Source organism: Halomonas sp. 25-S5 (assembly GCF_029889845.1).
Classification (GTDB): Bacteria; Pseudomonadota; Gammaproteobacteria; order Pseudomonadales; family Halomonadaceae; genus Halomonas.
The window spans coordinates 57,672-113,327 of record NZ_JARANV010000008.1 but is presented as its reverse complement, the minus strand read 5'-3'; the positions used below and the strand labels follow the sequence as shown (position 1 = coordinate 113,327).

53 protein-coding genes and 8 tRNA genes (2 of these 61 running past the window's edge) are annotated in these 55,656 nt (G+C 66.4%); 28 read left to right on the top strand and 33 right to left on the bottom strand.

Translation table 11 applies throughout. The features are described 5' to 3' along the window. A protein-coding gene (murU, locus tag OP498_RS08180; protein ID WP_280553193.1) for an N-acetylmuramate alpha-1-phosphate uridylyltransferase MurU crosses the window boundary here: on the top strand, positions 1–564 show its 3' portion. The gene continues 99 nt to the left of window position 1, outside the view; 564 of the gene's 663 nt are visible here — the last part of the coding sequence; its start codon lies beyond the left edge, outside the window; it ends in the stop codon at positions 562–564. A gap of 230 nt (positions 565–794) precedes the next feature. Continuing rightward, a complete protein-coding gene (locus OP498_RS08175) occupies positions 795–1,214 on the top strand; it encodes an OsmC family protein (RefSeq protein ID WP_280553191.1) in 420 nt (139 codons plus the stop codon). A gap of 165 nt (positions 1,215–1,379) precedes the next feature. On the opposite strand, the gene coq7 is transcribed toward OP498_RS08175, so the two are convergent. The 6 genes from coq7 to phaR form a co-directional block, all read right to left on the bottom strand. Continuing rightward, positions 1,380–2,024, bottom strand: coding sequence for a 2-polyprenyl-3-methyl-6-methoxy-1,4-benzoquinone monooxygenase (gene coq7, locus OP498_RS08170; protein WP_280553189.1), 645 nt, complete (start codon positions 2,022–2,024; stop codon positions 1,380–1,382). Between the two features lie 71 nt (positions 2,025–2,095). Continuing rightward, positions 2,096–2,437 carry a histidine triad nucleotide-binding protein gene (locus OP498_RS08165; RefSeq protein ID WP_280546059.1) on the bottom strand — a complete coding sequence of 114 codons (342 nt, stop codon included), beginning with the start codon at positions 2,435–2,437 and terminating at the stop codon, positions 2,096–2,098. Positions 2,438–2,467: 30 nt separating this feature from the next. Continuing rightward, positions 2,468–3,340 carry a phosphoribulokinase gene (locus OP498_RS08160; protein WP_280546060.1) on the bottom strand — a complete coding sequence of 291 codons (873 nt, stop codon included), beginning with the start codon at positions 3,338–3,340 and terminating at the stop codon, positions 2,468–2,470. Further along, positions 3,340–3,774, bottom strand: a complete 435-nt coding sequence (locus tag OP498_RS08155; RefSeq protein ID WP_280546061.1) for a thioesterase family protein — start codon at positions 3,772–3,774, stop codon at positions 3,340–3,342. Before OP498_RS08155 ends, OP498_RS08160 begins: the two co-directional genes overlap by 1 nt. Before the next feature lie 38 nt (positions 3,775–3,812). Beyond that, positions 3,813–5,108: a phosphoribosylamine--glycine ligase gene (gene purD / locus OP498_RS08150; RefSeq protein ID WP_280553188.1), complete on the bottom strand. Its 1,296-nt coding sequence runs from the start codon at positions 5,106–5,108 to the stop codon at positions 3,813–3,815. Between the two features lie 69 nt (positions 5,109–5,177). Next, entirely contained in the window at positions 5,178–5,642 is a 465-nt protein-coding gene (phaR, locus tag OP498_RS08145) for a polyhydroxyalkanoate synthesis repressor PhaR (RefSeq protein WP_280546063.1), read from the bottom strand. A 113-nt stretch (positions 5,643–5,755) separates the two neighbouring features. Between phaR and OP498_RS08140 the strand changes: the two genes are divergently transcribed. Then, entirely contained in the window at positions 5,756–6,469 is a 714-nt protein-coding gene (locus OP498_RS08140) for a 16S rRNA (uracil(1498)-N(3))-methyltransferase (protein ID WP_280553187.1), read from the top strand. A gap of 6 nt (positions 6,470–6,475) precedes the next feature. Here OP498_RS08140 and OP498_RS08135 read toward each other — a convergent pair whose 3' ends face one another. Both OP498_RS08135 and OP498_RS08130 read right to left on the bottom strand, forming a co-directional pair. Next, entirely contained in the window at positions 6,476–7,024 is a 549-nt protein-coding gene (locus OP498_RS08135; protein ID WP_280546065.1) for an ATP-dependent zinc protease, read from the bottom strand. A gap of 21 nt (positions 7,025–7,045) precedes the next feature. Continuing rightward, positions 7,046–8,314: a lytic murein transglycosylase gene (locus tag OP498_RS08130; protein WP_280553186.1), complete on the bottom strand. Its 1,269-nt coding sequence runs from the start codon at positions 8,312–8,314 to the stop codon at positions 7,046–7,048. Between the two features lie 387 nt (positions 8,315–8,701). Between OP498_RS08130 and OP498_RS08125 the strand changes: the two genes are divergently transcribed. Genes OP498_RS08125 through OP498_RS08100 form a run of 6 tightly spaced genes read left to right on the top strand, consistent with a single transcriptional unit; the run spans position 8,702 to position 14,547 of the window. After that, positions 8,702–11,533: a monovalent cation/H+ antiporter subunit A gene (locus tag OP498_RS08125; RefSeq protein WP_280546067.1), complete on the top strand. Its 2,832-nt coding sequence runs from the start codon at positions 8,702–8,704 to the stop codon at positions 11,531–11,533. Continuing rightward, the gene (locus OP498_RS08120) at positions 11,533–11,871 is read left to right on the top strand and encodes a Na+/H+ antiporter subunit C (protein WP_280546069.1); all 339 of its coding nucleotides are present in this window, start codon (positions 11,533–11,535) and stop codon (positions 11,869–11,871) included. The genes OP498_RS08125 and OP498_RS08120 overlap by 1 nt, the downstream gene beginning before the upstream one ends. Further along, the gene (locus tag OP498_RS08115; RefSeq protein ID WP_280546070.1) at positions 11,868–13,379 is read left to right on the top strand and encodes a monovalent cation/H+ antiporter subunit D; all 1,512 of its coding nucleotides are present in this window, start codon (positions 11,868–11,870) and stop codon (positions 13,377–13,379) included. Before OP498_RS08120 ends, OP498_RS08115 begins: the two co-directional genes overlap by 4 nt. Further along, positions 13,376–13,873 carry a Na+/H+ antiporter subunit E gene (locus OP498_RS08110; RefSeq protein ID WP_280546071.1) on the top strand — a complete coding sequence of 166 codons (498 nt, stop codon included), beginning with the start codon at positions 13,376–13,378 and terminating at the stop codon, positions 13,871–13,873. Before OP498_RS08115 ends, OP498_RS08110 begins: the two co-directional genes overlap by 4 nt. After that, on the top strand, positions 13,867–14,136 hold the full coding sequence (locus OP498_RS08105) for a K+/H+ antiporter subunit F (RefSeq protein ID WP_280546072.1): 270 nt from the start codon (positions 13,867–13,869) through the stop codon (positions 14,134–14,136). The genes OP498_RS08110 and OP498_RS08105 overlap by 7 nt, the downstream gene beginning before the upstream one ends. 21 nt (positions 14,137–14,157) lie before the next feature. Beyond that, entirely contained in the window at positions 14,158–14,547 is a 390-nt protein-coding gene (locus OP498_RS08100; RefSeq protein WP_280546073.1) for a Na+/H+ antiporter subunit G, read from the top strand. A 6-nt stretch (positions 14,548–14,553) separates the two neighbouring features. Here the strand turns inward: OP498_RS08100 and hemH are convergent, their stop codons facing one another. The 10 genes from hemH to rnr form a co-directional block, all read right to left on the bottom strand. Beyond that, entirely contained in the window at positions 14,554–15,642 is a 1,089-nt protein-coding gene (gene hemH / locus OP498_RS08095) for a ferrochelatase (RefSeq protein WP_280546074.1), read from the bottom strand. A 180-nt stretch (positions 15,643–15,822) separates the two neighbouring features. Beyond that, complete coding sequence (locus OP498_RS08090; RefSeq protein WP_133482903.1) at positions 15,823–16,125, bottom strand: DUF6482 family protein; 303 nt, start codon at positions 16,123–16,125, stop codon at positions 15,823–15,825. A gap of 134 nt (positions 16,126–16,259) precedes the next feature. After that, positions 16,260–16,553: a hypothetical protein gene (locus tag OP498_RS08085; protein WP_280546075.1), complete on the bottom strand. Its 294-nt coding sequence runs from the start codon at positions 16,551–16,553 to the stop codon at positions 16,260–16,262. Positions 16,554–16,623: 70 nt separating this feature from the next. Further along, on the bottom strand, positions 16,624–18,012 hold the full coding sequence (gene dnaB, locus OP498_RS08080) for a replicative DNA helicase (protein WP_280546076.1): 1,389 nt from the start codon (positions 18,010–18,012) through the stop codon (positions 16,624–16,626). A gap of 185 nt (positions 18,013–18,197) precedes the next feature. Then, positions 18,198–18,644, bottom strand: a complete 447-nt coding sequence (gene rplI, locus OP498_RS08075) for a 50S ribosomal protein L9 (protein ID WP_280546077.1) — start codon at positions 18,642–18,644, stop codon at positions 18,198–18,200. A gap of 16 nt (positions 18,645–18,660) precedes the next feature. Then, positions 18,661–19,512: a hypothetical protein gene (locus OP498_RS08070; protein WP_280553211.1), complete on the bottom strand. Its 852-nt coding sequence runs from the start codon at positions 19,510–19,512 to the stop codon at positions 18,661–18,663. Between the two features lie 13 nt (positions 19,513–19,525). Beyond that, a complete protein-coding gene (gene rpsR / locus OP498_RS08065; RefSeq protein ID WP_280546079.1) occupies positions 19,526–19,753 on the bottom strand; it encodes a 30S ribosomal protein S18 in 228 nt (75 codons plus the stop codon). A gap of 33 nt (positions 19,754–19,786) precedes the next feature. Then, positions 19,787–20,158, bottom strand: coding sequence for a 30S ribosomal protein S6 (gene rpsF / locus OP498_RS08060; RefSeq protein ID WP_280546080.1), 372 nt, complete (start codon positions 20,156–20,158; stop codon positions 19,787–19,789). A gap of 290 nt (positions 20,159–20,448) precedes the next feature. After that, complete coding sequence (rlmB, locus tag OP498_RS08055) at positions 20,449–21,309, bottom strand: 23S rRNA (guanosine(2251)-2'-O)-methyltransferase RlmB (protein ID WP_280546081.1); 861 nt, start codon at positions 21,307–21,309, stop codon at positions 20,449–20,451. Beyond that, positions 21,309–23,687, bottom strand: coding sequence for a ribonuclease R (gene rnr, locus OP498_RS08050; RefSeq protein WP_280546082.1), 2,379 nt, complete (start codon positions 23,685–23,687; stop codon positions 21,309–21,311). The genes rlmB and rnr overlap by 1 nt, the downstream gene beginning before the upstream one ends. A 236-nt stretch (positions 23,688–23,923) precedes the next feature. Here rnr and OP498_RS08045 point away from each other — a divergent pair. The 3 genes from OP498_RS08045 to OP498_RS08035 all read left to right on the top strand — a co-directional run bounded on the left by OP498_RS08045 (position 23,924) and on the right by OP498_RS08035 (position 24,303). Then, a tRNA-Leu gene (locus OP498_RS08045) sits at positions 23,924–24,010 on the top strand. 78 nt (positions 24,011–24,088) lie between these two features. Then, positions 24,089–24,175: transfer RNA gene (locus tag OP498_RS08040), tRNA-Leu, on the top strand. A gap of 41 nt (positions 24,176–24,216) precedes the next feature. Then, positions 24,217–24,303 (top strand) — tRNA-Leu (locus OP498_RS08035). 87 nt (positions 24,304–24,390) lie between these two features. Here the strand turns inward: OP498_RS08035 and OP498_RS08030 are convergent. After that, positions 24,391–25,257, bottom strand: coding sequence for a DNA/RNA non-specific endonuclease (locus OP498_RS08030; RefSeq protein ID WP_280546083.1), 867 nt, complete (start codon positions 25,255–25,257; stop codon positions 24,391–24,393). A gap of 52 nt (positions 25,258–25,309) precedes the next feature. After that, on the bottom strand, positions 25,310–25,585 hold the full coding sequence (locus OP498_RS08025; RefSeq protein WP_280546084.1) for an Lrp/AsnC ligand binding domain-containing protein: 276 nt from the start codon (positions 25,583–25,585) through the stop codon (positions 25,310–25,312). A 341-nt stretch (positions 25,586–25,926) separates the two neighbouring features. On the opposite strand from OP498_RS08025, the gene OP498_RS08020 reads away from it, so the two are divergent. Then, positions 25,927–26,241, top strand: a complete 315-nt coding sequence (locus OP498_RS08020) for a high-potential iron-sulfur protein (RefSeq protein WP_280553185.1) — start codon at positions 25,927–25,929, stop codon at positions 26,239–26,241. 63 nt (positions 26,242–26,304) lie between these two features. Here OP498_RS08020 and OP498_RS08015 read toward each other — a convergent pair whose 3' ends face one another. From OP498_RS08015 to OP498_RS07970, 10 genes are all read right to left on the bottom strand, one after another. Then, the gene (locus OP498_RS08015; protein ID WP_280546087.1) at positions 26,305–27,855 is read right to left on the bottom strand and encodes a SpoVR family protein; all 1,551 of its coding nucleotides are present in this window, start codon (positions 27,853–27,855) and stop codon (positions 26,305–26,307) included. A gap of 30 nt (positions 27,856–27,885) precedes the next feature. Then, positions 27,886–29,172, bottom strand: coding sequence for a YeaH/YhbH family protein (locus OP498_RS08010; protein WP_280546088.1), 1,287 nt, complete (start codon positions 29,170–29,172; stop codon positions 27,886–27,888). Between the two features lie 15 nt (positions 29,173–29,187). Further along, a complete protein-coding gene (locus OP498_RS08005) occupies positions 29,188–31,110 on the bottom strand; it encodes a PrkA family serine protein kinase (RefSeq protein ID WP_280546089.1) in 1,923 nt (640 codons plus the stop codon). A 274-nt stretch (positions 31,111–31,384) separates the two neighbouring features. Continuing rightward, positions 31,385–33,403 (bottom strand): NADPH-dependent 2,4-dienoyl-CoA reductase, encoded by a 2,019-nt coding sequence (locus OP498_RS08000; protein WP_280553183.1) that lies wholly within the window; start codon positions 33,401–33,403, stop codon positions 31,385–31,387. A 172-nt stretch (positions 33,404–33,575) separates the two neighbouring features. Then, positions 33,576–33,652 (bottom strand) — tRNA-Asp (locus tag OP498_RS07995). A gap of 3 nt (positions 33,653–33,655) precedes the next feature. After that, a tRNA-Val gene (locus tag OP498_RS07990) sits at positions 33,656–33,732 on the bottom strand. Positions 33,733–33,771: 39 nt separating this feature from the next. Further along, positions 33,772–33,848 (bottom strand) — tRNA-Asp (locus tag OP498_RS07985). Between the two features lie 28 nt (positions 33,849–33,876). Further along, a tRNA-Asp gene (locus OP498_RS07980) sits at positions 33,877–33,953 on the bottom strand. 42 nt (positions 33,954–33,995) lie between these two features. Then, positions 33,996–34,071, bottom strand: a tRNA-Val gene (locus OP498_RS07975). A gap of 135 nt (positions 34,072–34,206) precedes the next feature. Continuing rightward, a complete protein-coding gene (locus OP498_RS07970) occupies positions 34,207–34,929 on the bottom strand; it encodes an alpha/beta family hydrolase (protein WP_280553182.1) in 723 nt (240 codons plus the stop codon). Positions 34,930–35,092: 163 nt separating this feature from the next. On the opposite strand from OP498_RS07970, the gene ccoN reads away from it, so the two are divergent. The 11 genes from ccoN (at position 35,093) to fnr (ending at position 46,124) form a co-directional block, all read left to right on the top strand. Continuing rightward, entirely contained in the window at positions 35,093–36,517 is a 1,425-nt protein-coding gene (gene ccoN / locus OP498_RS07965; protein ID WP_280546093.1) for a cytochrome-c oxidase, cbb3-type subunit I, read from the top strand. A gap of 23 nt (positions 36,518–36,540) precedes the next feature. Next, positions 36,541–37,149: a cytochrome-c oxidase, cbb3-type subunit II gene (gene ccoO, locus OP498_RS07960; protein WP_280546094.1), complete on the top strand. Its 609-nt coding sequence runs from the start codon at positions 36,541–36,543 to the stop codon at positions 37,147–37,149. A 2-nt stretch (positions 37,150–37,151) separates the two neighbouring features. Beyond that, positions 37,152–37,364 carry a cbb3-type cytochrome c oxidase subunit 3 gene (locus OP498_RS07955; RefSeq protein ID WP_280553180.1) on the top strand — a complete coding sequence of 71 codons (213 nt, stop codon included), beginning with the start codon at positions 37,152–37,154 and terminating at the stop codon, positions 37,362–37,364. After that, entirely contained in the window at positions 37,361–38,290 is a 930-nt protein-coding gene (ccoP, locus tag OP498_RS07950; protein ID WP_280553179.1) for a cytochrome-c oxidase, cbb3-type subunit III, read from the top strand. Before OP498_RS07955 ends, ccoP begins: the two co-directional genes overlap by 4 nt. A 135-nt stretch (positions 38,291–38,425) precedes the next feature. Beyond that, positions 38,426–39,859: a cytochrome c oxidase accessory protein CcoG gene (gene ccoG, locus OP498_RS07945; RefSeq protein WP_280553178.1), complete on the top strand. Its 1,434-nt coding sequence runs from the start codon at positions 38,426–38,428 to the stop codon at positions 39,857–39,859. After that, complete coding sequence (locus tag OP498_RS07940) at positions 39,859–40,371, top strand: FixH family protein (protein WP_280553177.1); 513 nt, start codon at positions 39,859–39,861, stop codon at positions 40,369–40,371. The genes ccoG and OP498_RS07940 overlap by 1 nt, the downstream gene beginning before the upstream one ends. A 19-nt stretch (positions 40,372–40,390) precedes the next feature. Next, entirely contained in the window at positions 40,391–42,874 is a 2,484-nt protein-coding gene (locus tag OP498_RS07935) for a heavy metal translocating P-type ATPase (RefSeq protein ID WP_280553176.1), read from the top strand. Further along, entirely contained in the window at positions 42,871–43,086 is a 216-nt protein-coding gene (ccoS, locus tag OP498_RS07930; protein ID WP_280553175.1) for a cbb3-type cytochrome oxidase assembly protein CcoS, read from the top strand. Before OP498_RS07935 ends, ccoS begins: the two co-directional genes overlap by 4 nt. Next, positions 43,086–43,784, top strand: a complete 699-nt coding sequence (locus OP498_RS07925; RefSeq protein ID WP_280546103.1) for a sulfite exporter TauE/SafE family protein — start codon at positions 43,086–43,088, stop codon at positions 43,782–43,784. Before ccoS ends, OP498_RS07925 begins: the two co-directional genes overlap by 1 nt. A 97-nt stretch (positions 43,785–43,881) precedes the next feature. Continuing rightward, on the top strand, positions 43,882–45,264 hold the full coding sequence (hemN, locus tag OP498_RS07920; protein ID WP_280553174.1) for an oxygen-independent coproporphyrinogen III oxidase: 1,383 nt from the start codon (positions 43,882–43,884) through the stop codon (positions 45,262–45,264). 116 nt (positions 45,265–45,380) lie between these two features. Continuing rightward, entirely contained in the window at positions 45,381–46,124 is a 744-nt protein-coding gene (gene fnr, locus OP498_RS07915) for a fumarate/nitrate reduction transcriptional regulator Fnr (RefSeq protein WP_280546105.1), read from the top strand. Between the two features lie 105 nt (positions 46,125–46,229). On the opposite strand, the gene ttcA is transcribed toward fnr, so the two are convergent. The 3 genes from ttcA to OP498_RS07900 all read right to left on the bottom strand — a co-directional run bounded on the left by ttcA (position 46,230) and on the right by OP498_RS07900 (position 49,741). Continuing rightward, positions 46,230–47,150, bottom strand: coding sequence for a tRNA 2-thiocytidine(32) synthetase TtcA (gene ttcA, locus OP498_RS07910; protein WP_280546106.1), 921 nt, complete (start codon positions 47,148–47,150; stop codon positions 46,230–46,232). A 91-nt stretch (positions 47,151–47,241) separates the two neighbouring features. Next, the gene (locus OP498_RS07905) at positions 47,242–47,868 is read right to left on the bottom strand and encodes a 3'-5' exonuclease (protein WP_280553173.1); all 627 of its coding nucleotides are present in this window, start codon (positions 47,866–47,868) and stop codon (positions 47,242–47,244) included. Between the two features lie 49 nt (positions 47,869–47,917). Next, positions 47,918–49,741, bottom strand: coding sequence for a DUF294 nucleotidyltransferase-like domain-containing protein (locus OP498_RS07900; RefSeq protein WP_280553172.1), 1,824 nt, complete (start codon positions 49,739–49,741; stop codon positions 47,918–47,920). Between the two features lie 532 nt (positions 49,742–50,273). Here OP498_RS07900 and OP498_RS07895 point away from each other — a divergent pair. The 4 genes from OP498_RS07895 to OP498_RS07880 form a co-directional block, all read left to right on the top strand. After that, positions 50,274–50,534, top strand: a complete 261-nt coding sequence (locus tag OP498_RS07895; protein WP_106230608.1) for a DUF4212 domain-containing protein — start codon at positions 50,274–50,276, stop codon at positions 50,532–50,534. A gap of 6 nt (positions 50,535–50,540) precedes the next feature. Next, positions 50,541–52,337, top strand: a complete 1,797-nt coding sequence (locus OP498_RS07890) for a sodium:solute symporter family protein (protein WP_280546111.1) — start codon at positions 50,541–50,543, stop codon at positions 52,335–52,337. A 98-nt stretch (positions 52,338–52,435) separates the two neighbouring features. Next, entirely contained in the window at positions 52,436–52,951 is a 516-nt protein-coding gene (locus tag OP498_RS07885) for a hypothetical protein (RefSeq protein WP_280553171.1), read from the top strand. 52 nt (positions 52,952–53,003) lie between these two features. Then, on the top strand, positions 53,004–55,656 hold the 5' portion of the coding sequence (locus OP498_RS07880) for a NahK/ErcS family hybrid sensor histidine kinase/response regulator (RefSeq protein WP_280553170.1). 1,295 nt of this gene lie beyond the right edge of the window; only the first 2,653 of its 3,948 coding nucleotides appear in the window; it begins with the start codon at positions 53,004–53,006; the stop codon falls past the right edge of the window.

Sequence of the window (55,656 nt, the reverse complement as noted above, 5' to 3'; positions counted from 1 at the left end):
ATCGTCCACCACCTGGAGCGCCTGCGGGCAGGCGGCATCACCGAGGTGGTCATCAATGTCAGCTACCGCGCAGAGCAGATCGTCGCGGCGCTGGGTGACGGCGGTGCCTTCGGGGTGCACATCGCCTGGAGCCGGGAAACGAGACCACTGGAGACCGGTGGCGGCATCCGCCAGGCGCTGCCGCTGCTCGGCGAGGCGCCCTTCCTGCTGGTCAACGGCGACGTCTGGTGCGACCTCGACCCGGCCAGCCTGCCCGCCCTGAACGACGACCTGGCCCGGCTGGTGCTGGTGGACAACCCCGACCACCACCCACAGGGCGACTTCCGCCTGGACGCCGATGGCCGGGTGCACCCCGAAGGCGAGCCACGGCTCACCTTCGCCGGCATCAGCCTGCTCGACCCGGCGCTGGTGGCCCACGAGCCCCCCGGCGCCTTCGCCCTGGCGCCGCTGCTGAGGCGCGCCATGGACGAGGGGCGCGTCGGCGGCCACCACCACCGTGGCGCCTGGGTCGATGTGGGCACGCCCGAGCGTCTGGCCGACCTGGACCGGCACCTGCGGGGATGAACTGTAGGCTGTTCGCAGGTGGCAGGATCGCTCGAGGCTATTCCGGCGACAGGTCCCGGAGCGCCGGACCGCCGAGGGGGCGCTGTGAATACGTCCGTGTACGCTACCTCGGCCATCCCTGGTCCTCGGACCCCCTCTACGTCCTGTCCCCGGCGCCTCTCGCTATGGACAGCCACGATACCCCTGTATGCTGGCGCCCTTTGGCCGACAATTGAAAAGGAGCCCTTATCATGAAAGCCAGCGTGAAATGGACCGATGGTCGTCAATTCGTTGCCGAGAGCGGCAGCGGCCACAGCGTGGTGATCGACGGCCCGCCCGACCACGGCGGCCGCAACACCGGCCCGCGGCCCATGGAGATGTTGCTGATGGGCATGGGCGCCTGCACCTCCTTCGATGTCCTCAATATCCTCGACAAGGCCCGCGCCAACGTCACCGACTGCGTCGCCAGCCTCGAAGCCGAGCGCACCGACGAGGTCCCCAGCGTCTTCACGAAGATCCACGTGCACTTCACCGTCAGTGGCAAGGGACTGAAGGAGAAGCAGGTGGCGCGAGCCGTGGAGCTCTCGGCCGAGAAGTACTGCAGCGCCTCCATCATGCTGGTCAAGGGCGGCGTCGAGATCAGCCACTCCTTCACCATCGTCGAGGAGTAGGCACTTTACTGGGGTATCCTGCACCAGCGGCTATTCTGGCGACAGGTCTCCGAGGGGGCGCTGTGAACCCCTCCCTGGGCGCTACCGACGCCATCCATGGCGTAGGACCCCCTCTACGACCTGTCCCCAGCGCCGCTTCCTTCAGGAGCAAATGACCAAGCTGGTTCAGATGCGATAGACGCTCTTGGTCATCACCTTGGACATCAGCTTCATGCCCAGCTTGACCGGGGCGGGGAAGCGGGCGCCACCGGCTTCCAGCGCCAGCTGGGCGTGGTGGGCCTCGTCGATGGCCATCTGGCGCAACACCGCGCGCGAGCGCCGGTCACCCGGCGGCAGCTTGACCAGGTGCTCCTCCAGGTGGTGGCCAACCTGTTCCTCGGTGGCGGCCACGAAGCCCAGGCTGATCCGGTCGCCCACCGCGCCGGCCGTGGCGCCGAGACCGAAGGAGGTCGCGTAGAACAGCGGGTTGAGCAGGCTGGGTCGGTCATGCAGTTCCTGCAGCCGGGCGTCGCACCAGGCCAGGTGGTCGATCTCCTCCTGGGCGGCCTGCTCCATCTGGCCGCGCACCTCCGGCAGCTTGGCGGTGAACCCCTGGCCCTGGTAGAGGGCCTGGGCACACACCTCGCCGGTGTGGTTGATGCGCATCAGCCCGGCGGCGTGCCGCCGCTCCTCGTCGCTCAGCGGCTCGTCGCGGAGCTCCGCGGTCGCAGGCGATGGGCGCGAAGGCGCGGCCGCGTGGGGCACCAGGGTCCTCAACACGGTATCGAACTGGTGGATCAGGTTGTCGGTGCGGGAAAGGGATGGGGTCATGGCGGGTCTCTCGAGAATGCACCTGATGCGTCGTACGCCTGTCGCGCGCGGCGCGAGCCGCAGAGCGCCAGCTAGCCAGCCGGCCAAGTGAAGCGACGACCGCCCATCAGGTGCATGTGGATATGATAGACGGTCTGGCCACCCTGGTCATTGCAGTTCATCACCACCCGGTAGCCCGCCTCGGCGAAGCCCTTCTCCGCCGCCAGCCTGGCGGCGGTGTACTGCAGCCGGCCGACCAGCGCCAGGTCGCCCTCCTCGATGTCGTTGAGGGTGGCGATATGCAGCTTGGGCACGATCAGCAGGTGGCTGGGGGCCTGGGGATTGATGTCGTTGAAGGCCAGCACCGCATCGTCCTCGTAGACGATGTCGGCGGGAATCTCGCGATCGATGATCTTGCAGAACAGGCAATCCATGGGGGTCGTTCCTCTCGGTCGGGTCTCGGGTCAGCGGAAGCGCCGCTGGGCGAGCAGGTGACGGACCAGCGGCCCCAGGATCAGCTCCATGGCCAGCGACAGCCGCGACCCCGGCACCACCAGGGTGTGCGGCCGGCTCATGAAGGCATCCTGGATCATCGCCAGTAGGTAGGGGAAGTCCACCGTGGCCGGGTCGCGGAAGCGGATCACCACGAAGGACTCGGCGTCGGTGGGGATGTCCTGCACCTCGAAGGGGTTGGAGGTATCCACCGTGGGCACCCGCTGGAAGTTGATATGGGTGCGCGAGAACTGTGGCTGGATGTAGCGCACGTAGTCGTCCATGCGCCCCAGAATGGTATCGATCACCGCCTCCTGGGCGTAACCGCGGTGACGCATGTCGCGATCGATCTTCTGGATCCACTCGAGGTTCATGGTCGGCGCCACCCCCACCAGCAGGTCCACGTGACGGGCGATGTCGAGCTCGGCGGTGACCAGTCCCCCGTGCAGCCCCTCGTAGAACAGCAGGTCCGTGCCGCAGGGCAGCGGCTGCCATTCGGTGAAGGTGCCCACTTGGTAGCCAGCCTCGATCATCTGCTTGTCTTCGGCATGGATATAGTGGCGGTAGGTGCCATTGCCGTGTTCGCCATACTCCTGAAACAGCGCCTCGAGTCGGTCGAGCAGGTTGGCCTCCACAGCAAAATGGGAGAGCTCGTCCTTGCGCTCGGGCTCATCGAGGATGAGCTGCGCCAGCTCCTGACGGGTGTAGCGGTGGAAGGCATCGCCGTCGACGAAGGCGGCATGCACGGCCTCCCGGGCGAACATCCGCTCGAAGGTGCGCTTCACCGTGGTGGTGCCGGCACCGGAGGAGCCGGTCAGGGCGATGATCGGATACTCCCGGGACATCAGTTCGCTCCTGCCAGGGCTTCCCGCACGTCGGCCGGGATGGCCACCGGTCGGCCGCTTTGCGGATCGACCAGCATCAGGTTGATGCGCGCTGTGGCCACCGTCACGCCGTCGGCCTCGCGCAGGATGCGATGGTAGACACCGATCGCCTTGCGTCCCGGCGCGGGGATGGCCGTCTCCACCACCAGGGCATCGGGCCAGCGCGTCTCGGCCTGGTACTGCACGGCGAGATCCGCCGCCACGCAGGGATAGCCGCCCAGGTCCCACTCGCGAAGGTCCCGCGACGCGAGGGCCGCCACACGGGCCTCGTGCAGCAGCGACACCAGCGCATCGTGGCCCAGGTGACGACCGTAGTTCATATCGGTGATGCGCACCGTCAGCGGGTGACGGTGCACCACGTCCTCCGCGGGAAAGCTCAGTCTGACACGCTCCATCCTCGCTCCTGATCTCGTTGTTGCGGGACCGCACGCCGTCAGGCGTCACCGCGCTCCCGGGCGATGGCTCGGTAGGCGATGTCGCGACGGTAGAGCACGTCGGGCCAGGCGATCTCGGCCACGCCCCGGTAGGCCAGGTCGCGGGCCGCCCCGACGCCGTCGCCCAGGGCGGTGACGCAGAGCACCCGCCCCCCGGCGGTGATCACTTGACCCTGCGCATCCTCGGCGGTGCCGGCATGAAAGACCTTGCAACCAGTGGCCTCGGCGGCCTCCAGCCCCTCGATGGCATCCCCCTTGCGGTAGCGGCCCGGGTAGCCCCCGGCAGCCAGCACCACGCCCACCGCGGCCAGCGGGTCCCAGTCACAGGCAAGGCCGGCCAGCTCGCCGCGGGCCCCGGCCAGGCACAGCTCGGCGAGGTCTGACGCCAAGCGCAGCAGGATCGGCTGGGTCTCGGGGTCGCCGAAGCGGCAGTTGTACTCGATGACCTTGGGATTGCCGTCGGCGTCGATCATCAGGCCGGCGTAGAGAAAGCCGGTGTAGGGGTGCCCTTCCTCGGCCATGCCGCGCACCGTGGGCCGGATGACCCGCGCCATGATGCGCTCGAAGACCTCGTCGGTGACCACCGGCGCCGGGGAGTAGGCGCCCATGCCGCCGGTGTTGGGGCCGCTGTCGCCGTCGCCGACCCGCTTGTGATCCTGGCTGGTGGCCATGGGCAGGATCGTCTCACCGTCGACCATGACGATGAAGCTCGCCTCCTCGCCCTCGAGGAATTCCTCGATCACCACCCGGGCCCCGGCATCGCCGAAGGCATTGGCCTCGAGCATGTCGCGGATCGCCGTCTCGGCCTCATCGAGGGTCATGGCCACGATGACACCCTTGCCGGCGGCCAGGCCGTCGGCCTTGATGACGATGGGCGCGCCCTTTTCGGCCAGGTACTCGAGGGCCGGCGCGACCGTGGTGAAGGTGCGGTAGTCGGCGGTGGGGATGGCATGGCGGGCCAGGAAATCCTTGGAGAAGGCCTTGGACCCCTCAAGCCGGGCCGCACCGGCCGTCGGCCCGAAGATCGCCCGGCCGGCCTCGCGGAAGCGGTCGACCACGCCCTCGACAAGCGGCGCCTCGGGCCCGACGATGGTCAGCGCCACGTCCTGCGCCTGGGCGAAGGCCACCAGGCCCGCCAGGTCGGAGACGCCGATGGCGACATTCTCGAGGCCCGGCTCGCGGGCCGTGCCGGCATTGCCGGGGGCCACGTAGACGGTCGCCACCCGCGGGGACTGGGCGACCTTCCAGGCCAGGGCGTGTTCGCGGCCACCGCCGCCGATGATCAGGACCTTCATCCGCTGTGCTACCTCACAACCTGCAAGAAACATCGCAGCATTATGTCAGAAACTCGCCCAGGACGCCGCTCAGGGCTTGCCGCTGCCCTTGTCTTCCTCGTCCGGGGGGCCGGCCTGGTTGATGGTCTTCTGCCAGAACTTCATGTTCTCTTCCGCCAGCTCGCGCATCAGCTCGATGGGCGAGTGCCGCATGGCGTTCTGCCACTGGTCCTGCATGCGCTGCTGCTGCTCGAGCATCAGCTTGGTGCCCTGCTCCAGGTAACGGGACAGGGGCAAGGGCTGGGCCATGTCATAGACGCGGATGAACTGGGCGAGCAGGTCGTTGGAGAACACCTGCGCATCGCCGTCGGCCTGCTCCTGCTCGATGATGATCGACAGCAGGATGGTGCGGGTCAGGTCCTCGCCGCTCTTGGCGTCCTCCACGCGGAAGGGCACCTCGTCGAGGATCAGGCCGCGCAGGTCCTCGAGGGTCACATAGCGGCTCTGTTCGGTATCATAGAGCCTGCGGTTGGCATACTTGCGAATCACGCGCACGGCGCTGCTCCTTGTTATACGAAGGGGCGGCTGCCCCTGTACGGCTATTGTGCACCGCGACACCCACCATGCAAGGCATAGCCACCATTCAGTCTCCAACGCGGCAAGGCCCCATGAACCTGATCCTGCTCTCTCCCGACGACATCGAGAACGACCGCCTGGCCCGGGTCCGCGACCCGCGGCGCCTGGCCCACCTGCGCGAGGTGCACGGGGCGAGCCCCGGCGACGTCCTGACGCTAGGCATCGAGGGGGGACGCCTGGGGCGTGGGGAACTGCTGGCCCTGGACGACGACGAGGCACTTTTCGACGTCGCCGCCCTGGACCAGGCACCGCCGCCGGCGCTGCCGGTACATCTGGTGCTCGCCCTGCCCCGCCCGCGGATGCTGGCCCGCACCCTGGAGCACGTCACCACGCTGGGCGTGAAGCGGATCACCCTGCTAAACACGCGCCGCGTGGAGAAGAGCTACTGGCAGTCGCCGGAACTCGGCAAGGAGAAGATCCACCGCCATCTGGTGCTCGGCCTTGAGCAGGCCCGCGACACCCGGCTGCCGGAGGTGGCCCTGGCCAAGGGCTTTCGCCCCTTCGTCGAGGAGCGGCTGGCGGGCCTGCTGGCGGACCGCCGGGGCCTGGTGGCCCACCCCGGCATGCCGGGCGACTGCCCCCGCGGCCTCGACGAGCCCGTGCTGCTGCTGGTGGGGCCGGAAGGGGGCTTCATCCCCTGGGAAGTGGACCAGCTGCTCGCGGCGGGCTGCGAGGGCATCCACCTGGGCCCGCGCATCCTGCGGGTGGAGACCGCGGTGACCGCCCTGCTCGCCCGGCTCTTCTGACCCGCGCTAGTCGTCCTCGTCGGGGTCGTGGGCGACGAAGGGCGCATCGTCGTCGCAGTCGGGTTCGTTGAGGAAGGTCGCGCGCACGTCGAGCAGCCCCAGGTGGCCGATGGAGCGGCGCCCGAGCAGCAGCGGATAGTTCATTTCCTCGCGATCGCGCAGGCTGAACTGCTCCTCATAGACGGTGTCGTCCAGGCACACCTTCATCAGCACCACAGGACGTCGGTCGGTGCCACCAGCGCCGCGCAGGCGAATGCTGCGATAGATCGGCAGTTCCATGCGTTCGGTGAAGGTCTCGCCGCTGGCCTCGTTCTCGAGCCTGAGGCGAAAGCGGACCCACGCCTCGCCCTCCTTGTCGAAGCGCTCGATGTCGCGGGCGTCCAGTGACGAGGTCAAGGCACCGCTGTCGAGCTTGGCCTTCACCTCGACCCCCCAGGGCTCCAGGGTCGCCTTCTCCACCCAGCCGAAGACCTTGTCCTCATCGGCGATGGCGGGAGACGAGGCGCTCAACAGCAGGGCGGCCAGCAGGGCCAGGCGGTAACGTGTCAGGGTCATGGTCTCCTCCGGGTCGAGGGTTCAGCGCTTCAGGCGCTCGAGCAGGTTGAGGGTGGCGAAACCATCCGGGGTGGTGCCGATGGCGGCCTGAAACTCACGCAGGCCCCGGCGGGTGTTGGGGCCCATGATCCCGTCCGGCGTGCTCACCTCGAAGCCACGCTGGTTGAGCAGGCGCTGCATCTCGCGCACCTGGCTTCGGCTCAGCGGCTGCTCTTCCCGGGGCCAGCCCTGCACTATACCCTCGCGACCGGCAATCTCATCGGCCAGGGTGCCCACCGCCAGGGCGTAGCTGGTGGCGTTGTTGTAGCGCAGGATGGCACGGAAGTTGGGGCCCACCAGGAAGGCCGGGCCCTTGGCGCCGCCGGGCACGACCACCGAGGCCGCCTCGAACTCGGGCAGCGGCGCCCCGTCCAGCGTGCGCACACCGCGTTCGGCCCAGTCGCGGCTGGGGCGACGGGTGGCAAGCTCGGTCTCGGCGTAGTCGAAGTCGTCGGGGAGACGGACCTCCACGCCCCAGGGTTGCCCCGCCTGCCAGCCGGCCCGGTCGAGGTAGTGGGCGGTAGAGGCCATCACGTCCGGGATGCTGCCCCAGATGTCACGCCGCCCGTCGCCGTTGCCATCCACGGCATAGGCCTCGAAGCTCGAGGGAATGAACTGGGTGTGCCCCATGGCCCCGGCCCAGGAGCCGAGCATGCGCTCGGGCGAGATGTCCCCGGCCTCCAGGATGCGCAGCGCCGCGAGCAGCTCGCCGCGGGCGAAGTCGCGGCGGCGGCCGTCGTAGGCCAGGGTGGCCAGGGCCTCCAGGGTCGAGAAGTCGCCGAAATTGCCGCCGTAGTTGCTCTCGATGCCCCAGATGGCGACGATCACCTCGGCCGGCACCCCGTAGCGCCGCTCCATCTCCCGGGCCGTGGCGCGATGCGCGTCCAGGCGCTCCCGCCCGGTGGTCACCCGGGTCGCCGAGACGGCGCTGTCCAGGTACTGCCAGATCGGCCGCACGAACTCGGGCTGGGAGCGGTCGAGCTCGATCACCCGCGGGCGATAGCGCAGGCCGTCCAGGGCCCGTGCCAGGGTCGCCTCGCCGATGCCCTCGGCCCGCGCCTCGCGCCGGAAGTCGGTCAGCCAGCTCACGAAGCCCGCCGGGGCCGCCGGCTTGCCGGCCTCGCGCTTCGCCACGGCGCCGCTCGTCTCGCCGCGCTCGTCGGCCACGGCCACGTTGGCCTCGCTGGTGGGCGCCGCCTGGCAGCCCGCCAGCAGGGCCAGCAGCAGAGGGGTGGTCAGCATCCGTCTCATCGTCGCTCCTGCAGGACGTTCCATGAACCGCCCGATCATCACCCAGAACCGCCCGCCAGGCCAGCCCGTTCAGGCGTTGGCGAGCGGATCGAAACAGTGCCGATACGACACCGATCTACTGTCGACTTGCGCACCGGCGCCCTTGAGAGCCGTTGCGGAAACGGCTCGGCCAAGGCACGAATAAGATGTACAAGATCTATTATCATGTATAACTACTGTACATTTAAAGGCGCCTGGTCGCCCATCACCGATGACAACACATTGAATGCGCAAGGTGCGCGAGGGTTGCCCCTTTGCGTTAGAGTGTGGAGAAAACGCGATGGCGTCCGCGCGTGAGGCGCACGCGAAGGAGCCCCATTCCCCGAGATCCCGCAGGACGACTGCCCGATGATACTACTGTGGATAGCCCTGCTTCCCTTGCTAGGGATGCTGGTACCGGTATTCACCCAGAGACGAGGCCGACGCTACTGCACGCAGTCGACCGCGCTGCTACCTGCCTTGGCACTGCTGCTGACCCTGAGTCAAGTGCCCGCCCTGCAGGCCGGCGAGGCGCTGCGCTTTACCGCCGAGTGGGTGCCGATGCTGGGGCTGGACCTGGCCTTTCGCCTCGATGGGCTGTCGCTGCTCTTCAATGTCCTGATCCTTGGCATCGGCCTGTTGATCCTCCTTTATGCGCATTACTACCTCTCTCCCGAGGAGCCCTTCGGGCGCTTCTATGCCTACCTGATCCTGTTCATGGCCTCGATGGTCGGCATCGTCATGTCCGACAACCTGCTGCTGCTGTGGCTGTTCTGGGAGCTGACCAGCATTTCCTCCTTCCTGCTGATCGGCTTCTGGTCACATCGCAGCGATGCCCGCAAGGGGGCGCGCATGGCGCTAGCGGTGACCGGCGCCGGGGGGCTGGCGCTGCTGGCGGGTCTGCTGTTGCTGGGCGACATGGTCGGCAGCCACGACATGGACACGGTGCTCGACAGCGGCGAGATCATCCTCGCCGACCCGCGCTATCCCATGATGCTGATACTGGTGCTGCTGGGCGCCTTCGCCAAGTCTGCCCAGTTCCCCTTCCAGTTCTGGTTGCCCCATGCCATGGCCGCCCCGACACCGGTCTCGGCCTACCTGCATTCGGCGACCATGGTCAAGGCGGGCATCTTCCTGATGGCCCGCCTGCATCCGGCTATCGCCGGCAGCGAGATGTGGACAGTGATCGTCTCCCTGATCGGCATGACGACGATGCTCTATGGCGCCTGGTTCGCGCTGATGAAAACCGACCTCAAAGGGATCCTGGCCTTCTCCACGGTCAGCCACCTGGGGCTGATCACGGTGCTGCTGGGCATTGGCAGCCCCATGGCGGTGCTGGCTGCGCTCTTCCATATCCTCAACCACGCCACCTTCAAGGCGGCATTGTTCATGAGCTCGGGCATCATCGACCACGAGGCCGGCACCCGCGAGCTCAAGCGCCTGGGAGGGCTCAGACACGCCATGCCGATCACTGCCCTGCTGACCACCCTGGCGGGTGCCGCCATGGCCGGGGTGCCACTGCTCAACGGCTTCCTCTCCAAGGAGATGTTCTTCACCGAGACACTGGCCACCCCGGTGCTCGGTGGGCTGAGCGGGTTGTTGCCGGTATTCGCCACGCTCGGCGGCATCCTCTCGGTGGCTTACTCGCTGCGCCTGGTGTATGCGGTCTTCTTCGCACCTGCGCGGGAAAAGCCCCCGAAAACGCCCCACGAACCGCCGCGCATGATGCGAGCCCCGATGGAACTGCTGGTAACACTGTGCGTGCTGGTCGGTCTGTTTCCCTCGCTGATGGCCGGTGGACTGATGGACCTCGCGACACGGGCGGTGGTGGGCAAGCCGCTCGAGTTCCACCTGGCGATCTGGCATGGCTTCAACCTGCCACTGGCCATGAGCGGGGTGGCCATCGTTGCCGGCATCGCCACCTACTGGCGACACCCCGACCTGCGTCGCTTCCTGAAGGGCTTTCGCCCGGTGGACGCGCGGATCATCTTCGAGTGCGCCATGCAGGGTCTGGCGCAATGGGCCGAGGTCATGCTGAAGAGGATCGACAATGGCTCACTGCAGCGCTATGTGGGGCTGCTGCTGCTGGCCTCCCTGCTGCTCGGCGGCCTGGGCCTGTCGATGATGCCGAGCCTGACCGGCGACGAGGCACAGCGTCCGGTAGATGGTGTCCTGCTGGTGGGCGCGGCCCTGCTGATCTTCGGTGGACTGGGCACGGTATTGACCCACCGCCACCGTCTGATTTCACTGCTGATGCTGTCCGTGGTGGGTTTGATGGTGTCGCTGACCTTCGCCCGCTTCTCCGCTCCGGACCTGGCGCTGACTCAACTGTCGGTGGAGGTGGTGACCATGATCCTGCTCATGCTCGCGCTGTTCTTCCTGCCGCAGAAGACCTACCGGGAATCTTCGCCGCCTCGCAGCCTGTACGACGCGATAGTGGCGGGTGCCCTGGGCATGGTGGTCGCCAGTCTCAACTACGCGGTACTGACCCGTGACAACGCCAGCATCTCGAGCTTCTTCCTCGACAACAGCGTACCTGGCGGCGGGGGCCACAACGTCGTCAACGTCATCCTCGTCGACTTCCGGGGTTTCGATACTCTGGGCGAGATCACCGTGTTGGCGCTGGCCGGGCTGGCCATCTTCAAGCTGCTGCGGCGCCTGCGCCTGTTCATGCCCCACAGCGACGCCGAGGGCCGCCTGTGGTCCCCGGACCGCTACCCGATGATCCTGACCTCCATTTCCATGGCGCTGCTGCCGCTGGCTCTGCTGGTCTCGGTGTTCATCTTCCTGCGCGGACACAACTTTCCCGGTGGCGGCTTCATCGCCGGACTGATCACCGCCGTGGCGCTGATCCTCCTCTACATGGCCCGCGGCGTGGACTGGGCCCAGGAACGGCTGCAGTTCGAATATCAGCCGGTCGCCATCGCGGGGGTCGGGATCGCCGCCCTGACGGGGGTTGGCAGCTGGCTGTTCGGCAAACCCTTCCTGACGTCGGCCTTCGGGCACTTCCACCTGCCACTGATCGGCGACTTCGAGCTGGCCACCGCCATCCTCTTCGACCTCGGCGTCTACCTGGCGGTGGTCGGCGCCACCCTGATGATCCTGGCCAACCTCGGCAAGGTCACCACGGCCTACAGCCCGGCCAAGGGCGCACCGGCCAATGACGAGAACCTCTCGCAGTCCAGCAAGGAGAAACACTGATGGAAAGCCTCTATGCCATCACCACCGGCGTATTGACCGCCTGCGGGCTCTTCTTGACCCTGCGCGGGCGGACCTTCCCGGTCGTGGTCGGGCTGACCCTGCTCTCCTATGCGGTCAACCTCTTCCTGTTCTCCATGGGCGGACTGACCACCGGGGCGGCCGCCATCATCGATGGCCAGGCGCATTTTGCCGACCCATTGCCCCAGGCACTGGTACTCACTGCCATCGTGATCGGCTTCGCGATGACCGCCTTCGTGGTGATCCTGGCGATGCGCGCGCGCAGCGAGATGGGCAATGACCATGTCGACGGTCGCAAGCAAGAGGAGCCCCACCGGTGATGCAGCACTTGATCGTTCTTCCCGTCGTGCTGCCGCTGCTGGTAGGACTCTTTCTGCTGCGCAGCCGGCATGGCACCATGCGCACGCACCGCATGGTGGGGGTCACGGCCACTGCCCTGCTGGTGGTCATCGCGATGGTCATGCTGGCGCGAGCCGCCGGTGGCGAGGTCACGTACTACGCACTGGGTGGCTGGCAACCGCCTTTCGGCATCGTGCTGGTGCTCGACCGCCTCTCGGCCCTGATGGTACTGCTCACCGCGGTGCTCGCCCTGGGCGCGGTGGTATTCGCCTGTGCCGGCGACGACGAGCGCGGCAGCAACTTCCACGGCCTCTTCCAGCTGCAGCTGATGGGCATCAACGGGGCCTTCCTCACCGGCGACCTCTTCAACCTCTTCGTGTTCTTCGAGGTGCTGCTGCTGGCCTCCTATGCGTTGTTGATCCATGGCGGCGGCAAGTCGCGAATCCAGTCGGCGGTACACTATGTGGTCCTCAACCTGGTAGGTTCGTCCCTGTTCTTGATCAGCGTCGGCGTGCTCTATGGTGCCACCGGCACCCTCAACATGGCCGACATGGCGGTTCGCCTGTCGGACCTGCCAGCCGACAGAGTGGGACTGGTCACCGCCGGCGGCCTGATGCTGCTGGTGGTGTTCGGCCTCAAGGCAGCAATCCTGCCACTCTACTTCTGGCTGCCACGGGCCTATGCTGCCGCCCCGGCGCCGGTGGCGGCACTGTTCGCGATCATGACCAAGGTCGGCATCTACGCCATCCTGCGGGTCTATAGCTTGGTGTTCGGCGAGCATGCCGGGGTCCTCGAGGCCCTCGAGCGCCAGTGGGTGTGGTGGCTGTCACTGGCGACCATGGTGGTGGCCGGCATCGGCGTGCTTGCCGCCCGCGACCTGCGCCTGCTGGTGGCCTATCTGGTCGTGGTCTCGGTGGGCACCCTGCTGGCCGGCATCGGCATGGGCTCACCGGCGGCCACCGCCGCCCTGCTCTACTACCTGGTCCACAGCACCCTGGTGACTGGCGGGCTCTTCCTGCTGGCCGAGATGATCGGCCTTCAGCGGGGCAAGGCCGGGACGCGGCTGGTCAAGGGGCGCCCGATGCATCACGGGAGCTGGCTGGCCGGGCTATTCTTTGTCGGTGCAGTGGCGGTGGCGGGCATGCCCCCGCTGTCCGGGGCCATCGGCAAGGCCCTGCTGCTGAACGCCGCCGAGCCCTGGCAGCAGCCGTGGCTGTGGCCGATCCTGCTGGCCACCGGTCTGTCCGCCCTCATCGCCCTCTCAAGGGCAGGCTCGACGCTGTTCTGGCGCAGCCACGAGGGCGAGGCCGTCGGCGTGCCACTCTCGCGATCGCGCTGGCTGGGTGTGGGCTGGCTGCTCGGAGCCTCACCGCTGCTGGTCGTCCTCGCGGGACCGGTCAGCGACTATACCCGCGCCACCGCTGAACAGCTGGCCGACCCCGATATTCTGGTGCGTGCGGTCCTGTCAAATGCCGGAGAGTCGCCATGATCAAGCCCCGTCCCTGGCTACCCCTGCCCCTGCTATCGATCCTGCTGCTGGCGGTATGGTTGTTGATGGCCCGCAGCATGGCGCCGGGCCATATCCTGCTGGGAAGCGTCCTCGCCCTGGTCATCCCGCTGTTGACCCATCGCTTCTGGGACGCACAGCCCCATGTCAAGAAGCCGGGCAAGCTGCTGCGCTATGTACTGCGCGTGCTGGGCGACATCATCGTCGCCAACCTGCATGTGGCCTGGCTGATCATCAATCCCCGGCAGCACATGCAGCCAGCCTTCGTGGAATATCCGCTGATGCTCGAGGAGCGCTTCACCATCACGCTACTGGCCAGCACCATCAGCCTGACGCCGGGGACGGTATCCGCCAATGTGCGCCTGGATGGCAAGACGCTGTTGATCCATACCTTGGACATGGAGGATGAGGAGGCGCTGATCACGACGATACGTGAACGCTACGAGCAGCCGCTGAAGGAGATCTACGAATGCTAGACATCGCCCTGAAGATCAGCCTGGCGCTGGTGCTGATGGCCGTTCTCTTGAATGCCTTTCGCCTGACCGTCGGCCCGAGCCTGCCGGATCGTGTCCTGGCACTGGACACCATGTACGTGAACTCCATCGCGCTGATCGTGCTGATGGGTCTGTGGCTGAACACCAAGCTGTATTTCGAGGCGGCCCTGCTGATCGCCATGCTCGGCTTCATCAGCACGGTGGCAATCTGCAAGTACATCCTGCGTGGCGACATCATCGAATAGGTCAGCACCGACGGAGCGACCATGAACTTCTATGTGCTTCTCGAAGGCGTCATTTCCTTCTTCCTGATCGCCGGGGGCATCTTCGCCTTCATCGGTTCGCTGGGCATGACGCTCCTGCGGGACTTCTACATGCGCCTGCATGGCCCCACCAAGGCCACCACCCTGGGCATCGGCTGCATCCTGATCGGCTCGATGTTCTACTTCTCGACGACCCAGGGGCAGCCGATCATCCAGGAACTGCTGATCACGCTGTTCCTGTTCATCACTGCACCGGTGAGCGCCCACCTGCTGGCCAAGACGGGTCTGCACCTCAAGCTCAAGCACGTGCCGAAGACCGGCGGAAAACCCCTGGAACTGCGCCACGATGAGGTGGGTGAGAAGCCCGTGCTGCACCCGGACCGTGGCCACTGATTGCGGCTAGACCCAGCCACCCAGCTCGTTGTCGATGATCGAGCACAACGCGGCGATGTGGTCATCGCGGTCATTCAGGCAGGGGATGTAGGTGAAGGTCTCGCCGCCGGCGGCGAGGAAGCTCTCACGGATCTCCTCCTCGATCTCCTCGAGGGTCTCCACGCAATCCGAGGAGAAGGCCGGCGACACCACCGCGATGTGCTTGTTGCCCTGGCGGGCCAGCGCGGCGACGTGCTCCACGGTCGCCGGCCCCACCCACTCCTCGGGGCCAAACTTGGACTGGAAGGCGGTCTGGACCGCCTCCTCCTCCCAGCCCAGCCGCTCGCGCAGCAGGCGCGTGGTCTTCTGGCACTGGCAGTGGTAGGGGTCGCCCTCCAGCAGGTAGCGCTTGGGCACCCCATGGTAGGAGGCCACCAGCACCTCGGGCGGCGTCTCGGCGGCGTCAAAGGCCTCACGCACCGAACTCTCCAGGGCATCCAGATAGGCGGGGTGCTCGAAGTAGGCGGGCACGGTGCGAATCGCTGGCTGCCACTTGAGCCTCATCAGGGTGCGGAAGGCCTGGTCGTTGGCCGTGGCGGTGGTCGGCGAGGCGTATTGCGGATAGAGCGGGAAGAACAGGATTCGCTCGCAGCCCGCGGCCTGCATGCGCTTCAGCACACTGTCGGTGGAGGGATTGCCGTAGCGCATGCAGAAGTCGACCATCACATTCTCGCCGTACTGCGCATGGAGCCCTGCCGCGACCTTGCGGGTCTGCTCGCGGGTGATGGTCAGCAGCGGGCTCTCGTCCTTCTCGGTGTTCCAGATGCCGCGGTAGGCCTCACCGGACTTTAAGGGGCGGCGGGAGAGGATGATCAGTTGCAGCAGCGGCTGCCACTTCCAGTCCGGATAATCCACCACGCGTTTGTCGGAGAGGAACTCACTCAGGTAGCGGCGCATCGACCAGTAATCGGTGGCGTCCGGGGTGCCCAGGTTGGCCAGCACCACGCCGACCTTCGGGCGGGGCACCGGCGGGTGGTCGGGCGGTGCATGGGCCAGCCGGCCGCTACCGTGGGCATCAAGGTCGTTCGGGGCCTGGCCGGTGTTGGCTGATGTCATGCCTTGCATAGCTCGCACTCGGTGTCTTGTTGGGATTGCCCCAGTCTATCAGTCAATCGCCGGGCACCGAATAAAGTTATACTATGGATGTTATCTGTACGGCTTTTGGCCAGCTCTTGTCGATTCCGGCTTGTCGTGACGGTGAGGAGAAGATGATACGACCACAGGCAAGGAATCCAATCAGAAGACCAGCGGCATGCGCGACGTCAGCGGGTCCTGATAGTGGGTCTCACGTCCGATGACCTCATCGTGGGGCACCTGCTGGACCAGGTAGGCGCGGTGGATGCCGGCGCGCTTGAGTTCCAGATAGACGTCATCCAGAGAACGGAAGAGGATCGGCTTGCCGGCACGGGTCAGCATGTGGCGCTGCCCCTCCACGTCCTCCAGTTCGACCTGGTAGAACCGGCTGCCGGCATGGCCGATCACGCGGATCTCGAAGTTGTCGTGGCGCGCCACGAAGGCTTTCAGCTGCTGGAATTCCATGGGTCCTTCCTCCTGATGTCCGGATCGATGATGTCGAGATACAAGATCGGGCACAGCCTGACTGCACCCGATGACGGTATCGTGTCGTCGACATTATCCTGCTGTGACCCTGACCACCTCGTCAGGTTCCGGACTTACTGATATTCGGAGGGGTCGATCGCCTTGCCCAGGGAGTTGCGATCCACCCAGTTGCCGGCCTTGGTCTCCTTGTAGCGGAACACCACCCGGTCGCCGACCCGCACCGGCAGCTCGGCGTCCTCGGTCTGATAGCTGTAGGCCTCCCCCTCCACCACCAGGTGGTAGCGGTAAAGGTCGGGCATCCCCAGCCACTCCTTGAAGGGGCCTTCACGCTCCATCGACTGGAGCTCGCCGCGCCCCTCGAGCTTCGGGGTACGCGCACGATTGCCGCGTCGGAATCCGCCTGCCATGCTGCCTCCTTCCTGTGTGATTCGAGGGCTGGGCATTATACGGGGCCGGTCACGGGACTCAAGGGCGCCCTCACTCGCCGAAGGCCTCGCGGTAGCTGTCCGGGGCCAGGTCCTCGAAGCGGGTGTACTTGCCGATGAACGCCATGTGCACGGTGCCGATGGGGCCGTTACGTTGCTTGCCGATGATCACCTCGGCCAGCCCCTGGTTGTCGGGGTTATCCTGATTGTAGACCTCGTCGCGATAGACGAAGCCGATGATATCGGCATCCTGCTCGATGGCGCCGGACTCGCGCAGGTCCGACATCACCGGGCGCTTGTTGGGGCGCTGCTCCAGCGAGCGGTTGAGCTGCGAGAGCGCCACCACCGGGCAGCCGAACTCCTTGGCCAGCCCCTTGAGTGAGCGGGAAATCTCGGAGATCTCGCCGGTGCGGTTCTCGGAGTAGCCGGGGATCTGCATCAGCTGCAGGTAGTCGATCATGATCAGCGCGAGGTTGCCCTGCTCGCGCACCACCCGGCGGATCCGCGAGCGCATCTCGTTGGGGGACAGCGCGGCGGTGTCGTCGATGAACAGCTGCTTGTCCTTGAGCAGGTTGACCGCCGAGGTCAGGCGCGGCCAGTCCTCGTCTTCCAGCTGGCCGGTGCGCACCCGGGTCTGGTCGATGCGCCCCAGCGAGGAGAGCATGCGCAGCATCAGCGAGTCCGCGGGCATCTCCATGGAGAACACCATCACCGGCTTGTCGCTGGCGATCACCGCATGCTCGACCAGGTTCATGGCGAAAGTGGTCTTGCCCATGGAGGGCCGGCCGGCAACGATCACCAGGTCCGAGGGCTGCAGCCCCGAGGTCATCTCGTCCAAGTCGCGGAAGCCGGTGGAGAGCCCGGTCATCTCGCCCTGCAGGTTGAACAGCTCGTCGATGCGATCCACCGCCTTGGTCAGCAGCTCGCTCATGCCGATCGGCCCCCCCGACTTGGGGCGCTCCTCGCTGATCTGGAACACCAGCCGCTCGGCCTCGTCGACCAGCTCGTCGGCGGGGCGCCCTTGGGGACTGAAGGCGCCGTCGGCGATCTGGCTGGCCGCACGGATCAGCTTGCGCAGGGTGGCGCGCTCGCGGACGATGTCGGCATAGGCGCGGATATTGCTCGCCGAGGGCGTGCTCCTGGCCAGCTCCGCCAGGTAGGCCAGGCCACCCACGGTATCGAGCTGGTCTCGCCTCTCCAGCGCCTCGGAGAGGGTCACCACGTCCAGCGGCCGGCTCGTCTCGGCCAGGCCGGCCATGACGTTGAAGATCAGGCGGTGCTCATAGCGATAGAAGTCATCCGCCACCAGGCGGTCGGCCACGTTGTCCCATGCCTGGTTGTCGAGCATCAGGCCACCGAGCACGGACTGTTCGGCCTCCAGCGAATGCGGCGGCACCTTGAGAGCGGCGGTTTCCCGGTCGAGGGTGAGGGGTTCGTTCATGGTGCGCGGACCTTCAGGGAGAAAGGGGCTAACTCATTCTACGCGATGGCATGCCCCGACCCCATGCCCAGGCAGGACGACGGCGCCTATTCGTGACACGACGCATGACAAGAAAAGGGGGCGAGGATTCACTCCTCGCCCCCTTTTCGAGGCACGCCCACCTGGGGCGTGCCGTCGCGCTGGCCTTATTCGGCCACCACCACCACCCGGACGGTAGCAGCGACTTCGGCATGCAGGTGCAGGTCGATGTCATACTCGCCGGTCGCACGGATCGGGCCCTGCGGCATGCGCACTTCGCTCTTGGCGACCTCGATCCCGGCGCTGGAGATGGCCTCGGCCAAGTCACGCGGACCGATCGACCCGAACAGCTTGCCCTCGTCACCGGCCTTGGAGACCAGCGACAGTTCGATGTCGTTGAGCTGTTCGGCACGCGCCTCGGCCACGGCCTTGCGCTCGGCGGCCTGGGCCTCGAGCTCGGCACGCTGGGCCTGGAAGGCCCCGATGTTCTCCTTGGTAGCCGGCACGGCCAGGCCGTAGGGCACCAGGTAGTTGCGACCATAACCGGGCTTGACGGTGACCTGGTCACCCAGACCGCCCAGCTTGCCAATCTTGTCGAGCAGAATGACGTCCATTCTCGTAAACCTCTTGTCAGTGGCTGCGGGCCAGGCGTCCGCGGAAGTCCGCGAACGTGTCGATGAAGGCCACGAACAGCACGATGAGAATCATGGGCCAGGTGGTGATCAGCAGCACATAGAAGGCGACCAGCCACAGCCCGTTCATTCCCTTCAATCCGATAAAACCATGTACCAGCGCGATGCCGGCCACCAGCAGTGGCACCCAGGCCAGCATGCCCAGGGCCGGGAGCTCCAGCACCGCCCCCAGCACTCCGAGCACCACCAGCACGGCGAGCTCTCGGGGGGCCAGGCGCAGGCCGTGAAACTCCGCGCGGAACCCGCCGGGGTTGTAGAGCCCGGCCTGCCAGCCGCGCGCCAGGGCCAGGCAGGCGACGGCGGCGAGCAGCACGATCAGCGCGGTCACACCACTGATCAACAGGCCGGCCAGCTGCTCGGTGTCCATGCCCTGACGGGAGAGCTCAGTGAGCATCGCCGCGATGTCCGGCGACCCCTGGCGCAGCTGCTCCAGCACGGGGCCGGCCCCGCCCGGCGGCAGGAAGATGTCCAGCTGGATCATCGCCGCCCCGGCCAGAGTGCCGGCGAGGAGCGCCTCGCTCCAGCGCAGCCGTGAGCGCAGCACCACCGCCATCAGCACGACCAACAGGACGCTGGCCAGCGGGATGACGTCCCCCTGGGTCCACCACCAGCCGGCCGGCAGGGCCGCGGCGATGATCACCGGCAGCGAAGCGGCCAGGCCATGTCGCAGCGTGACCAGGGCCACCACGGCGGCCCCCAACCAGAACAGCCAGGGAATCGCGGTGGCCACGGCCGCCCCGCCAGCGGCGTGGGGCGTACCGCGCATCATCCAGCGGGCAACGGGCAACATCACGCGCGGTGCATTACTGGTGGCTGTCGGAGTAGGGCAGCAGCGCCAGGTAGCGTGCCCGCTTGATCGCGGTGGACAGCTGGCGCTGGTAACGGGCCTTGGTCCCGGTGATGCGGCTGGGAACGATCTTGCCGGTCTCGGTGATGTAGGCCTTGAGCGTGTCCAGATCCTTGTAGTCGATCTGCTTCACGCCTTCAGCGGTGAAACGGCAGAACTTACGGCGACGGAAAAAGCGTGCCATGGGAAGACTCCTTCAGCGGTGCGATGGGGTGGCTCAGGCGGATTCGGTACTACGCGGCTTCTCGTCGCGACGCACACGCTTCTCTTCCACCGGCTTCATCATCGGTGAGGCCTCGGTGATGACTTCCTTGGCGCGAACCACCAGGCTGCGGATGATGGCGTCATTGAAGCGGAAGATGTTCTCGATCTCGTCGAGGGTCTCGCCGCTGCACTCGACGTTCATCAGCACGTAGTGAGCCTTGTGGATCTTGTTGATCGGGTAGGCCAGATGGCGACGGCCCCAATCCTCGAGGCGATGCACGGTGCCGCCGTTCTCGGTGACGAGGCCGGTATAGCGCTCGACCATGGCCGGGACCTGCTCGCTCTGGTCCGGGTGGACCATGAAGACGATCTCGTAGTGACGCATGAAATCTCCTTGCGGTTTGGCAGCTTCCTCAATGGCGATCTCGAATCGCTCAGGGGAAGCAAGGAGTGATTGTCAAAAGACGGGTTGTCAGAAGACAGAAAGGCCCGCTCGCAGGACGAGCGGGCGCAAGCATTCTAAAGAATGGGGGCGGGCTACGCAAGCTGGAAGGTACTACCAACCCTGACACCAAGAGCTTTTCTTCAAGCTTCCAGCTTAAGACTTCAAGCTCTGGGCGAGGCCTGGCTCTTCCAGCCGAGAAGCGGCACTCGTACAGCTTAAGGCTTATGGCTTCAAGCTCCAGGCGAAGCCTGGCGTCGCTGGCGCACCGCCTCGAACAGGCAAATGCCGGTGGCCACCGAGACGTTGAGGCTGGAAACGCTGCCGGCCATGGGCAGCTTGACCAGGGTATCGCAGGCCTCGCGGGTGAGGCGCCGCATTCCCTTGCCTTCGGCTCCCATCACCAGCGCTGTCGGCCCAGCGAAATCGGCCTCGAAGAGGCCCGCCTCGGCCTCGCCGGCGGTACCGGTGATCCAGACACCGAGCGCCTTGAGCCTGGCCATGGCCCGGGCCAGGTTGGTGACCTGGTAGACCGGCATGCTCTCGGCGGCGCCGCAGGCCACCTTGCGCACCATGGCATTGAGCGGTGCTGCCTTGTCCTTGGGCACGATCACCCCGTGCACACCCGCGGCATCGGCGCTACGCAAACACGCGCCGAAGTTGTGCACGTCCGTGACGCCGTCGAGCACGAGCAGCAGCGGCGGCGCCTCATGGGGCCAGCCTTCCAGCCGCAGCCACAGGGAGGTCTCACCCTCGAAGGCAAGTGGTGTGGCGAAGGCGATGATGCCCTGGTGGGAGGCCCCCTGGGCCAAGCGCTCGAGCTCGTCCCGGGGACGGGACTGGAGACGCGCGCCCCCCTGGCGAGCCACCTCGACCAGCTCGGCCAGGCGAGTACCGGCACTGCCCTCCTGCACCCAGACCTCGCGGGGCACCTCACCGCGGTCGAGCAGCGCCCGCACCGCATGCACGCCGTACACTGCCTCGAGCCCCCCCGGGGGAGCTGGCGCGCGAGGCGCCTTGCTGCCGGGGTGTTTCTGGGGCTTGCTTGCTTGCCCCGGCTTATTGACGTGCCGAGGCTTGCGACCTGCCGCCATCAGCCGTGCTTCCTCGAGCGACGCGGACCGCGACGGCGCCGGCCGCTCTTGCCCGACTTGTCACCGGGCTTGCCGGCGCCTGCCTCGGTCGGCTTGTTGCCACCGCGGCCCTTACGCGGTTGGCGCTTGGGGCGCGGCTTGTCGTCGGCCAGTGCGAAGTCGATCTTGCGGTCGTCCAGATCGACGCGAGCCACCTGCACGGTGACGCCGTCGCCCAGGCGGTAGCTCATGCCGCTGCGCTCGCCCTTGAGGCGATGCTTCTCGGGCTCGTAGTGGTAGTAGTCGGAGGGCAGCGAGGTGACATGCACCAGGCCCTCCACGAACACCTCGTCGAGGCGTACGAAGATGCCGAACTGGGTCACCGAGGCGATGCTGCCGTCATAGACCTCGCCGAGCTTGTCGGACATGAACTCGCACTTGAGCCAGTCCTCCACGTCGCGGGTGGCGTCGTCGGCACGCCGCTCGGTCATCGAGCAGTGCTCACCGAGCTCGAGCATCTGCTCGAAGGTGTAGGGGGCCCACTTGCTGGGTGGCTCCACGCCGGCCCCGTCGGCGCGCAGCACGGTGTTGGTCTGGCGCGGGCCACGGATCACCGAGCGGATCGCGCGGTGGACCAGCAGGTCCGGGTAGCGCCGGATCGGCGAGGTGAAGTGCGCATAGGCCGGATAGGCCAGGCCGAAGTGGCCGTCATTCTGCGGCGAATAGACCGCCCGGCTCATGGAGCGCAGCATCACCGTCTGGATGACGTCGGCATCGTCACGCCCCTTGACCACCTCGGCCAGGTCCCGGTAGTCCTGGGGGCTCGGGTCGTCGCCTCCGCCGAGCGACAGGCCCAGCTCATTGAGGAACAGGCGCAGCTTGTCGAGACGTTCCGGCGAGGGCTTCTCGTGGATGCGATAGAGGGCCGGCAGATCATGCTTGTCGAGGAAGCGCGCGGTGGCCACGTTGGCCGCCAGCATGCACTCCTCGATGATCTTGTGGGCGTCGTTGCGCGAGCGTGGGACGATCTTCTCGATCTTGCGCTCGTCGTTGAAGACGATGGCCGTCTCGGTGGTCTCGAAGTCGATGGCGCCCCGTTCCACCCGGGCCTCGCGCAGCAGCGTATAAAGCGAGTGCAGGTTCTTCAGCGACGGCACCAGCTCGCGGTATTCCTCGCGCAGGGCCTCGCCCTCTTGCCCCTCGTCGTCGAGGATGGCGGCCACCTTGTTGTAGGTGAGACGTGCATGAGACTGGAACACCGCCTCGTAGAACCGGTAGCGGCTGATCGCCCCGCTCTGGGAGATGTTCATCTCGCAGACCAGCGCCAGGCGGTCGACGGCCGGGTTCAGCGAGCAGAGCCCGTTGGAGAGTAGCTCCGGCAGCATCGGCACCACCTGGCCCGGGAAGTACACCGAGTTGCCACGGGTGATCGCCTCTTGGTCCAGAGCACTGCCGGGACGCACGTAGTGGGAGACGTCGGCGATGGCTACCAGCAGCTTCCAGCTGCCCGACTTGGTCTTCCAGGCACAGACGGCGTCGTCGAAGTCCTTGGCGCTCTCGTCGTCGATGGTCACCAGCGGCACGTCGCGCAGGTCGATGCGCTGATGCTTGTCCTGTTCGGCCACCTCGGCCGACATGCCGGCGATCTGGTCGTGGACATCCGGCGGGAACTCGGCGGGGATCTCGTAGCTGCGGATGGCGATGTCGATCTCCATCCCGGGATCCATGCGCTCGCCGAGCACCTCGACCACCTCGCCCACCGGCTGCACCCGGGTCTCGGGCTGCTGAGTGATCCTCGCCGAGATCACCTGGCCGTCCTGGGCTCCGCCAGAGGCGCTGTGGGGGATGATGACCTCCTGAGTGACGCGGGAATTCTCGGGGATCAACACCCCGAATTCCGGCGTGTTGGCGCGGTAGACGCCGACGATGGTCTGGGTGTTGCGCGCGAGCATCTCGACGATGGTGGCCTCGTCACGGCCCCGGCGGTCGCGCCCGCTGACCCGAACCAGCACATGGTCGCCGTGGAAGACGCGGCGCATCTGCCGCGGCGGCATCACCAGGTCGGGCTTCTTGCCGTCGTCGCGGAGCAGGAAGCCGAAGCCGTCGCGGTGCCCCAGTACCTTGCCCTTGATCAGGTCGAGCTTGTCGATCAGCGCATAGGCGGCGCGGCGGTTGCGCAGCACCTGGCCATCGCGCTCCATCGCCGCCAGGCGCCGGCGCACCGCCTCCTGGAGCTCCTCGTCCTCGAGGCCCAGCTGCTGGCTCATCGCCTCATGGGTGAGCGGCTTGCCGGCCTCCTCCAGGTAGGCGAGGAGGTACTCACGGCTGGGAGCGGGCTTGTCATACTTGTGGGCTTCGCGTTTGGCGTGCGGATCGTCGCTGAGCGTCCAGTGGGTCATGCGGTGGGCATCCTTGGCGGCATCGGGAGCAGCGTGATCGAAAGAGCGCGGGGACGACGTCCGGCGCGTGGCATTTGGCATTTCGGGTCGATTGTCATGGGCGCAGTATAGCGCCGGTGCCCCCATCACCCAACCATGGCGGCGCCGGCGACGCGTGACAGGCGACAAAAAATCCCGCATGAAAACGCCAGATCCGCTTGCAACAGCGAACGAATCCGGTAACATGCGCCTCGCCTGCCCAGATGGCGGAATTGGTAGACGCGCTAGCTTCAGGTGCTAGTGTCCTAACGGACGTGGAGGTTCAAGTCCTCTTCTGGGCACCATCGGCCTCCCATCGACTTTCGACCGGAGACCAGGGAGTTTACTCCCACGCTCTTTGTCAGCTCGGATCGCTCGTGTTCGCCCAGGTGGCGGAATTGGTAGACGCGCTAGCTTCAGGTGCTAGTGTCCTTATGGACGTGGAGGTTCAAGTCCTCTCCTGGGCACCATCGCACACGCGATGCTCGCGAACACGACGACAACATGATGCGCCCAGGTGGCGGAATTGGTAGACGCGCTAGCTTCAGGTGCTAGTATCCTTACGGATGTGGAGGTTCAAGTCCTCTCCTGGGCACCACTTCTTCTCGCGTCATGCAGACGAGTCGACATTGCAGCCCCACAGGAAACCGCGACGCCATGTTCGCGGTTTTTTTGTGCCCGCCATTCAGAAGCGGCCGGGCAGCCTGGCCACGGCCTCGAGCCCCCAGCCCGCGGCCTCCACCTCGGCCTCCAGTGCCACGGCGGCAGCCTCGGGCAGCTGCGGGAAGAAGTCCAGGCCGGTACGCGCCTCCACCTCATCGATGCTGACCAGGAAGTCGTCCAGCGGCTCGTCGCCGGAGACCCGCTGCGGCATGATGAAGGCCAGCGCCCGGGGCTCATCCCCCGGCACCACCAGGATCTTGTAGAAGGCCTCGGGCACCTCGACCAGGCCGACCCGGTTGAGCGCGTTGTCGCGAAACGGCACCGGGAAGACCGGGCCGGTGATCACCTGAAGGGTACCGAAGCGTGGCACGAAGCGATCCATCACCACTTCTTCCAGGCGCTGCCAGAGGCGCCGGTTGAGCTCCGGCCGCTGGGGTGACATGTTGCTCATCAGGAAGGTGTCGCGCTGCGCCGCCCGGCCATGGACCGCGGCGATGGCATAGTTGGGGGCGAGATGCCCCCGGTCATAGCCGCTCCCGAAGTAGCTGTCCGGCGAGATCGGCCACAGGGCCCGCCAGTCGCGCCGGAAGCCCGGGCGCGGCCCGATACCCGGGTCGTCGATCTCACGCAGCAGGTAGCTGACCCACAGCGGATTGACCCGCACGTCGGACCAGCCCACCAGGAAACCGTCGTTGCGCAGCACGCGATGGAAGCTCAGCGGAGTAAGCTCTTGCCAGGTGGTGACACCCTGCCAGCTGAGCCCGTCGCGCAGCTCGCGCTCCTGGAAGTGCCAGAGCCCGGTGGCCACCGCCACGAACAGCGCCGTGATGCCGATACGACGCACCTGACGGCGCCAGCGGTTGGCGACGCGCCTTCGTCTTGCTGCCATGCCTGACCCTTCCCTGTCCGATCATCTGGCGGGCGCGGGGCCCGACGTCCCCTCACCAGCCCAGCGAGAACATGGTCTCCAGGTCGTGCCGGGAGTGGACCTGCATGGCATTGAGGGTCTCGGTGTCGCGAATGCCCTCGACGGCGTTGAGGCGTCCGGTCACCAGATCCGCGAGGCTCTCGAAGTCAGGGGTGCGCGCGATGGCCACCAGGTCATAGCGACCACAGGTGGAATAGACTTCGCTGATTCCCTCGACATCGGCCAACCGCTCGGCCACGGCCTTCACCTGGCCCTTCTCGGCATTGATCAGAATCACCGCGTTCTGCATCGGACTTCTCCCTGCTCTGGGCGCTTGCGCGCGTCTCGTTCTGCGGTCGACCGGGTGGCCACCGCAGCTGGCGCGAGTATAGCAGCGCCGCCGAGGTCGCTGAACCGAGGGGACTCCCGCGAGCACCGGGGGTTCTCCTCCCTGGCGGGGGCCTGCGCGGCGGATTGCCGCACAGGCCCCGGCCGGTTCGCGATCCACCCATCAGTTTACTATCATTGAGCGAACGAACTGTGCAGAGACGCGCCTGTCGGATCAAGAGGTGGCTCGACCACCCGCCCAGAAGAAACGGGCACCCCGAGTGCCCCACCGTGACCCCAAGACCGTGATGAGAAGGAGAGACCATGGCCGACCATAGCCGTCGTGACTTCATGCGCAATAGCCTGCTGGGCCTGGCCGCCCTGCCCCTCGGCGCTGGCATCCTGTCGAAGAGCGCCTTCGCCCAGGACCTGCCGCGGCTCGACCCGAGCGCCGACCAGGCCCAGGCCCTTAACTACGTCGAGAACGCCAGCGACGCCAGCGACCATCCGGCCTACGAGGAGGGCGAGCAGTGCAGCGGCTGCATGTTCTTCCAGGCCGACAGCCAGGGCTGCCAACTGTTCCCGCAGAACAGCGTCAACCCTCAAGGCTGGTGTCAGTCCTGGACCGCCAAGGCCTGAGCCGAGGCCCGAGGCAGCAACGAACGACCCGCGCCATGGCGCGGGTCGCGTCGTTAGAACGCTTCAATCACGGCGCTCCTCCTCGGGCAGCGGCCAGTGGTAGCGGCGCACCACCTCCTCGTTCTGCACCGACTCCAGCCGCACCGGGAAGCCCCACAGCTGGTGGAGGTGGCGGATGACCGGATAGACGCTGCGCGCCAGCGGACGCCGACTGTCCTGAACGTGGCGCAGGGTCAGCGAGCGGTCGCCGCGGATGTCCGCCGAGTAGACCTGGACATTGGGTTCACGCACCGCCAGCGCGTACTGGGTGGCGAGGGACTCGCGAATGCGCCGATAGCCGCGCTCGTCATGGATCGCCGCCACCTCCAGCATCTCCTCCTGGTCGTCGTCGACCACCATGAACAGCTTGAGGTCGCGGATCACCTTGGGCGACAGGAACTGCTGGATGAAGGATTCGTCCTTGAAGTTCTTCATGGCAAAATGCACCGCCTCCAGCCAATCGCTTCCGGCAGTGTCGGGGAACCATTCGCGATCCTCCTCGGTGGGGTCCTGGCAGATGCGCCTGATGTCGCCGAACATAGCGAAGCCCAGCGCGTAGGGGTTGATGCCGCTGAAGTAGGGACTGTCGAAGGCCGGCTGGTTGACCACCGCGGTATGCGACTGCAGGAACTCCAGCATCAACCCTTCATCCACCAGGCCTTCATCAAAGAGCCGGTTCATCAGGGTGTAGTGCCAGAAGGTCGCCCAGCCCTCGTTCATCACCTGGGTCTGGCGTTGGGGATAGAAGTACTGGGCCAGCTTGCGCACGATGCGCACCACCTCGCGCTGCCAGGGGGCCAGCAGCGGGGCGTTCTTCTCGATGAAATAGAGCAGGTTCTCCTGAGGCTCCGGGGGATAGCGACCGCCCCCGTGCAGGCCCAGCGGGTCCTCCTCGTCGGCCATGCCGGGCAGGGCATCGCCGTGCGGGCGGCCCGGGATGGTGCGCCACAGGGTGTTGACCTGGGCCTGGAGGTGCAGCTCGCGCTCCTTCTGGCGCCGCGCCTCCTCGGCGGCGGAGACCGGCGAGGGGCGTTTGTAGCGGTCGACGCCATAGTTCTGCAGGGCGTGGCAGGCATCCAGCAGCTGTTCCACCGCGGCCACGCCGTGGCGCTCCTCGCACTCGCTAATGTATTTCCGGGCGAACACCAGGTAGTCGACGATGGAGGAGGCGTCCGTCCAGGTGCGGAACAGGTAGTTGCCCTTGAAGAAGGAGTTGTGGCCATAACAGGCATGGGCCATGACCAGCACCTGCATCATCAGGGTGTTCTCCTCCATCAGGTAGGCGATGCAGGGGTCGGAGTTGATCACCAGCTCGTAGGCGAGCCCCATCTGGCCACGGCGATAGGCCTGCTCCACGGCCAGGAACTGCTTGCCGAAGGACCAGTGGTGATAGCCCACCGGCATGCCCACGCTGGCATAGGCGTCCATCATCTGCTCGGTGGTGATGACCTCGATCTGGTTGGGATAGGTATCCAGGCGATACTCGTCCGCCAGGCGTGCAATCTCCTCCTCGAAGGCATCGAGAATCTCGAAGTTCCAGTCGGAGCCGGTCGCGATGGGCTTGCGTCGGGTCATGCTGCCTCCTCGGGCCGCCTGCTCTGGTGGTCAAGTGCTGGCAATGCGGCGCTTGAACAGCTCGCGAAAGACCGGATAGATGTCCCCGGCCTCGACGATCTGGCGCATGGCGAAGCGCTCGGCATACTCGGCCTCCACCCGCTCGTACTCCTCCCACAGCGCCTGGTGGGCATGGGGGGTGATTTCCACGTAGGTGAAGTACTGCAGCCGCGGCATCAGGCGTTCGACAAGCAGCTCGCGACAGGTGATGGAGTCGTCGTCCCAGTTGTCGCCGTCCGAGGCCTGCGCCACATAGAGGTTCCACTGCCCGGGCGGGTAGCGCGCCTCGATAATCTGGTCGACCAGCGTCAGGGCGCTGGAGACGATGGTGCCGCCGGTCTCGCGGGAATAGAAGAACTCCTCCTCGTCGACCTCCTTGGCCGCGGTATGGTGGCGGACGAAGACCAGCTCGACCTTCTGATAATTGCGCTCGAGGAAGAGATAGAGCAGCAGGAAGAAGCGCTTGGCGATGTCCTTGTGGGCCTGGGTCATGGACCCCGAGACGTCCATCACGCAGAACATCACCGCCTTGCTCGAGGGCTGAGGTTGGTCGACCAGGTTGTTGTAGCGCAGGTCGTAGGTATCGATGAAGGGCACCGCCTCCAGGCGCTTCTCGAGGCGCTCGATCTCCGCTTTGAGCTCGGCGATACGGGCGGGGTGGCGCAGCACCGGATCCTTACCCTCCTCTTCGGCCAGTGCTTCCGTGGCCTCGCGCAGGGCCCGGCGGATCGGCGCGCGCATGGCGATGCGCCGGGCCTGGGCCTCGCGCATGGAGCGCACGATGTTGATGCGCGCCGGCACCCCGTGACGGGAGACCCCCGCGCGCACCGGGCGCACTTCATCGAGGTCCACCAGGTTCTTGCGCTCCAGGTGGGGCAGCTCCAAGCCTTCGAAGACGAAGTCGAGGAACTCCTCGCGGCTGAGGGTGAAGGCGAACTCGTCCATGCCCTCGCCCTGGTTGGAGGCACCGCCCTCCCCGGCACCGTCGCCGCCACCCCCGCCGACGGGGCGGCGCAGCCGGTCCCCCTCGACGAACTCCTTGTTGCCCGGCGCGATGATGGCGCGCTTGCCCCCCGGTCCGTGCTGGAAGACCGGCTCGGAGATGTCCCGGGCGGGAATCGAGACCTTCTCGCCGCGCTCCATGTCGGTGATCGAGCGACGGTTCACCGCCTCCTCGACCGAGCGCTTGATATGGGTGCGATAGCGGTCGAGAAAGCGCTGGCGATTGACCGCGCTCTTGTGCTTGGCATTGGCTCGACGATCGATGAAATAGGTCATGACGACCTCCTCGGCCTACTGCGACTTGCGTACCCGCAGGTACCACTCGGAGAGCAGGCGAACCTGCTTCTCGGTGTAGCCGCGGTCGACCATGCGTGCCACGAAGTCCTCGTGCTTTTTCTGATCCGCCGTCGAAGCCTTGGCGTTGAAGGAGATCACCGGCAACAGCTCCTCGGTGTTGGCAAACATCTTGTGCTCGATCACCCCCCGCAGCTTCTCGTAGGACTGCCAACTGGGGTTCATGCCGTTGTTCTGGGCACGCGCCCGCAGCACGAAGTTGACCACCTCGTGGCGAAAATCCTTGGGATTGGAGATGCCCGCCGGCTTCTCGATCTTCTCCAGCTCCTCATTGAGGGCCTGGCGGTCGAGGAACTCGCCGGTCTCGGGGTCGCGGTACTCCTGGTCCTGAATCCAGAAGTCGGCGTAGGTGACATAGCGGTCGAAGATGTTCTGGCCGTACTCGGAATAGGACTCGAGATAGGCCGTCTGGATCTCCTTGCCGATGAAGTCGACATAGCGCGGGGCCAGGAACTCCTTGATGAAGCGCAGGTAGCGCTCGAAGGTCTCCCGGGGGAGCTGCTCCTGTTCCAGGCGCTGCTCGAGCACGTAGAGCAGGTGCACCGGGTTCGCCGCCACCTCATGGTTGTCGAAGTTGAACACCTTGGAGAGGATCTTGAAGGCGAAGCGCGTCGATAGCCCCTCCATGCCCTCGTCGACCCCGGCCGCATCGCGGTACTCCTGGATCGACTTGGCCTTGGGATCGGTGTCCTTGAGATTCTCGCCGTCGTAGACCCGCATCTTGGAATAGATGCTCGAATTCTCCGGCTCCTTGAGCCGCGAGAGCACCGAGAACTGGGCCAGCATGCGCAGGGTATCCGGCGCACAGGGCGCCTCGGCCAGCGAGGAGTGCTCGAGCAGTTTCTTGTAGATGTTGATCTCTTCGGAAACGCGCAGACAGTAGGGGACCTTGACCATGTAGACCCGGTCGAGGAAGGCCTCGTTGTTGCGGTTGTTGCGGAAGGTCTGCCACTCGCTCTCGTTAGAGTGGGCCAGCACCACGCCGTCGAAGGGGATCGCTCCCATGCCCTCGGTGGGGTTGTAGTTACCCTCCTGGGTCGCCGTCAGCAGCGGATGCAGCACCTTGATCGGCGCCTTGAACATCTCGACGAACTCCATCAGCCCCTGGTTGGCACGGCACAGCCCGCCGGAGAAGCTGTAGGCGTCCGGGTCATCCTGGGAGTAAAGCTCGAGCTGGCGGATGTCCACCTTGCCCACCAGCGAAGAGATGTCCTGGTTGTTCTCGTCGCCGGGTTCGGTCTTGGAGATGGCAATCTGGTTGAGCCGCGAAGGATAGAGGCGCACCACCCGGAACTGGGAGATGTCGCCCCCGTACTCCTTGAGGCGCTTGGCGGCCCAGGGCGACATCACGCTCTTGAGGTAGCGCTGGGGGATGCCGTACTCCTTCTCCAGCAGTTCGCCATCCTCCTCCGGGGAGAACAGGCCCAGCGGCGACTCGTAGACCGGCGAGTCCTTGATGGCATAGAAGGGCACCTTCTCCATCAGCAGCTTGAGCCGCTCGGCCAGGGATGACTTGCCACCCCCCACCGGCCCCAGCAGATAGAGGATCTGCTTGCGCTCCTCGAGCCCCTGGGCGGCATGGCGGAAGTAGGCGACGATCTGTTCGATGGCCTCCTCCATGCCGTAGAACTCGGCAAAAGCCGGATAGCGGCGGATCACCTTGTTGGAGAAGATGCGGGACAGCCGCGAATCCTTCGCAGTATCGATCACCTCTGGCTCGCCGATGGCCTCCAGCATCCGCTCGGCCGCCGTGGCATAGGCCACGGGCTCCCGGTGGCAGAGTTCTAGATACTCCTGCAGGCTCATCTCTTCCTGCTTGACGCGAGCGAAGCGGTTCTGCACATGATCGAAGATGCTCATCGATGCCTCCTGTATGCCCGGTTCCCCAGCCACTCGACATGGTGGTGACAAGCCAGGGTGGGGTCTCATCAGCGTAGACAGCATCAGCGGATAACGGTTTGCCCCACCAATCAACGCACCCGATCCCTCACCCCTGAGAGCCCGGCGAGTGCCACTCGGTTCATGAGGCATCGCGAAAGATTGAACGCTGAAACGACGCCGCCCGCCGGAGGAGGACGGCGGACAGCGGATGACAGGCGGGAGCAGGCGGCCGACAGCGCGGCCACGAGGGGCGTCAGAGCCGTACGGCCAGCCGGGTGCCCTGCTCGATGGCGCGACGGGCATCGAGCTCCGCCGCCGCGTCGGCACCGCCGATGACATGCACGGCCATGCCGGCCGCCTGGAGTGGCGCGAGCAGCTCCCTCACCGGCTCTTGGCCGGCACAGACGACGATGGTATCGACCTCGAGACAGCGTGGTCGTGGTTCGCCATCGAAACGGACATGCAGCCCCTCGTCGTCGATGCCGAGATACTCGCAACCGACCAGCGTCTCGACCCCGCGATGCCTGAGCGAGGCCCGGTGTACCCAGCCGGTGGTCTTGCCGAGCCCCTTGCCCGGCTTGCTAGTCTTGCGCTGCAGCAGGACGACCTGCCGAGGCGTCACAGGCCGCTCTGCCGCCTTGAGACCGCCACGATGCGCCACGCCGAGATCCACCCCCCACTCGTCGCACCAGGCCGCGACCGACGGCGCGGCGCCGCCGGGGTGGGTCAAGAGCTCCGCCACGTCGAAGCCGATGCCCCCGGCGCCGATGATCGCCACGCGCCGGCCGACCCGCTCGGGATGGGTGATCGCCGTCGGATAGCCGATGACCTTCGGGTGGTCGATACCCGGCAGCGCGAGTCGGCGCGGCCGCACGCCGGTGGCCAGCACTACCGCATCGAAGTCGCGCAGGGCCTGGACATCCGCCTCGATACCCAGCCGAACCGTGACGCCCAGCCTGTCGAGCCTTACCCGGTAGTAGCGCAGGGTCTCATCGAACTCCTCCTTGCCGGGAATCCGCCGCGCATGGTTGAACTGGCCGCCCAGCTCGGTGCCGCGCTCGAACAGGGTCACGGCATGGCCGCGCTCGGCGGCGGTGACCGCGGTGGCAAGCCCGGCGGGGCCGCCGCCCACCACGGCGATGGCCTTCGTCGCAGCGGCCGGGGCGACCACCAGCTCCGTCTCGTGGCAGGCACGCGGATTGACCAGGCAGGAACTCACCCGCCCCAAGAAGACCTGGTCCAGGCAGGCCTGGTTGCAGGCGATGCAGGTATTGATCTCCTCGTGGCGTCCTGCGGCGGCCTTGCTCACCCAGGCCGGGTCGGCCAGGAAGGGGCGCGCCATGGAAACCATGTCGGCGTGCCCCTCGGCGAGCACCCGCTCCGCGACCTCCGGCATATTGATGCGGTTGGTGGTGATCAGCGGCACCGAGAGCTCGGCCTTCATGCGCCGGGTCACCTCGGTGAAGGCGGCCCGCGGCACGCTGGTGACGATGGTGGGAACACGCGCCTCGTGCCAGCCGATGCCGGTGTTGATCAGGTCGGCGCCGGCGGCCTCGAGGGCGCGCCCCAGGGCGACGACTTCCTCGAAGGTGCTGCCCTCTTCCACCAAGTCGATCATCGACAGCCGGAAGATCAACAGGAAGTCACTGCCCACCGCCTCGCGGATGCGTTTCACGATCTCCACCGGGAAGCGGAGGCGATTCTCGAGGCTGCCTCCCCAGGCATCGTCGCGCTGGTTGGTGCGCGGACAGATGAACTGGTTGATCAGATAGCCCTCCGACCCCATCACCTCGACGCCGTCGTAGCCGGCCTGCCGGGCCAGTGTCGCGCAGCGCACGTAGGCCTCGATGCGCGCCTCGACCTCGTCGCTGGCGAGTGCCCGGGGCGTGAAGGGGTTGATGGGGGCCTGGAGCGCCGAGGGTGCCACCAGCTCCGGCGTATAGGCGTAGCGCCCGGCGTGCAGGATCTGCAGGCAGATATGCCCGCCGGCGGCGTGCACGGCCTCGACCACGCCACGGTGATCCGCCACCTGCTCGGGTCGCTCGAGGGTCGCCGCCCCCTGGAAGACGGCACCCTCGGGATGGGGCGCGATGCCGCCAGTGACGATCAGCCCGACGCCCTCCCGGGCCCGCTCGGCATAGAAGGCCGCCAGCCGCGCGAAGCCGCCCGGCGCCTCCTCGAGGTTGGTGTGCATCGAACCCATCAGCACCCGGTTGGGCAGTGTCAGGTGGCCGACCCTCAGGGGTCGGAACAGCTGGGGATAAGCACTCACGGCAGGATCCTCACGGTCGGAACGACGGTCGATTAAAACAACTGTATGATAATCGAGTCGGATGACGCAAAGGATCATCGACCCACGCTGCCGGGGCAAGGATAAATGCCTGGAACCAACGAGACAGCCCCGAGACCTGAAAGGCCTCGGGGCTGAAGAATTCGTATGCAGATGGCGGACCGGACGGGACTCGAACCCGCGACCTCCGGCGTGACAGGCCGGCATTCTAACCAACTGAACTACCGGTCCGCGTGGTGGGTGATACCGGACTCGAACCAGTGACCCCCAGCATGTGAGGCTGGTGCTCTAACCAACTGAGCTAATCACCCACGCGTTACTGCAAACTTGTTGCTGTCGTGATGCCATCATGGCGGACCGGACGGGACTCGAACCCGCGACCTCCGGCGTGACAGGCCGGCATTCTAACCAACTGAACTACCGGTCCGCAAGATGACTTGCGACAGGGAAGACGATGGCGGACCGGACGGGACTCGAACCCGCGACCTCCGGCGTGACAGGCCGGCATTCTAACCAACTGAACTACCGGTCCGCTGCTATCTTCCTGCGACATGATCGGGCATCGCCAAAGCGATGGTGGGTGGTACAGGGTTCGAACCTGTGACCCCCAGCTTGTAAGGCTGGTGCTCTCCCAGCTGAGCTAACCACCCCCGGTCACGTGGCGCTGAATACTACAGGAGCTCCGACCAATGTCAACGCTTTTCGCGTCGCCGCCAGGGCACACCCGTGAACGAAGAACCACAGACCTTTCATCGACTTGCCCGCACCGTCCGCGACACGGAGTTTCAGGCGTGGGCGGTCATGAAGGCGGCGATCGCCGCCGCCCCCTCGTCGATCAGTGCCGTCTGGGTCCTGCCCGAGGCGCGACGCGGCTTCCAGTCATGGTCGCCGTCCTCGAGCCAGTGCAGCCGTGCCGTAGCGGGGAGCTCATAGCCCGCCACCTCGTCCCGGGTCCCGAAGGGATCTCGACTGCCCTGCACCACGAGGGTCGGACAGCCCAGCAGTGGCCAGTGAGCGAGCCGCAGGCGCTCGGGCTTGCCGGGCGGATGGAAGGGGTAGCCGCACAGCACCAGGCCGGGGGCACCATCACGGGCCGCCAGCAGACTGGCGACACGTCCGCCCATCGACTTGCCACCCAGCCAGGGTGGCGGAAGGTCGTGGTGCGACACACTGTCGCACCAGTGGACCAGCTCATCGACCAGGCGATCGACCCTCGGTGGCGGTCGCCGCCGACCTTCGCGGCGCATCTGTTGCAGGTAGGCGAACTCGATGGCCAATGTCTGGACCCCCACCCCGGCCAGTGCATCACGCAACCGTTGCAGAAAGGTTGAATCCTGCCCAGAACCGGCGCCATGGGCCATCATCAGCCGGCCCACCCGGCACTCCCCACGCACTTCCAGGGGGCCGAGCCCCTGGATATTCCAGCCACCGGACTCACCATCCCGCAGCAATCGATGCAGGGTCTCGCGGTCGATGGGCGGCAAATCCCGACAAAAATAGTCTGACAATTTCAGCCTCTTCGCGTTCATGAATCAATACATTGGCGTGTTCAGCTTGCTGTAAGCCTGCGCTAGAATCAGCATTGGTTATAGACCTGCATCATCCTGCGGAGGTCACCCCGAGGCAGAATGCCGCGGGACACCCCCAAACCGCGTTCGATGGGAACCTGACATGAGCACAGCATTTGAACACCCGACCTACAATTACAAGGTAGTTCGGCAGTTCGCGATCATGACGGTGGTGTGGGGCATCGTGGGCATGGCCCTCGGCGTCATCATCGCCTCGCAACTGGTATGGCCGGAACTGAACCTGGGACTACCGTGGACGAGCTTCGGCCGCCTGCGCCCGCTCCACACCAACGCCGTGATCTTCGCCTTCGGCGGCTCGGCACTCTTTGCGACCTCGTACTACGTCGTGCAGCGAACCTGCCAGGTGCGACTGTTCTCGGACAAGCTGGCGGCCTTCACCTTCTGGGGCTGGCAGGCGGTAATCCTCTCCGCGGTGGTCACCCTGCCGCTGGGTTACACCAGCACCAAGGAGTACGCTGAGCTCGAATGGCCGATCGACATCCTGCTGGCCGTGGTCTGGATCAGCTACGCCATCGTCTTCCTGGGGACCATCAAGCTGCGCAAGACCTCCCACATCTACGTGGCCAACTGGTTCTTCGCGGCCTTCATCATCACCGTGGCCGTGCTGCACATCGTCAACAGCGCCTCCATTCCGGTGAGTTCGACCTTCTCCGTCTCCATCTACGCCGGCGCCATCGACGCCATGGTGCAATGGTGGTATGGCCACAATGCGGTGGGCTTCTTCCTGACCGCGGGTTTCCTGGGGATGATGTACTATTTCGTGCCCAAGCAGGCCGAGCGTCCGGTCTACTCCTACCGCCTGTCCATCGTCCACTTCTGGGCGCTGATCATGGTTTACATGTGGGCCGGCCCGCACCACCTGCACTATACCGCCCTGCCCAACTGGACGCAGTCACTCGGCATGGTCCTGTCGATCATCCTGCTCGCCCCCTCCTGGGGTGGCATGATCAACGGCATGATGACCCTCTCCGGCGCCTGGCATAAGCTGCGCACCGACCCGACCCTGCGCTTCATGGTGGTGGCCCTCTCCTTCTACGGCATGTCCACCTTCGAGGGTCCGATGATGGCGGTGAAGACCGTCAACGCCCTCTCCCACTACACCGACTGGACTATCGGTCACGTGCACGCCGGCGCCCTGGGCTGGGTGGCGATGATCACCATCGGCTCCATGTACCACCTGATCCCGCGCCTCTTCGGCCGCACCGAGATGCACTCGGTCAACCTGATCGCCGTGCACTTCTGGCTGGCCACCATCGGCACCGTGCTCTACATCGCCGCCATGTGGGTCAACGGCATCCTGCAGGGGCTGATGTGGCGCGCCGTGAATCCCGACGGCACCCTGATGTACACCTTCGTCGAGTCCGTGGAGGCCAGCGGCCCGGGTTACATCGTGCGCCTGATCGGCGGCCTGTGCTGGGTGACCGGTATGCTGATCATGGCCTTCAACGTCTTCATGACCGTCCGGCGCGGTGAAGGCGCCCGTCAGCCGCTTCCGCAGACTGCCTGAGCCAACCAGGGAACGAGACACCAATGAGACACGAGATCGTCGAAAAGAATGTCGGCCTGCTCGCCATACTGATTCTGGTGGTGATCAGTTTCGCGGGACTGGCCGAGATCGTCCCACTGTTCTTCCAGAAGCAGACGACCGAACCGGTCGAGGGCCTCGAGCCCCTCTCCCCCCTGGAGCTCGCGGGCCGCGGCGTCTTCCGCCGCGAGGGCTGTGTCGGCTGCCATTCGCAGATGGTTCGCCCCTTCCGGGCCGAAACCGAGCGCTACGGCCATTACAGCGTGGCAGGCGAGTCGGTCTACGACCACAACTTCCTGTGGGGCTCCAAGCGCACCGGCCCGGACCTGGCCCGCGTGGGTGGCCGCTACAGCGATGACTGGCACCGCGCCCACCTCTACAACCCCCGCGACGTGGTACCGGAGTCGATCATGCCCGCCTATCCCTGGCTGTTCGAGAACACCCTGAGCGGGGAGCGTATCGCCGGCGAGATGCGCGCCATGCAGATGCTGGGCGTGCCCTACACCGACGAGCAGATTGCCGGCGCCAGCGAGGCCGTGCGCGGCGAGCGCGAGATCACCGCGCTGGTCGCCTTTCTGCAGCAGCTGGGCACCGTGCTCAAGGATTCGCGCTGACCATGGATAACGGGACCGTCAACGGTGTGATCATCATCCTGCTGATCATCGCCTTCGTGGGGCTCACGCTGTGGGCCTACTCGAAGCGACGCAAGCCGGACTTCGACGAAGCAGCCAACCTACCCTTCGCCGACGACGATGAGCCGCCGAACCGTGACCAGAGCGCCTCCCGCGAGGCCGATTCCCGACACGACAAGGGAGAGAAGAACACATGAACAATTTTTGGGGTGACTCCCTTTCCAGCTTCTGGAGTGCCTGGATCATCGTCATCACGCTGGGCACCATCGGGATTGCCTTCTGGCTGCTCTTCGCCAACCGCCAGACCGACAAGACCCCGGATGCCGAGGGCAACGTGGGCACCACCGGCCACGCCGCCGACGGGATCGAGGAGTACGACAACCCGCTGCCGCGCTGGTGGTTCCAGCTCTACGTGGGCACCGTGATCTTCTCGCTGGGCTACCTGGTGCTCTACCCGGGCCTTGGCAACTTCACCGGCCTGCTGGGCTGGAGCCAGGAGGGCCAGTGGGAAGAGGAGGTCACCCGCGCCGAGGAGCGCTTCGGACCGATCTTTGCCCAGTACCAGGAGGTGCCGATCCCGGAACTTTCCCAGGACAACGAGGCCATGCGAGTCGCCGAACGCATCTTCCTCAACAACTGCGCGATCTGCCACGGCTCCAACGCCAAGGGCGGCTACGGCTTCCCCAACCTGACGGACGACGCCTGGCTGTATGGCGGCGCGCCGGAGAACATCGTCCAGACCCTCACCAACGGGCGTAACGGCCTGATGCCCTCCTGGCAGCAGCTGGGCAGCGAGAACATCGAGAACGTCGCCCAGCACGTCCTCTCGCTCTCCGGCAATGCCGAGGACCCGCAGCGCGCCGAGAAAGGGGCCAGCGTGTTCGCCTCGGTGTGCGCCGCCTGCCACACCCCCGACGGCACCGGCAACCAGGCCCTGGGCGCACCCAACCTGACCGACGATACCTGGCTCTATCAGGCCCCCGGCCAGTCGCTTGGCGACTCGGTGCGCCAGACCCTGCGCAATGGCCGCAATGGCCACATGCCGGCCCAGGCCGCCTACATTGGCGAGGACAAGGTCCACCTCGTCGCTGCCTACGTCTACAGCCTGAGTCGGGAAGACTGAGGCGACGACCTGCGACGAGAAAGGGTGCGGCCTCCGGTCGCACCCTTTCTCGTTGTGCGGCCACCCCGATACACTATGCGCATCCGCAGCGGTCCCTGCCCGGCCCTGCCCTTCCTTGCCAGCCGTGAGCCTGCCATGAGCGAGAAGATCCCGACCCGCGATGTCACCCCGGATCCCGTGGAGCATCACACGCCACGGGAAGCGGTCACCCAGCAGATGTACGCCAGCCGGAGTCACATCTACGTACGCGAGATCAAGGGCATCTTCCAGCGCCTGCGCCGCGCATCCAACTGGGCCCTGATGCTGGCCTTCTTCCTGCTGCCCTGGGTGCCCTGGGGCGACCGTCCGGCGATCTGGTTCGACCTGCCGGGACGCGAGTTCCATATCTTCTCGGCGACCTTCTATCCCCAGGAATTCATGCTGCTCTCCTGGCTGCTGATCATCTGTGCCTTCGGCCTGTTCTTCATCACGGTATTCGCCGGCCGCGTCTGGTGCGGCTACACCTGTCCGCAGAGCGTCTGGACCTTCCTGTTCATCTGGGTCGAGCACCGCCTGGAGGGGTCGCGCAACCGTCGCATCAAGCTCGACAGACAGCCGATGACCCCCCACAAGCTGTGGCGCAAGTCCGCCAAGCACGCCATCTGGCTTACGATCGCCCTGGCCACGGGGGTCACCTTCGTCGGTTACTTCACCCCCATCCGCGACCTGGTGGTGGAGCTGCCCACCCTCCAGGCCCACGGCTGGTCCTACTTCTGGGTCGGCTTCTTCCTGGTCTTCACCTACCTCAATGCCGGCTGGCTGCGCGAGCAGGTGTGTATCTACATGTGCCCCTATGCGCGCTTCCAGGGGGTGATGTTCGATGCCGATACCTTGATCGTCTCCTACGACGCGGCCCGTGGCGAGCCTCGCGGCCCGCGCAAGAAGAGCCTCGGCCATGAGCAGGCCCGGGCCGCCGGCCACGGCGACTGCATCGACTGCGACCTCTGCGTGCAGGTCTGCCCCACCGGCATCGATATCCGTGACGGCCTGCAGTACGAGTGCATCAGCTGCGCGGCCTGCATCGACGCCTGCGACAGCGTGATGGACAAGATGGGCTATCCCCGCGGGCTGATCCGCTACACCACCGAGAACGCCCTGGAGGGCAAGCCCACCCACATCCTGCGGCCGCGCCTGATGGGCTACCTGGCGGCTCTGTTGGTGATGGTCGGCGTCTTCGCCTGGGCGGTGGCCGACCGCACGCCCCTGGGCTTCGACGTGGAACGCGAACGCAACCAGCTGTACCAGATGACCCGCGACGGACGCATCAGCAACGTCTATACCCTGACCGTGCGCAACCTCGACAATCGGGCGCATGTCTACCGGCTGGAGGCCTCCGGCCTGCCCGGCCTGACCCTGGATACCCACGAGGTCAGCGTGCCGGCCAGCGACTCGCGCCAGCTGGTGGTCCAGGCCAGCGTGCCGCCCGAGGCCATCGACCGGCCCAGCGTCGAGATCATGCTACGACTGGAAGCACAAGATGCCGATATCGCCGTCGAGCGCGACAGCCGCTTCATAGGAGAGACCCGTTGATGAGTGCGGAGCACGAGAGCATCCCGCCCTGGTACAAGCAGTTCTGGCCCTGGTTCCTGATCGGCCTGCTGGCCTCATCGGTGACCTTCAGCCTGGTCTACCTGGCGCTGTCGATCCACTTCTACGACGGCACGGTGAAGCAGGACTACTACAAGCAGGGCCTGGCCATCAACAAGCAGCTGGCCAAGCAGGAGCATGCACGCGACTTGGGTCTCAAGGCGGTGATGCGCGCCGACCCTCGCACCGGGGACATCGTCATTGATCTGCAGGGCGAGCGCCGGCCGGCGCGGCTCTTCCTGGAGCTGATCTTTCCGACCGAGAGCAGCCGAGACCGCTCGCTGATCCTGGAACATATCCGCGACGGGCGCTATGTGACCATGATCGACGAACCGCTGAACTATCGCTGGTACCTGCACCTGCAGCCCGCAAAGGGACAGGATGCCGAATGGCGTCTGACCGGCGAGGCTCACTTCCCCAGCGATGACGAGATCGCCCTGGTTCCCGGCCTCTAGGGCCGGCCGACGAGACACCATGACCCAGAGTCCCCAGACGCCTGACGCGGCCCCCCACTGCTACCACTGCGGCAACCGGGTGCCGGCGGGTGCGCCCTGGCGGATCCGCCTCGATGGCCAGGAACATCCCCTGTGCTGCCCCGGCTGCGAGGCGGTAGCCCATGCCATCGTCGATGGCGGCCTGGCGAGCTACTACCGCTTTCGCACCGAGCTGCCCGAGCGACCGGACGACCGCCAGGCGGCCAGCGCCGAGACCTGGACGGTCTTCGATGACCCGGGGCTACAGGCACGCTTCGTGCACCCCGAGGGAGACGACGGGGCGGTGCATGCCACCCTGGCCGTGGACGGTATCACCTGTGCGGCCTGTGCCTGGCTGATCGAGCACCACCTCAATGCCCTGGAGGGGATCACCACCAGCGCCGTCAACCTCACCCATCACCGCCTGCGGGTCAGCTGGGACCCCGAGCGGGTCACCCTGTCGCGGATCCTCGCCGAGATGGCTGCCATCGGCTACCCGGCCCAGCCCTGGGAGCCCGATGCAGCGCAGCAGCGCCTGCAGCACGAGGAGCGCATGAACGTGCGCCGACTGATCGTCGCCGCCGTGGGCATGATGCAGGTGATGATGTTCTCGATCCCCATCTACGTGTCCGATCCCGGCGAGATCAGCGCCGACTTCCTCACCCTCTTCCACTGGCTCTCCTTTGCCCTGGCCACCCCGGTGGTGCTGTTCTCGGCCCAGCCCTTCTTCCGCAACGCGCTGCGCGATCTGCGGACCCGGGTACTGGGCATGGACGTGACGGTATCGCTGGCCATCGGCGGCGCCTACCTGGCCAGCGGCTATGCGGTGATCAAAGGCCACGGCGACGTCTATTTCGACTCGGCGACCATGTTCACCTTCTTCCTGCTCTTCGGCCGCTACGTGGAGGGCCGCGCCCGACGCCGCAGTGGGCACAGCGGCAACGCCCTTTCCAGTGCCCTGCCGCTCTCGGCGACCCGCCTCACCGAGGCGGGCGAGGAGCGCATCCTGCCCGCCAGCGAGCTCGCCGCTGGCGACCGGGTGCTGGTCAAGCCCGGCCATGGCGTGCCGGCCGACGGAGTGATCGAGTCCGGCGAGTCGAGCCTCGACGAGTCGATGCTCACCGGCGAGTACCTGCCGGTGAGCCGCGGGATCGGCGATCGCGTGACCGGCGGCAGCCAGAACATCGAGAGCCCGTTGACGGTGCGCGTCACCCACGCCGGCGCCGATGCCCGGGTCGCCAGCATCGTCGATCTCACCGACCGCGCCTTCGCCAGCCGGCCGCGCATCGCCCAATTGGCGGCGCGCATGGCCCACCACTTCGTGCTGCAGGTGCTGCTGATCTCCCTCGGGGTGGCCATCGCCTGGTGGTTCATCGACCCCTCGAGAGCCCTCTGGGTGACGCTATCGGTGCTGGTGGTCACCTGTCCCTGCGCCCTGGCGCTGGCCACGCCCACGGCCCTCACCGCCGGCCATGGCCGCCTGCATCGCCGCGGCGTGCTGATCACCCGTGCCGATGCCCTGGAGACGCTGTCGCAGCTCGACCGGGTGATCTTCGACAAGACCGGCACCCTGACCAGCGGCGAGATGAGCCTGGTCGAGACCCGCCCGATCGGCGACCCGGGCAGCGCGCTCGACGCGGGCCGTGCACGCAGTGTGGCGGCCGCCCTGGAGGCCCAGTCGGAACATCCCATCGCGCGCGCCTGGCGGCCCTTCCGCGAGGCCGACGTCACGGCCGACGAGGTGCTCAGCCGACCCGGCCAGGGCCTGGAGGGCAGGATCGACGATCGCCGCTGGCGGCTCGGCAGGCCCGAGTTCGCCGCCCCCGAGGCCCCCCCGGCGCTGCCCGGCGAGGGGCAGTGGCTGCTGCTGGCCGAGGAGGGCCAGCCGCGGGCCTGGTTCGCCCTCCATGACCACCTCCGGGAGGATGCCCGGGAGACGGTCGTGGCCCTGCGGGGGCGGGGCCTGGCAGTGGAACTGCTCTCCGGCGACACCCCCTCGGCGGTGGCGGACATGGCCCGGCGCCTGGGCATCGACACCTGGCAGGCGGCGGCCACCCCCGAGGACAAGCTGGCCCGCCTCCAGGCCCTGCAGGCCAGCGGCGAACGCGTGGCCATGGTCGGGGACGGCATCAACGACGTGCCGGTACTGGCCGGCGCCGACGTGGCCATCGCCATGAACGGTGCCACCGACCTGGCACGCACCCGCGCCGACGCCGTCTTGCTCGGCCCGCGCCTGGGGCGTATCGTCGAGGCCATCGAGACCGGCCGGGCCACCCGGCGGATCATCCGCCAGAACCTGGCCTGGTCGCTGGTCTACAACATCTCGGCGCTGCCCCTGGCGGCCATGGGGTTCGTGCCTCCCTGGCTGGCGGCCATCGGCATGTCGGCCAGCTCCCTGGTGGTCGTCGGCAATGCCCTGCGCCTGACTCGGGACGCCCCCTCACGCCAGGTCGGCAGCGACGCCACCAGGCTGGTGAACGCATGAGCATCCTCTACCTGCTGATCCCCCTCTCACTGATCCTGCTGGGGCTGGCCGTCTGGGCCTTCTTCTGGGCCGTCAAGCACGACCAGTTCGAGGACCTGGAGGGACCCGCCTACCGCATCCTCTTCGACGAGGACGACAACGACCGCCCGAAGGACGACCGGCGGCCCCTTGAGCGTGACGCCCCCTGCGACGACGAGGAAGGCCGCGACTGATGAACCCCACCGGCCTCGACCTGCCCCCGCTGGCCGCCGCCTTCGTCTTCGGCCTGCTCGGTGGTGCCCACTGCATCGGCATGTGCGGCGGCATCATGAGCGCCCTGACCTTCGCCGTCCCGCCCAGCATGCGCAGCCCGGCACGCCTCTCCGGGCTGCTGCTGGGCTACAACCTGGGCCGGATCGCCAGCTACATGGTGGCCGGCGCCCTGGTGGCGGGGCTCGGCACCCTGGTCGCCCTCGCCCCCCAGGCGCGCCTGGTTCTCCAGGCCCTGGCCGCGGTGATGCTGATCCTGATGGCCCTCTACATCGCCGACTGGTGGAAGGGGCTGCTGCGAGTCGAGGCCCTGGGGCGCCGGCTCTGGACGCATCTCGAGCCGCTGGGTCGGCGCCTGATGCCGGTGGTACAGGTGCCCCAGGCGGTGGCCCTGGGGGCGGTGTGGGGCTGGCTGCCCTGCGGGCTGGTCTACTCCATGCTCGCCTGGAGCCTGGCCATCGCCGAACCCTGGCGCGGCGCCGCCCTGATGGGTGCCTTCGGCCTCGGCACCCTGCCGGCCCTGCTGGCCACCGGGCTGGCCGCCCGCCAGCTCGGCACCCTGATCCGCCACCCGGCCACCCGGACGCTGGCCGCGCTGTCGATCATCGCCTTCGCCCTCTGGCAGCTGTGGACGCTGCTGCGCGCCTCGGTGGGCCACTGACCCCCGACGCGATTCCCGCTTCGCTTGACGCAGCTCAACGCGGTCCCCGGCGCTCGGCGCTAGCATGAAGGCACGTTCAACCTCCGGAGTGCCCTCCATGTCCGCTCGAGCCGTCGTCGGTGACCGTCCCAGCGGCTCCACCCTGATCCGCGACGCGGGCGTGCTGCGCCGTCATGGCGCCGGTGGGCCGCGCTACACCAGCTACCCCAGCGCCGACAGCTTCACCACGGCGTTCTCGGACTCGGACCTGACGGCGGCCCTGGCGCGCAGCAACGCCAGCGGGCAGGACCTATCACTCTACGTGCACGTACCCTTCTGCCGCCACAGCTGCCACCACTGCGCCTGTACCCGGGTGACCGAACAGAGCACTCGGCGCGCCGAGCCCTACCTCTCGCGGCTCGACCGGGAAATGGTGCTGACCTCGCGCCACCTGGAGGGCTCACGGGAGGTGTCGCAGCTCCACTGGGGCGGCGGAACCCCAACCTTCCTGACCCTCGACCAGATGAGCGACCTGATCGACCGGCTCGACGCACGCTTCGGGCTGTCGGGCTCGCGTCACCGGGACTACAGCATCAAGGTCGACCCCCGGGACGCCGATGTCTTCACCCTGCGCCATCTCCAGGCCCTGGGCTTCAACCGCCTGAGCCTGTCGGTGCTGGACCTGGACCCGCGGGTCCAGCGCGCCATCAACCGCCACCAGCCCCGAGTGCTCACCGAACAGCTGATCGACGAGGCTCATCGGCTGGGCTTCCGCTCCCTGGGGCTGGAACTGATGTATGGCCTGCCCGGCCAGACTCGAGAGCGCTTCGCCGAGACCCTCGAGCAGGTGATCGCCATGGCCCCGGCCCGCCTGTCGCTGTTCCCCTACGACCACCGGCCCGAGCGTTTCACGGCCCAGCGCCGGATCCGGGCCGAGGAACTGCCGCCGCCGGGGGAGCAGCTGGCCATCCTCGACACCGCCCTCGCGATGCTTGCCGGTGCCGGCTACGTGCACATCGGCATGGAACTCTTCGCCCGCCCCGAGGATCCGCTGGCCACGGCCCAGGCCCGGGGCCTGATGTCGCGCAGCCTGAGTGGCTACAGCGCGCTTCCCGCCGGCGACCAACTGGGCCTGGGCGTGAGTGCGCTCAGCCGGCTGGGCGGCATCGCCGCCCGCAACCCCATGGCCCTGGGCGACTACGAGGCACGCCTCGATGCCGGTCGCCTGCCGGTGGAGCGGGGCCTGCGATTGACCGATGACGACCGCCTGCGAGCCCGCGCCATCGAGCGCCTGATGTGCGACATGCGCCTGGACCTGGCCGTGCTCGGGCAGGCGTTCGACCTGGATGCCGGAGCACACCTGAACGAGGCCCTGGCCCGGCTGGCGCCGGCCGAACGGGACGGCCTGGTGAGGCGGCGCGGTCAGTGTCTCGAGGTCACGCCGGCGGGGCGGCTGCTGGTCCACCGCCTGGCCGCGGCCTTCGATGCCCGTGCCGCCTGACCGGCACGGCGCATGGCATCTCGCGCTCACGCGGGGGAGTACCTCCTAAGGGAGGCTTTGCCGGTGGACGACAATCCTCCATACTGTGACGAGAGTCATCATTCATGGAGGAGAGCATGCCCGACACCGCGACCGGTAGGTGCCGTTCATTGCTGAACGAGACCCGCTGCCAGACGTGCAGCCTGAGCTCGCTCTGCCTGCCCCTGGCGCTCGAGGTTCAGGACATGGACCAGTTCGACGCCATCATCCGGCGTCGGGCGCCGCTCAAGAAGGGCGAGTCGCTGTTCCGCCAAGGCAGCTCCTTCACCAGCGTCTTCGCGGTGCGCTCCGGCAGCCTCAAGCAGGTGACCACCGAGGGCAGCGGCGAGGACCAACTCACCAACTTCTACCTGCCCAGCGAACTGGTGGGACTCGACGGCATCGCCGAGGAACGCTACCCCGGCACGGTCGTGGCCCTGGAGACCACCACGGTGTGCGAGATTCCCTTCGACCGTCTCGACGCCCTCTCCGAGTCGCTGCCCGAGCTTCGGGGCCAGCTCTACCGCAGCATGAGCAAGGAGATGCGCGACGATCGCCGCATGATGCGGCTGCTCTCACGCAAGACCGCCGACCAGCGCCTGGCCAGCTTCTTCACCAGCCTCTCCGACCGCTTCCGCCGTCGCGGCTACTCCCCCTACAGCTTCCGGCTCTCCATGTCCCGAGCCGACATCGGCAACTACCTGGGGCTGGCCGTGGAGACCGTCAGCCGCATCCTGGGCCGCTTCCAGTCACAGGGACTGGTGGCCGTTTCCGGTCGCGAGGTCAACATCCTCGACCTGGCGGCGCTGATCGAAGTGGCCGAGGAGGAGGGCGCGCACTAAAGCTCGAAGCTCGAAGCTCGAAGCTCGAAGCCAGCCTGAATCGAATCGCCCCCGTGACCTTGTCACGGGGGCGATTCGATTGTCTTGCCGCTTACGGCTTAAAGCTTACAGCTCCTGATGGATATCGATGCGGTCGGCCTGCCTCTGCGCCTGCTTCTCCTCGAGGCCGGCGAAGTCGAAGAGCTCGCGGTCGGCCAGCTGCGAGGGCGCTACGTTGGTGACCGCCTTGAACATGCTCTCGAGACGGCCGGGATGCGTCGTCTCCCACTCGGCCAGCATCTCCTTGACCACCTGGCGCTGCAGGTTGGGCTGAGAGCCGCAGAGGTTGCAGGGAATGATCGGGAAGTCCATCAGCCGAGCGAACTCGGCGATGTCCGCCTCGCGGCAGTAGGCGAGCGGACGGATGACCATGTTGCGGCCATCGTCGGAGAGCAGCTTGGGCGGCATCGCCTTGAGGCTGCCGCCGAAGAACATATTGAGAAACAGCGTCTCGAGGATGTCCTCGCGGTGGTGGCCCAGCGCCACCTTGGTGGCACCGATCTCCTCCGCGAAGCCGTAGAGCGAGCCCCGCCGCAGCCGCGAGCAGAGCGCGCAGGTGGTCTTGCCCTCGGGGGTCTTCTCCTTGACCACCGAGTAGGTGTCACGCTCGAGGATATGGTACTCGACGCCGATGCCCTCCAGGTAGGCCGGCAGCACGTGTTCCGGAAAACCGGGCTGCTTCTGGTCGAGGTTCACCGCCACCAGCGAGAAGTTGACCGGGGCGTTGCGCTGCAGGTTGCGCAGGATCTCCAGCAGGGTGTAGCTGTCCTTGCCCCCGCTGAGGCAGACCATCACCCGGTCACCCTCATGGATCATGCCGTAGTCGATGATCGCATTGCCCACCTGGCGACGCAGGCGCTTGTGCAGCTTGTTGAACTCGCGCTTGCCTCGGGCATCGAGGCCCTCGAGGGTCGACGCAGGCTCTGTGGGGGACGGGCCATCGGGCGCGGCGGTGTCACGGGGGTCGAACATCAGGGCGTCTTGCATGGTCTCGGGCGCTGCCTGGGCGGCTGGAAATGACGGGCGCTATCCTATCACCCTCGCCACGGCCAGGCGAAGCGCACCCCGGGCACGAGGATCAGCAAAGCCGTTCCGCCAGCATGGGACCTCGCGCCAGGCGCAGATGGATGAGTGCCGTGGTGACGGCATCGCCCAGGGCGGTGTGTCGCCCCATGACCGGCACCCCCAGGCGCTCGGCCACCTGCTCGAAGCGCGGCCGGACATCCAGCTCGGGATGGCTGCGGCGCAGCTGGCGCTGGTAGGTCTGGGCCACGTCGATGCCGGCATTGGGCAGGTCGAAGCCGAAGAGGGGGCGCAGGTAGCGGTTGAGCATCGCCAGGTCGAAGTCCAGGCACCAGCCGACCAGCGGGCGGTTGCCGACGAAGTCCAGGAACTGCGCCAGGGCCTCCTCGACACCCGCGCCATCGGCCAGGTCGATGGCGCGCAGGCCGTGGATGCGGATCGAGTCGCCAGAGAGGCTCGCCGGCCTCGCCAGGCGCAGGTCGAGCGAATCGCTGGTCAGGACTCGGTCACCGCGGATGCGCACCGCGGCCAGCGACACCAGCTCGGCGTGGCGGGTATCGAGCCCGGTGGTCTCGCAGTCGATGGCGACCATCTCGTCCCCGGTGTAAGGGGAGAAGAGCCAGCCGTAGTCGCCGTGGGCCTGTCGTCGACGATCGGCGGCGCGCCTGAGTGCCTTGAGCATGGATGAACCTCCTGTTGTCGTTGTCGTTCCCTGAGCGAGTGCCCGTGGCTCACGAGTACTCGAGGTGGAAGCGGTGCGACAGCCGCTGCTTGAAGTCCTTGACGATATGCAGTGCCTCGCGCAGCAGGTCCCGCTCCAGCGAGGAGAGTTCCTGGACCACCACCCGATCGGGCTGCTCGCCTCGGCCTTGCGAGCCGTCGAGGCGGTCGAGCTGCTGGCGCAGTCGCAGCTCGGTGAACAGCGACAGGGCCTCCCCCAGGTCCTCGGCGAAGCGCTCCTCCAGGCGACCGTCGGCGACCAGCGCCGCGAGCCGGTCCAGGGTGGAGGTCGCGGTGATGCGACGCTCCAGCGCCAGGGTGCGCACCCCGTGGACGATCGGGAAGATGCCGCCCTTCTTGATGTCGACGCCGTGCTGCGGCTTCTTCAGGGAGCCGAACAGCGTCAGCGGCGTGGAGAAGCGCAGTGCCGTGCGCGCGAAGTAGGAGAGCAGGATCTCGTCGCGGCTGCAGTGCTCGAAGAGTGCCTCGCGCAGCCGCTCGAGCAGAGCCGGGTTGCCCGCCACGGCGTGGGAATCGAGCATGATGGCCAGCCGCATCAGGCTCTCGCCGTCGCGGGTCGCCGCCCACTGTGCGATGCGTCCGCGCCACTGGGTCTCGGTGCCGACCCATTCCGGGTTGGAGACCATGATGTTGCCCGGGCAGGGCGGATAGCCCAGCTCGATCAGCGTCTCGGTGAGGCGCTGCATCTGCTCATGGCAGTCGGGCCACTCCAGGTCGTCGGCGAGTATCAGGCCATTGTCCTGATCGGTCTTGAGGATCTGCTCGCCACGCCCTTCGCTGCCCATCACGATCAGGCAGCTGTCGGCGTGGTAGCGCTCGTCGATCAGAAAGCCCCAGGCCTTGTTCATGATACGTCCGTTGAGGGCCGCCAGCAGCCCCATGGCGAAGCGCAGCTTGACGCCCTGGGCCATCAGGGCACGCACCAGTTCCGGGGTGCGGCGACTGGCGGCGGCCAGCGCCTCGAGGCTGTTGGCCTGCTCCACCTGCAGGCTGACCACGTAGCTGCGGCTGGAGAAGTAGCTGAGCACGTCGGTGAGCTCCACCACCCCCACCGGCGCAACGTCCTCCATCACCACCACCCGCTCCACCTTGAAGCGGGTCATCTGGACCAGCACCTCGAACAGGTACTGGCCCGGCGTCGCCGTGATCAGCTGGTAGTGGGCCACCGCCTGCACCGGGCTCTCATGGGCCAGCCCCTTGAGCACCAGGGCATTGAGCAGGTCGGTCTTGGTGACCATCCCGGACCCGTCCTCGCCCTTCACCAGCAGGCTGTCGGCATGGCTGTCGTTCAGGGTGTGGACCGCCTCGGCGATGCTGGTCGTGCCCTCGACGAGCAGCGGGTCGCGCATGCATTCACCGACCCGGGCGAGCATGAAGCCGGCCATGGTCACCCCGCCCTCGGCGCGGCGTTCGGTGAGCAGCCGGGTCTTCTGTGCCAGGCGCTGGCGGAAGAACTCGGAGAAGGCCGGATAGGCCTCGCAGAGCTGCTTGAACAAGCCCTTGGGCAGCAGGTAGCAGAGACACTCCTGCTCGGCCCGGAAGCGATAACGGCTATTGCCGTTGAGGATACTGATGGCCCCGAACAGGTCACCGGCGGTGTAGTGGCCGATGCGTGACTGGGCGCCGGGCAGGGTCGGGTCGAGCTCGGCGACCTCGCCCTTGTGGATCAGGAACACATACTCCCCGGGCTGGCCGGCATCGAGGATGATCTCATCACGGTCGAAGTAGGCCAGGTCGATGCCGCTGCGTACGCGCTCCCGGCCCTCCTCGTCGAGGAAGGTGAATGGCGGCTGTGTGAGTTCTACATCGACCATGGGGCCGTCCTCGTTGCGCGGTGATCACCACCCCGCTGGCTAGGTTGTGCGTCGATTCCCGCGAGGCTCCAAGATAGCAAAGTCGGGTTTCAGTAAATAACCTAGACAATCGTCCTATCCGGGTGGCCTTATACCATCGTCAAAGACCACCCCGGGGCGCGCATTAACCGCCCCGGATTTCGGGGCTATACCATCGTCCTATGCACGCCCCTCCCGCGCCGCCATCTCGCCTGCAGCACAATTTTAACCTACTGATAAAAAAGCTTTTATCGGATACGCCTTCCATCGGTATCTTTTCATGATACGAAAGTCTGGGATTTATTTTAGGCGTTTGCTGCCCACTATTGGCCAGGAGCCATGCAGGACAATCCCGCGTCAACGATGCACCTCGACATGGAGCGGGCAACCTGATGACAGGCTGACCCAGCCTGCGCGGGCCAAGCTGGCTCCGTCGACACGACTGTCCTGATGAGTGACATCAACAACGCTCTGGGCAACTTCCCAACCTGAACAACACGTGGAGAGCAACACTATGGCAGACGACAAAGCCAATGCCGCTGCTTACTGGAAGGCGAACGTACGCCTGATCACGGGGTGCCTGATCGTCTGGGCTCTGGTGTCCTACGGCTGCGCCATCCTTCTTCGCCCGCTGCTGGCTGGCATTCCCGTCGGCGGGACGGACCTGGGCTTCTGGTTCGCCCAACAGGGTTCGATCCTGACCTTCATCGGCATCATCTTCTTCTACGCGTGGAAGATGAACCGTCTCGATAAACAGTTCGGACTCGGGGAGTAAGTCAGCATGAGTCAGTTTGCAATCAACCTGCTGTTCGTAGGGGCCTCCTTCGCCCTCTACATCGGCATCGCGATCTGGGCCCGAGCGGGCTCGACCAAGGACTTCTACGTGGCTGGTGGCGGCGTTCACCCGATCACCAACGGCATGGCCACGGCCGCCGACTGGATGTCCGCCGCCTCCTTCATCTCCATGGCCGGCTTGCTGGCCTCCGGGGGCTACGCCAACTCCACCTTCCTGATGGGCTGGACCGGCGGCTACGTCATCCTGGCCATGCTGCTGGCGCCCTACCTGCGCAAGTTCGGCAAGTTCACGGTGCCCGACTTCATCGGTGACCGCTTCTACAGCAACACCGCTCGCCTGGTCGCCGTCATCTGCCTGGTCGTCGCCTCCATCACCTACGTCATCGGCCAGATGACCGGTGCCGGCGTGGCCTTCTCCCGCTTCCTGGAGGTCTCCAACACCTGGGGCATCTGGATCGCGGCCTTCATCGTCTTCCTGTATGCGGTCTTCGGCGGCATGAAGGGCATCACCTACACCCAGGTGGCCCAGTACATCGTGCTGATCATCGCCTACACCATCCCGGCCGTGTTCATCTCGCTGGAACTGACCGGCAACCCCATTCCGGGTCTTGGCCTGTTCAGCACCCACACCGAATCCGGTGTGCCACTGCTGGCGAAGCTGGATGACGTGATCAATGCGCTGGGCTTCCGTGACTACACGGCCGACGTCGATAACAAGCTCAACATGGTGTTGTTCACACTGTCGCTGATGGTTGGTACCGCGGGTCTGCCCCACGTCATCATCCGCTTCTTCACCGTGCCGAAGGTGGCCGATGCCCGCTGGTCTGCCGGCTGGGCCCTGGTGTTCATCGCCCTGCTCTACCTGACCGCTCCCGCGGTGGGTTCCATGGCACGCCTGAACCTGATGACCACCGTCTATCCGGAAATGGCCGGCCAGGTGGAGAACTACGATGAAGCCGCCTCCAACCCCATCCTCTACGAGGAACGTCCCGAGTGGGTGCGGACCTGGGAAGAGACTGGCCTGATCACCTACACGGACAAGAACGACGACGGCCGCATCCAGGTCTACAACGACGGCAACGAAGCCTTCGCCGACACCGCCGAACAGCGTGGCTGGGCAGGCAGCGAACTGGTCGTCAACAACGATATCCTGGTACTCGCCAACCCGGAGATCGCCAACCTGCCGAGCTGGGTCATCGGCCTGATCGCTGCCGGTGGTATCGCCGCGGCACTGTCCACGGCCGCCGGCCTGCTGCTGGCCATCTCCTCGGCCATCAGCCATGACCTGATCAAGACCATGATCAACCCGAGGATCTCCGAGAAGGGCGAGATGCTGGCGGCGCGGATCTCCATGGCCGGCGCCATCCTGCTGGCGACCTACCTGGGCCTGAATCCCCCGGGCTTCGCAGCACAGACGGTGGCGCTGGCCTTCGGTATCGCCGGTGCCTCACTGTTCCCGGTGCTGATGATGGGCATCTTCTCCAAGCGGGTGAACAACAAGGGCGCCGTTGCCGGCATGCTGACCGGCCTGGGCACGACCCTGCTCTACATCTTCACCTATCTGGGCTGGCTGTTCATTCCGGGCACCAACATGCTGGCCAACACGCCGGACAACTGGATATTCGGCATTTCGCCGCTGTCCTTCGGCGCGGTCGGCGCGATCTTCAACTTCGCCGTGGCCTTCGCCGTCTCCAGTGTGACCGAGGAGCCTCCGCAGGAGATCCAGGATCTGGTGGAAAGCGTCCGCTATCCGAAGGGTGCTGGTGTCGCGACCGGGCACTGAGCCATAATGGCCTCCTGGCCCGGCTAGCCGGGCCAGACCAACCACTACCGATCGGGCTTCCTCAGGGAAGCCCGTTTGCTTTCAAGGACGCATGAACCATGATATGGCACCTGATAGCGGCGGTCTTCGCCGGCCTCGGCGCCGCAGGGATCGGCCTGATCCTGCGCCTGGCCAGCGGCAAGCGACTGCCGCGCTGGATCATCCCGGCGTGCGGTGGCCTGGGGATGCTCGGCTACCAGATCTACAACGAATACACCTGGTTCGAGCACAAGCAGCAGCAGTTGCCCGACTCGGCCGAGGTGATCTCCGTGGAGGAGGGCCAGATGTTCTGGCGCCCCTGGACCTTCGCCTTCCCCATGACCAAGGCCTTCACCATCATAGACCTCGATAACCTGGCGATGAGCCGGGGCGATGACGGTCGGCTGGTCGAGTTCATCCTCTACCGCTTCGAGAAGGCGTACGTGGACCAGGTGAGCCACCAGGCCTACCTGATGAACTGCGCGACCCGGGAAATGCTACCCCTGAAAGGCGAGTCACGGGCCCCGCTGACCGAAGAGATGCGCCGCGTCGAGCCATCCAGCCCGCTCTACCAGGCCATCTGCACGGAGACCTGACCCGGCGTCCCTTCACCACTAGAATGGGCGCATCCGGAAGGGAGAAGAGTGCATGTTCGCTGGCTGGCTGCTGATTGCTGTTTCACTGCTCTACATCGCCGTGCTGTTCGCCATCGCCTGGCGGGGCGATCGCCGTGCGCGGGAACACGGGGCTAGCCGGCGTCGCCCGGTGATCTACAGCCTGGCGCTGGCCATCTATTGCACCTCCTGGACCTTCCACGGCGCCGTCGGCCAGGCGGCCACGGCGGGCTGGTCCTTCGCCAGCATCTTCGTCGGGCCGATCCTCACCCTGCTGCTGTTCTGGCCGGTGCTGGCCAAGATGATCCGTGTCGCCAAGCACCAGAACGTCACCTCCATCGCCGACTTCATCGCCTCACGCTACGGCAAGACCCAGTCGCTGGCCGCCTTCGCCAGCCTGGTGGCACTGATCGGCACCCTGCCCTACATCGCCCTGCAGCTGAAGGCCGTCTCCACCTCCTTCAGTGTGATCACCGATGCCAGCGACATCACCCGGGCGCCGCTGTTCGGCGACACGGCCTTCTATGTGGCGATGGTAATGGCGGCCTTCGCCATCCTCTTCGGCACTCGCCACACCGATGCCACCGAGCACCACGAGGGCCTGATCCACGCCGTGGCCTTCGAGTCGCTGGTCAAGCTGCTCGCCTTCCTGGCTCTCGGGGCCTACGTCACCTGGGGCATGTTCGACGGCCTGGGCGACCTGCTGGGCCGCGCCGAGACCCAGCTCGCGCTGCAGCGCCAGCTCGCCGACCAGGACTTCGGCCAGAGCTTCTGGGCCCAGACCCTGCTGGCCATGCTGGCCATCCTCTGCCTGCCGCGCCAGTTCCACGTCGCCGTGGTGGAGAACACCCACCGTGACGACGCCCGCAAGGCGCGCTGGCTGTTCCCGCTCTACCTGCTGGCCTTCGCCTTCTTCGTCATCCCCATCGCAGCGGCCGGCCTGACCATCTTCGCCGACAGCGGCATCGAACCGGACACCTACGTGCTGGCCCTGCCCATGGCCGCGGGCAACGAATGGCTGACGCTGCTGACCTTCATCGGCGGCTTCTCGGCGGCCACCGGCATGGTGATCGTGGCCGCGGTAGCGGTCTCGATCATGATCTCCAACGAGATCGTCATCCCCGCCCTGTTCCGCCTGCGCTGGTTCGATACCAAGCCGCGCGACTATGGCCGCCTGGTGCTGCGGACGCGGCGCATCACCATCGGCGTGATCCTGGCCATGGCCTACGGCTTCTACCAGCTGATCGGTGAGTTCAGCTCGCTGGCCAGCACTGGCATGCTCTCCTTCGCCGCCGCGGCCCAGTTCGCCCCGGCACTGATCGGCGGCCTCTACTGGAAGCGCGGCAACCGCCTCGGCGTGATCGCCGGCATGAATGCCGGTTTCGCCATCTGGGCCTACAGCCTGCTGATGCCGACCCTGATCGGTGCCGGCGTGCTGCCGGACAACTGGCTCGATGGCGGCCCGCTGGGCATTGCCTGGCTGGCCCCCACCTCGCTGTTCGGCCTCAATGTCGGCGACAGCTTCACCCATGGCGTGATGCTCTCCCTGGGCGTGAACCTCTTCTGCTACATCTTCGTCTCCCAGATGACGCCCCAGCGGGTGGTCGAGCGCATCCAGGCCTCGCTGTTCGTCGACAGCGTCGAGACCCGCCAGACCTCGGTGAACCGCCCCTGGACCGGCGCCACCACGGTGGGTGATCTCAAGGTGCTGTGCGAGCGTTTCCTGGGCGCCGGCCAGGTGAACCGCGCCTTCGAGGACTATGCTCGGCGCACCGGCAAGCCGCTGGAGGACAACACCCGGGCCTCCATCGACGTCATCCAGTTCACCGAGCGCTTCCTGGCCTCGGTGCTCGGCGCCTCTTCGGCGCGGATCGTGGTCAACTCGGCCCTTCAGGGGCGCGGCATCGGCATCTCCGACGTGATCTCCATCGTCGACGAGGCCTCCCAGGTGCTGGAGTTCAACCGCGCCCTGCTGCAGGCCACCATCGAGAATATCAACCAGGGCATCAGCGTGGTCGACCAGAACCTGCGCCTGGTGGTGTGGAACCAGCGCTACCTGGAGCTGTTCCGCTTCCCCGACCACCTGATCCGCGTCGGCGCCCCGATCGACAAGATCTTCCGCTACAACGCCCACAACGGCGAATACGGCCCCGGCGATCCCGAGGAACACGTGCGCCTGTTGATCGACAACATCCGCGAGGGTCATCCCCATCGCTACGTGCGCTACCGCCAGGACGGCAGCGTGTTGGAGGTACAGGGTAATCCCATGCCGGGGGGCGGCTTCGTCTACACCTACCAGGACATCACCCAACAGAAGCGCATCGAGGAAGCGCTGATCCGCTCCGAGAACAACATCCGCATCTACACCGACAACGTGCCGGCGCTGATCGCCTACTTCGACAAGGAGTGCCGCTACCTCTTCACCAACCGCGCCTACGAGCAGGCCTTCGGCATAGACCGCAACGCGGTGATCGGCCAGCGCGTGGAAGAGGTGATAAACCCCGACATGGCACGCGAGCGGGCGCCGTGGATCGAGCGCGCCCTGGCCGGCGAGCGGGTCAACTTCGAGGTCTCGCTGCCCATCGGCGACGACCGGCGCTACATGCTGGTCACCTACACCCCCCACTTCGGCGACAGCGGGGCGATACTGGGCTTCTTCGCTCTCTACCAGGACATCACCGAGCGAC

Excerpts from the sequence above, each read along its gene's own strand:
- OP498_RS08015 (WP_280546087.1), bottom strand. The coding sequence starts at position 27,855 with ATGACCCGACGCAAGCCCATCGCGACCGGCTCCGACTGGAACTTCGAG.
- ccoS (WP_280553175.1), top strand. The coding sequence starts at position 42,871 with ATGAGCATCCTCTACCTGCTGATCCCCCTCTCACTGATCCTGCTGGGG.
- OP498_RS08165 (WP_280546059.1), bottom strand. The coding sequence starts at position 2,437 with ATGGATTGCCTGTTCTGCAAGATCATCGATCGCGAGATTCCCGCCGAC.
- OP498_RS08085 (WP_280546075.1), bottom strand. The coding sequence starts at position 16,553 with ATGGCAGGCGGATTCCGACGCGGCAATCGTGCGCGTACCCCGAAGCTC.
- OP498_RS08090 (WP_133482903.1), bottom strand. The coding sequence starts at position 16,125 with ATGGAATTCCAGCAGCTGAAAGCCTTCGTGGCGCGCCACGACAACTTC.
- OP498_RS07905 (WP_280553173.1), bottom strand. The coding sequence starts at position 47,868 with ATGCTCAAGGCACTCAGGCGCGCCGCCGATCGTCGACGACAGGCCCAC.
- OP498_RS07890 (WP_280546111.1), top strand. The coding sequence starts at position 50,541 with ATGAGTCAGTTTGCAATCAACCTGCTGTTCGTAGGGGCCTCCTTCGCC.
- OP498_RS07895 (WP_106230608.1), top strand. The coding sequence starts at position 50,274 with ATGGCAGACGACAAAGCCAATGCCGCTGCTTACTGGAAGGCGAACGTA.
- ccoN (WP_280546093.1), top strand. The coding sequence starts at position 35,093 with ATGAGCACAGCATTTGAACACCCGACCTACAATTACAAGGTAGTTCGG.
- hemH (WP_280546074.1), bottom strand. The coding sequence starts at position 15,642 with ATGACATCAGCCAACACCGGCCAGGCCCCGAACGACCTTGATGCCCAC.
- hemN (WP_280553174.1), top strand. The coding sequence starts at position 43,882 with ATGTCCGCTCGAGCCGTCGTCGGTGACCGTCCCAGCGGCTCCACCCTG.
- rpsF (WP_280546080.1), bottom strand. The coding sequence starts at position 20,158 with ATGCGTCACTACGAGATCGTCTTCATGGTCCACCCGGACCAGAGCGAG.
- OP498_RS08025 (WP_280546084.1), bottom strand. The coding sequence starts at position 25,585 with ATGCAGAACGCGGTGATTCTGATCAATGCCGAGAAGGGCCAGGTGAAG.
- OP498_RS08130 (WP_280553186.1), bottom strand. The coding sequence starts at position 8,314 with ATGAGACGGATGCTGACCACCCCTCTGCTGCTGGCCCTGCTGGCGGGC.
- dnaB (WP_280546076.1), bottom strand. The coding sequence starts at position 18,012 with ATGAACGAACCCCTCACCCTCGACCGGGAAACCGCCGCTCTCAAGGTG.
- OP498_RS08125 (WP_280546067.1), top strand. The coding sequence starts at position 8,702 with ATGATACTACTGTGGATAGCCCTGCTTCCCTTGCTAGGGATGCTGGTA.
- rlmB (WP_280546081.1), bottom strand. The coding sequence starts at position 21,309 with ATGGCGGCAGGTCGCAAGCCTCGGCACGTCAATAAGCCGGGGCAAGCA.
- OP498_RS08070 (WP_280553211.1), bottom strand. The coding sequence starts at position 19,512 with ATGTTGCCCGTTGCCCGCTGGATGATGCGCGGTACGCCCCACGCCGCT.
- ccoP (WP_280553179.1), top strand. The coding sequence starts at position 37,361 with ATGAACAATTTTTGGGGTGACTCCCTTTCCAGCTTCTGGAGTGCCTGG.
- OP498_RS08010 (WP_280546088.1), bottom strand. The coding sequence starts at position 29,172 with ATGACCTATTTCATCGATCGTCGAGCCAATGCCAAGCACAAGAGCGCG.
- OP498_RS08120 (WP_280546069.1), top strand. The coding sequence starts at position 11,533 with ATGGAAAGCCTCTATGCCATCACCACCGGCGTATTGACCGCCTGCGGG.
- OP498_RS08100 (WP_280546073.1), top strand. The coding sequence starts at position 14,158 with ATGAACTTCTATGTGCTTCTCGAAGGCGTCATTTCCTTCTTCCTGATC.
- OP498_RS07940 (WP_280553177.1), top strand. The coding sequence starts at position 39,859 with ATGAGTGCGGAGCACGAGAGCATCCCGCCCTGGTACAAGCAGTTCTGG.
- OP498_RS07955 (WP_280553180.1), top strand. The coding sequence starts at position 37,152 with ATGGATAACGGGACCGTCAACGGTGTGATCATCATCCTGCTGATCATC.
- OP498_RS08135 (WP_280546065.1), bottom strand. The coding sequence starts at position 7,024 with ATGACCCTGACACGTTACCGCCTGGCCCTGCTGGCCGCCCTGCTGTTG.
- OP498_RS08140 (WP_280553187.1), top strand. The coding sequence starts at position 5,756 with ATGAACCTGATCCTGCTCTCTCCCGACGACATCGAGAACGACCGCCTG.
- OP498_RS07925 (WP_280546103.1), top strand. The coding sequence starts at position 43,086 with ATGAACCCCACCGGCCTCGACCTGCCCCCGCTGGCCGCCGCCTTCGTC.
- rpsR (WP_280546079.1), bottom strand. The coding sequence starts at position 19,753 with ATGGCACGCTTTTTCCGTCGCCGTAAGTTCTGCCGTTTCACCGCTGAA.
- OP498_RS07935 (WP_280553176.1), top strand. The coding sequence starts at position 40,391 with ATGACCCAGAGTCCCCAGACGCCTGACGCGGCCCCCCACTGCTACCAC.
- ttcA (WP_280546106.1), bottom strand. The coding sequence starts at position 47,150 with ATGCAAGACGCCCTGATGTTCGACCCCCGTGACACCGCCGCGCCCGAT.
- OP498_RS08110 (WP_280546071.1), top strand. The coding sequence starts at position 13,376 with ATGATCAAGCCCCGTCCCTGGCTACCCCTGCCCCTGCTATCGATCCTG.
- OP498_RS07900 (WP_280553172.1), bottom strand. The coding sequence starts at position 49,741 with ATGGTCGATGTAGAACTCACACAGCCGCCATTCACCTTCCTCGACGAG.
- coq7 (WP_280553189.1), bottom strand. The coding sequence starts at position 2,024 with ATGACCCCATCCCTTTCCCGCACCGACAACCTGATCCACCAGTTCGAT.
- OP498_RS08175 (WP_280553191.1), top strand. The coding sequence starts at position 795 with ATGAAAGCCAGCGTGAAATGGACCGATGGTCGTCAATTCGTTGCCGAG.
- OP498_RS08155 (WP_280546061.1), bottom strand. The coding sequence starts at position 3,774 with ATGGAGCGTGTCAGACTGAGCTTTCCCGCGGAGGACGTGGTGCACCGT.
- OP498_RS08005 (WP_280546089.1), bottom strand. The coding sequence starts at position 31,110 with ATGAGCATCTTCGATCATGTGCAGAACCGCTTCGCTCGCGTCAAGCAG.
- ccoO (WP_280546094.1), top strand. The coding sequence starts at position 36,541 with ATGAGACACGAGATCGTCGAAAAGAATGTCGGCCTGCTCGCCATACTG.
- OP498_RS08030 (WP_280546083.1), bottom strand. The coding sequence starts at position 25,257 with ATGGCAGCAAGACGAAGGCGCGTCGCCAACCGCTGGCGCCGTCAGGTG.
- rplI (WP_280546077.1), bottom strand. The coding sequence starts at position 18,644 with ATGGACGTCATTCTGCTCGACAAGATTGGCAAGCTGGGCGGTCTGGGT.
- purD (WP_280553188.1), bottom strand. The coding sequence starts at position 5,108 with ATGAAGGTCCTGATCATCGGCGGCGGTGGCCGCGAACACGCCCTGGCC.
- rnr (WP_280546082.1), bottom strand. The coding sequence starts at position 23,687 with ATGACCCACTGGACGCTCAGCGACGATCCGCACGCCAAACGCGAAGCC.
- fnr (WP_280546105.1), top strand. The coding sequence starts at position 45,381 with ATGCCCGACACCGCGACCGGTAGGTGCCGTTCATTGCTGAACGAGACC.
- OP498_RS08160 (WP_280546060.1), bottom strand. The coding sequence starts at position 3,340 with ATGTCCCGGGAGTATCCGATCATCGCCCTGACCGGCTCCTCCGGTGCC.
- OP498_RS07885 (WP_280553171.1), top strand. The coding sequence starts at position 52,436 with ATGATATGGCACCTGATAGCGGCGGTCTTCGCCGGCCTCGGCGCCGCA.
- OP498_RS08105 (WP_280546072.1), top strand. The coding sequence starts at position 13,867 with ATGCTAGACATCGCCCTGAAGATCAGCCTGGCGCTGGTGCTGATGGCC.
- OP498_RS08020 (WP_280553185.1), top strand. The coding sequence starts at position 25,927 with ATGGCCGACCATAGCCGTCGTGACTTCATGCGCAATAGCCTGCTGGGC.
- ccoG (WP_280553178.1), top strand. The coding sequence starts at position 38,426 with ATGAGCGAGAAGATCCCGACCCGCGATGTCACCCCGGATCCCGTGGAG.